The sequence below is a fragment of the Mesorhizobium sp. B4-1-3 genome, from assembly GCF_006439355.1.
Classification (GTDB): domain Bacteria; phylum Pseudomonadota; class Alphaproteobacteria; order Rhizobiales; family Rhizobiaceae; genus Mesorhizobium.
On the sequence record NZ_VFTG01000011.1, the window covers coordinates 1 to 55,224 of the forward strand.

58 protein-coding genes are annotated in these 55,224 nt (G+C 63.4%); 31 read left to right on the forward strand and 27 right to left on the reverse strand.

What is annotated here, in order from left to right; genetic code table 11:
- Window positions 1-98: 98 nt before the first annotated feature.
- Window positions 99-632, reverse strand: a complete 534-nt coding sequence (locus FJW06_RS15810) for a hypothetical protein (RefSeq protein ID WP_140753173.1) — start codon at window positions 630-632, stop codon at window positions 99-101.
- 79 nt (window positions 633-711) lie between these two features.
- Between FJW06_RS15810 and FJW06_RS15815 the strand changes: the two genes are divergently transcribed.
- Complete coding sequence (locus FJW06_RS15815) at window positions 712-1,242, forward strand: cupin (RefSeq protein ID WP_140753174.1); 531 nt, start codon at window positions 712-714, stop codon at window positions 1,240-1,242.
- A 2-nt stretch (window positions 1,243-1,244) separates the two neighbouring features.
- Complete coding sequence (locus FJW06_RS15820) at window positions 1,245-1,856, forward strand: dihydrofolate reductase family protein (RefSeq protein ID WP_140753175.1); 612 nt, start codon at window positions 1,245-1,247, stop codon at window positions 1,854-1,856.
- 21 nt (window positions 1,857-1,877) lie between these two features.
- On the opposite strand, the gene FJW06_RS15825 is transcribed toward FJW06_RS15820, so the two are convergent.
- A complete protein-coding gene (locus FJW06_RS15825; RefSeq protein WP_140753176.1) occupies window positions 1,878-2,237 on the reverse strand; it encodes a hypothetical protein in 360 nt (119 codons plus the stop codon).
- 202 nt (window positions 2,238-2,439) lie between these two features.
- Between FJW06_RS15825 and FJW06_RS15830 the strand changes: the two genes are divergently transcribed.
- Complete coding sequence (locus FJW06_RS15830) at window positions 2,440-2,754, forward strand: EthD family reductase (RefSeq protein ID WP_140753177.1); 315 nt, start codon at window positions 2,440-2,442, stop codon at window positions 2,752-2,754.
- 16 nt (window positions 2,755-2,770) lie between these two features.
- Here the strand turns inward: FJW06_RS15830 and FJW06_RS15835 are convergent, their stop codons facing one another.
- Both FJW06_RS15835 and FJW06_RS15840 read right to left on the reverse strand, forming a co-directional pair.
- Complete coding sequence (locus FJW06_RS15835) at window positions 2,771-3,340, reverse strand: DNA-3-methyladenine glycosylase (protein WP_140753178.1); 570 nt, start codon at window positions 3,338-3,340, stop codon at window positions 2,771-2,773.
- A 45-nt stretch (window positions 3,341-3,385) separates the two neighbouring features.
- The gene (locus FJW06_RS15840) at window positions 3,386-4,534 is read right to left on the reverse strand and encodes an amidohydrolase (protein WP_140753179.1); all 1,149 of its coding nucleotides are present in this window, start codon (window positions 4,532-4,534) and stop codon (window positions 3,386-3,388) included.
- A 355-nt stretch (window positions 4,535-4,889) separates the two neighbouring features.
- On the opposite strand from FJW06_RS15840, the gene FJW06_RS15845 reads away from it, so the two are divergent.
- The 5 genes from FJW06_RS15845 (at window position 4,890) to FJW06_RS15865 (ending at window position 11,800) form a co-directional block, all read left to right on the forward strand.
- Window positions 4,890-6,866, forward strand: coding sequence for a GGDEF domain-containing phosphodiesterase (locus FJW06_RS15845; protein ID WP_140753180.1), 1,977 nt, complete (start codon window positions 4,890-4,892; stop codon window positions 6,864-6,866).
- A 104-nt stretch (window positions 6,867-6,970) separates the two neighbouring features.
- A complete protein-coding gene (locus tag FJW06_RS15850; RefSeq protein WP_140753181.1) occupies window positions 6,971-9,133 on the forward strand; it encodes an ATP-binding cassette domain-containing protein in 2,163 nt (720 codons plus the stop codon).
- A 154-nt stretch (window positions 9,134-9,287) separates the two neighbouring features.
- Window positions 9,288-10,262 carry a nucleoside hydrolase gene (locus FJW06_RS15855; RefSeq protein ID WP_140753182.1) on the forward strand — a complete coding sequence of 325 codons (975 nt, stop codon included), beginning with the start codon at window positions 9,288-9,290 and terminating at the stop codon, window positions 10,260-10,262.
- 282 nt (window positions 10,263-10,544) lie between these two features.
- Entirely contained in the window at window positions 10,545-11,306 is a 762-nt protein-coding gene (locus FJW06_RS15860; RefSeq protein ID WP_140753183.1) for a Stf0 family sulfotransferase, read from the forward strand.
- Between the two features lie 86 nt (window positions 11,307-11,392).
- On the forward strand, window positions 11,393-11,800 hold the full coding sequence (locus tag FJW06_RS15865; RefSeq protein ID WP_140753184.1) for a DOPA 4,5-dioxygenase family protein: 408 nt from the start codon (window positions 11,393-11,395) through the stop codon (window positions 11,798-11,800).
- Window positions 11,801-11,834: 34 nt separating this feature from the next.
- On the opposite strand, the gene FJW06_RS15870 is transcribed toward FJW06_RS15865, so the two are convergent.
- The 4 genes from FJW06_RS15870 to FJW06_RS15895 all read right to left on the reverse strand — a co-directional run bounded on the left by FJW06_RS15870 (window position 11,835) and on the right by FJW06_RS15895 (window position 15,675).
- Window positions 11,835-12,467: a hypothetical protein gene (locus FJW06_RS15870; protein WP_246674636.1), complete on the reverse strand. Its 633-nt coding sequence runs from the start codon at window positions 12,465-12,467 to the stop codon at window positions 11,835-11,837.
- Between the two features lie 109 nt (window positions 12,468-12,576).
- Window positions 12,577-14,214, reverse strand: a complete 1,638-nt coding sequence (locus FJW06_RS15875) for an RNA-directed DNA polymerase (RefSeq protein WP_246674637.1) — start codon at window positions 14,212-14,214, stop codon at window positions 12,577-12,579.
- A gap of 903 nt (window positions 14,215-15,117) precedes the next feature.
- Window positions 15,118-15,468 (reverse strand): hypothetical protein, encoded by a 351-nt coding sequence (locus FJW06_RS15890; RefSeq protein ID WP_140753188.1) that lies wholly within the window; start codon window positions 15,466-15,468, stop codon window positions 15,118-15,120.
- 3 nt (window positions 15,469-15,471) lie between these two features.
- Window positions 15,472-15,675: a hypothetical protein gene (locus FJW06_RS15895; protein ID WP_140753189.1), complete on the reverse strand. Its 204-nt coding sequence runs from the start codon at window positions 15,673-15,675 to the stop codon at window positions 15,472-15,474.
- Window positions 15,676-15,944: 269 nt separating this feature from the next.
- Here FJW06_RS15895 and FJW06_RS30560 point away from each other — a divergent pair, with 269 nt between their 5' ends.
- Both FJW06_RS30560 and FJW06_RS15905 read left to right on the forward strand, forming a co-directional pair.
- The gene (locus FJW06_RS30560; protein WP_246674638.1) at window positions 15,945-16,280 is read left to right on the forward strand and encodes a hypothetical protein; all 336 of its coding nucleotides are present in this window, start codon (window positions 15,945-15,947) and stop codon (window positions 16,278-16,280) included.
- Window positions 16,277-16,501, forward strand: a complete 225-nt coding sequence (locus FJW06_RS15905; protein WP_140753190.1) for a DUF768 domain-containing protein — start codon at window positions 16,277-16,279, stop codon at window positions 16,499-16,501. Before FJW06_RS30560 ends, FJW06_RS15905 begins: the two co-directional genes overlap by 4 nt.
- Before the next feature lie 414 nt (window positions 16,502-16,915).
- On the opposite strand, the gene FJW06_RS15910 is transcribed toward FJW06_RS15905, so the two are convergent.
- From FJW06_RS15910 to FJW06_RS15930, 5 genes are all read right to left on the reverse strand, one after another.
- Complete coding sequence (locus FJW06_RS15910; RefSeq protein ID WP_095768248.1) at window positions 16,916-17,161, reverse strand: MoaD/ThiS family protein; 246 nt, start codon at window positions 17,159-17,161, stop codon at window positions 16,916-16,918.
- A gap of 60 nt (window positions 17,162-17,221) precedes the next feature.
- Window positions 17,222-19,486, reverse strand: coding sequence for a xanthine dehydrogenase family protein molybdopterin-binding subunit (locus tag FJW06_RS15915; protein ID WP_140753191.1), 2,265 nt, complete (start codon window positions 19,484-19,486; stop codon window positions 17,222-17,224).
- A gap of 3 nt (window positions 19,487-19,489) precedes the next feature.
- Window positions 19,490-19,966, reverse strand: coding sequence for a (2Fe-2S)-binding protein (locus FJW06_RS15920; protein ID WP_040980422.1), 477 nt, complete (start codon window positions 19,964-19,966; stop codon window positions 19,490-19,492).
- On the reverse strand, window positions 19,966-20,826 hold the full coding sequence (locus FJW06_RS15925; protein WP_140753192.1) for a xanthine dehydrogenase family protein subunit M: 861 nt from the start codon (window positions 20,824-20,826) through the stop codon (window positions 19,966-19,968). The genes FJW06_RS15920 and FJW06_RS15925 overlap by 1 nt, the downstream gene beginning before the upstream one ends.
- 250 nt (window positions 20,827-21,076) lie before the next feature.
- Window positions 21,077-21,613, reverse strand: coding sequence for a DUF1629 domain-containing protein (locus tag FJW06_RS15930; protein WP_140753193.1), 537 nt, complete (start codon window positions 21,611-21,613; stop codon window positions 21,077-21,079).
- A 205-nt stretch (window positions 21,614-21,818) separates the two neighbouring features.
- Here FJW06_RS15930 and FJW06_RS15935 point away from each other — a divergent pair, with 205 nt between their 5' ends.
- Both FJW06_RS15935 and FJW06_RS15940 read left to right on the forward strand, forming a co-directional pair.
- A complete protein-coding gene (locus FJW06_RS15935; RefSeq protein ID WP_140753194.1) occupies window positions 21,819-22,280 on the forward strand; it encodes a VanZ family protein in 462 nt (153 codons plus the stop codon).
- Window positions 22,281-23,258 carry a GlxA family transcriptional regulator gene (locus FJW06_RS15940; RefSeq protein WP_140753195.1) on the forward strand — a complete coding sequence of 326 codons (978 nt, stop codon included), beginning with the start codon at window positions 22,281-22,283 and terminating at the stop codon, window positions 23,256-23,258.
- A 68-nt stretch (window positions 23,259-23,326) separates the two neighbouring features.
- Here the strand turns inward: FJW06_RS15940 and FJW06_RS15945 are convergent, their stop codons facing one another.
- Together FJW06_RS15945 and FJW06_RS15950 are read right to left on the reverse strand one after the other, a co-directional pair.
- A complete protein-coding gene (locus tag FJW06_RS15945) occupies window positions 23,327-24,082 on the reverse strand; it encodes a hypothetical protein (RefSeq protein ID WP_140753196.1) in 756 nt (251 codons plus the stop codon).
- A gap of 57 nt (window positions 24,083-24,139) precedes the next feature.
- Window positions 24,140-25,135: a hypothetical protein gene (locus tag FJW06_RS15950; RefSeq protein WP_140753197.1), complete on the reverse strand. Its 996-nt coding sequence runs from the start codon at window positions 25,133-25,135 to the stop codon at window positions 24,140-24,142.
- A 655-nt stretch (window positions 25,136-25,790) separates the two neighbouring features.
- Here FJW06_RS15950 and FJW06_RS30825 point away from each other — a divergent pair.
- Genes FJW06_RS30825 through FJW06_RS15960 form a run of 3 tightly spaced genes read left to right on the forward strand, consistent with a single transcriptional unit; the run spans window position 25,791 to window position 28,274 of the window.
- The gene (locus FJW06_RS30825) at window positions 25,791-26,159 is read left to right on the forward strand and encodes an aminotransferase class III-fold pyridoxal phosphate-dependent enzyme (protein WP_281404883.1); all 369 of its coding nucleotides are present in this window, start codon (window positions 25,791-25,793) and stop codon (window positions 26,157-26,159) included.
- Window positions 26,159-27,109, forward strand: a complete 951-nt coding sequence (locus FJW06_RS15955) for an aminotransferase class III-fold pyridoxal phosphate-dependent enzyme (RefSeq protein ID WP_281404884.1) — start codon at window positions 26,159-26,161, stop codon at window positions 27,107-27,109. The genes FJW06_RS30825 and FJW06_RS15955 overlap by 1 nt, the downstream gene beginning before the upstream one ends.
- A 13-nt stretch (window positions 27,110-27,122) precedes the next feature.
- On the forward strand, window positions 27,123-28,274 hold the full coding sequence (locus FJW06_RS15960) for an FAD-binding oxidoreductase (RefSeq protein ID WP_181178347.1): 1,152 nt from the start codon (window positions 27,123-27,125) through the stop codon (window positions 28,272-28,274).
- A gap of 540 nt (window positions 28,275-28,814) precedes the next feature.
- Here FJW06_RS15960 and FJW06_RS15965 read toward each other — a convergent pair.
- Window positions 28,815-29,051, reverse strand: coding sequence for a hypothetical protein (locus tag FJW06_RS15965; RefSeq protein WP_210238963.1), 237 nt, complete (start codon window positions 29,049-29,051; stop codon window positions 28,815-28,817).
- A gap of 254 nt (window positions 29,052-29,305) precedes the next feature.
- On the opposite strand from FJW06_RS15965, the gene FJW06_RS15970 reads away from it, so the two are divergent.
- Window positions 29,306-29,521, forward strand: coding sequence for a hypothetical protein (locus tag FJW06_RS15970; protein ID WP_140753200.1), 216 nt, complete (start codon window positions 29,306-29,308; stop codon window positions 29,519-29,521).
- A 200-nt stretch (window positions 29,522-29,721) separates the two neighbouring features.
- Here the strand turns inward: FJW06_RS15970 and FJW06_RS15975 are convergent, their stop codons facing one another.
- From FJW06_RS15975 to FJW06_RS16005, 7 genes are all read right to left on the reverse strand, one after another.
- Complete coding sequence (locus tag FJW06_RS15975) at window positions 29,722-30,879, reverse strand: ABC transporter ATP-binding protein (RefSeq protein WP_140753201.1); 1,158 nt, start codon at window positions 30,877-30,879, stop codon at window positions 29,722-29,724.
- Window positions 30,872-32,014 carry an ABC transporter substrate-binding protein gene (locus FJW06_RS15980; protein ID WP_140753202.1) on the reverse strand — a complete coding sequence of 381 codons (1,143 nt, stop codon included), beginning with the start codon at window positions 32,012-32,014 and terminating at the stop codon, window positions 30,872-30,874. The genes FJW06_RS15975 and FJW06_RS15980 overlap by 8 nt, the downstream gene beginning before the upstream one ends.
- Window positions 32,011-32,850, reverse strand: coding sequence for an ABC transporter permease (locus tag FJW06_RS15985; protein WP_140753203.1), 840 nt, complete (start codon window positions 32,848-32,850; stop codon window positions 32,011-32,013). The genes FJW06_RS15980 and FJW06_RS15985 overlap by 4 nt, the downstream gene beginning before the upstream one ends.
- Entirely contained in the window at window positions 32,847-33,725 is an 879-nt protein-coding gene (locus tag FJW06_RS15990; RefSeq protein WP_140753204.1) for an ABC transporter permease, read from the reverse strand. Before FJW06_RS15990 ends, FJW06_RS15985 begins: the two co-directional genes overlap by 4 nt.
- Before the next feature lie 349 nt (window positions 33,726-34,074).
- Complete coding sequence (locus FJW06_RS15995) at window positions 34,075-35,394, reverse strand: HlyD family type I secretion periplasmic adaptor subunit (protein ID WP_140753205.1); 1,320 nt, start codon at window positions 35,392-35,394, stop codon at window positions 34,075-34,077.
- Window positions 35,395-35,397: 3 nt separating this feature from the next.
- Complete coding sequence (locus FJW06_RS16000; protein WP_140753206.1) at window positions 35,398-37,119, reverse strand: type I secretion system permease/ATPase; 1,722 nt, start codon at window positions 37,117-37,119, stop codon at window positions 35,398-35,400.
- A gap of 52 nt (window positions 37,120-37,171) precedes the next feature.
- On the reverse strand, window positions 37,172-38,638 hold the full coding sequence (locus FJW06_RS16005) for a family 16 glycosylhydrolase (protein WP_140753207.1): 1,467 nt from the start codon (window positions 38,636-38,638) through the stop codon (window positions 37,172-37,174).
- A 446-nt stretch (window positions 38,639-39,084) separates the two neighbouring features.
- On the opposite strand from FJW06_RS16005, the gene FJW06_RS16010 reads away from it, so the two are divergent.
- Entirely contained in the window at window positions 39,085-39,528 is a 444-nt protein-coding gene (locus tag FJW06_RS16010; RefSeq protein WP_140753208.1) for an SRPBCC family protein, read from the forward strand.
- 139 nt (window positions 39,529-39,667) lie between these two features.
- Complete coding sequence (locus FJW06_RS16015) at window positions 39,668-39,898, forward strand: hypothetical protein (protein ID WP_140753209.1); 231 nt, start codon at window positions 39,668-39,670, stop codon at window positions 39,896-39,898.
- Window positions 39,899-39,935: 37 nt separating this feature from the next.
- Here FJW06_RS16015 and FJW06_RS16020 read toward each other — a convergent pair whose 3' ends face one another.
- Entirely contained in the window at window positions 39,936-40,640 is a 705-nt protein-coding gene (locus tag FJW06_RS16020) for an SDR family oxidoreductase (RefSeq protein WP_140753210.1), read from the reverse strand.
- 168 nt (window positions 40,641-40,808) lie between these two features.
- Window positions 40,809-41,708 carry an SMP-30/gluconolactonase/LRE family protein gene (locus FJW06_RS16025; RefSeq protein ID WP_140753211.1) on the reverse strand — a complete coding sequence of 300 codons (900 nt, stop codon included), beginning with the start codon at window positions 41,706-41,708 and terminating at the stop codon, window positions 40,809-40,811.
- A 109-nt stretch (window positions 41,709-41,817) separates the two neighbouring features.
- Here FJW06_RS16025 and FJW06_RS16030 point away from each other — a divergent pair, with 109 nt between their 5' ends.
- From FJW06_RS16030 to FJW06_RS16060, 7 genes are all read left to right on the forward strand, one after another.
- Window positions 41,818-42,537, forward strand: a complete 720-nt coding sequence (locus FJW06_RS16030; protein WP_140753212.1) for a FadR/GntR family transcriptional regulator — start codon at window positions 41,818-41,820, stop codon at window positions 42,535-42,537.
- Window positions 42,537-43,739, forward strand: a complete 1,203-nt coding sequence (locus tag FJW06_RS16035; RefSeq protein ID WP_140753213.1) for a mandelate racemase/muconate lactonizing enzyme family protein — start codon at window positions 42,537-42,539, stop codon at window positions 43,737-43,739. Before FJW06_RS16030 ends, FJW06_RS16035 begins: the two co-directional genes overlap by 1 nt.
- A 23-nt stretch (window positions 43,740-43,762) precedes the next feature.
- Window positions 43,763-44,740, forward strand: coding sequence for a sugar ABC transporter substrate-binding protein (locus FJW06_RS16040; RefSeq protein WP_140753214.1), 978 nt, complete (start codon window positions 43,763-43,765; stop codon window positions 44,738-44,740).
- 78 nt (window positions 44,741-44,818) lie between these two features.
- The gene (locus FJW06_RS16045) at window positions 44,819-45,796 is read left to right on the forward strand and encodes an ABC transporter permease (protein ID WP_140753215.1); all 978 of its coding nucleotides are present in this window, start codon (window positions 44,819-44,821) and stop codon (window positions 45,794-45,796) included.
- Window positions 45,797-45,800: 4 nt separating this feature from the next.
- Window positions 45,801-46,532 (forward strand): ATP-binding cassette domain-containing protein, encoded by a 732-nt coding sequence (locus FJW06_RS16050; protein ID WP_140753216.1) that lies wholly within the window; start codon window positions 45,801-45,803, stop codon window positions 46,530-46,532.
- Between the two features lie 10 nt (window positions 46,533-46,542).
- The gene (locus tag FJW06_RS16055) at window positions 46,543-47,298 is read left to right on the forward strand and encodes an SDR family oxidoreductase (RefSeq protein ID WP_140753217.1); all 756 of its coding nucleotides are present in this window, start codon (window positions 46,543-46,545) and stop codon (window positions 47,296-47,298) included.
- Complete coding sequence (locus FJW06_RS16060; RefSeq protein ID WP_140753218.1) at window positions 47,298-48,170, forward strand: aldose 1-epimerase; 873 nt, start codon at window positions 47,298-47,300, stop codon at window positions 48,168-48,170. The genes FJW06_RS16055 and FJW06_RS16060 overlap by 1 nt, the downstream gene beginning before the upstream one ends.
- Window positions 48,171-48,182: 12 nt before the next feature.
- Here the strand turns inward: FJW06_RS16060 and dinB are convergent, their stop codons facing one another.
- Window positions 48,183-49,448, reverse strand: coding sequence for a DNA polymerase IV (gene dinB, locus FJW06_RS16065; protein WP_140753219.1), 1,266 nt, complete (start codon window positions 49,446-49,448; stop codon window positions 48,183-48,185).
- 747 nt (window positions 49,449-50,195) lie between these two features.
- Here dinB and FJW06_RS16075 point away from each other — a divergent pair.
- The 3 genes from FJW06_RS16075 to FJW06_RS16085 all read left to right on the forward strand — a co-directional run bounded on the left by FJW06_RS16075 (window position 50,196) and on the right by FJW06_RS16085 (window position 51,292).
- Entirely contained in the window at window positions 50,196-50,387 is a 192-nt protein-coding gene (locus FJW06_RS16075; RefSeq protein WP_140753220.1) for a hypothetical protein, read from the forward strand.
- 348 nt (window positions 50,388-50,735) lie between these two features.
- Entirely contained in the window at window positions 50,736-51,026 is a 291-nt protein-coding gene (locus FJW06_RS16080) for a polymerase (RefSeq protein ID WP_140753221.1), read from the forward strand.
- Window positions 51,027-51,055: 29 nt separating this feature from the next.
- A complete protein-coding gene (locus tag FJW06_RS16085) occupies window positions 51,056-51,292 on the forward strand; it encodes a hypothetical protein (protein WP_140753222.1) in 237 nt (78 codons plus the stop codon).
- A gap of 26 nt (window positions 51,293-51,318) precedes the next feature.
- On the opposite strand, the gene FJW06_RS16090 is transcribed toward FJW06_RS16085, so the two are convergent.
- A complete protein-coding gene (locus FJW06_RS16090; protein ID WP_348644050.1) occupies window positions 51,319-52,536 on the reverse strand; it encodes a pilus assembly protein in 1,218 nt (405 codons plus the stop codon).
- Window positions 52,537-52,816: 280 nt separating this feature from the next.
- On the opposite strand from FJW06_RS16090, the gene FJW06_RS16095 reads away from it, so the two are divergent.
- The 3 genes from FJW06_RS16095 to FJW06_RS16105 are packed head-to-tail and all read left to right on the forward strand — an operon-like array spanning window position 52,817 to window position 54,931.
- Window positions 52,817-54,079: a pilus assembly protein TadG-related protein gene (locus FJW06_RS16095; RefSeq protein ID WP_140753224.1), complete on the forward strand. Its 1,263-nt coding sequence runs from the start codon at window positions 52,817-52,819 to the stop codon at window positions 54,077-54,079.
- A gap of 5 nt (window positions 54,080-54,084) precedes the next feature.
- A complete protein-coding gene (locus FJW06_RS30565) occupies window positions 54,085-54,525 on the forward strand; it encodes a TadE/TadG family type IV pilus assembly protein (protein ID WP_140753225.1) in 441 nt (146 codons plus the stop codon).
- Entirely contained in the window at window positions 54,515-54,931 is a 417-nt protein-coding gene (locus tag FJW06_RS16105; RefSeq protein ID WP_246674639.1) for a TadE/TadG family type IV pilus assembly protein, read from the forward strand. Before FJW06_RS30565 ends, FJW06_RS16105 begins: the two co-directional genes overlap by 11 nt.
- Window positions 54,932-55,224: the final 293 nt, after the last annotated feature.

Consider the following 55,224-nt stretch of genomic DNA (forward strand, 5'->3'; position numbering starts at 1 on the left):
TTTTCCGTCCGGAATTGCGTAAAAACAAAGAGATAGAGCGGTTCGCCGTTTCCGTGAAACGGTGAAACGCTCTAGCGCCGGCCCGGCTCCCAACCGCCTCAGGGCTCGGGAACCACCGCCCATAGCGTCTTCGCAAATCCGCGCTTGTCGAGCTGCCACGACTTGCCGGCAACCGTCGCCTTGCCGCTTTGGCATTTGTAGGAATAGACGGCGTCGTGGCCCGTCGCGAAGGCCGGCACCGCGTCGTCATTGGGGTTGGTCTTGCAGAATTCATCCGCACCCGGATTGGCGCGCGCGGTATTCATTTTGGCGCAGGGCAGGTTGGCACCGACAAAGCAGACCAGCACCTTGCCGTTCATGCAGCGATAGCTGGCCTGGGTCTGCAATTCCGATTCCGCCGGCGTGCCCTTTGCGTCTGGAAACAGCGTCTTGAACGCCTTGACCGTACCGCCGTAAAGCTCGTGCGAATAGGGGCGGACCGTGTCGTCGTTCTTTACCTGGCGGCAGAGCTTGTAGAATTCTTCTCCAGGCGCGGCTTTGGCCGCCTCGGCGCTACCCGTGGCGACGAAGGCAACGGCCGAGAACCACGTGAGCGCAAGCAGGCCGATTGTCGAAAAGCGCAATGCACTCATCGTGATCTCCTTGGACGGACCGGAGCAAAGCGCGCAACAGGCCGTTAGACCAGATGGTAACATTGCAGGAGCGGCAAAGATGGCGCAACCCGTCGACAAACAGGAGCCCCTTACCTTCCGCTTCGCCGATGACGGGCTGGTGCCCAACCATCCGCGCTGGCCGATGCTCGTCTATCCCGGCGCGGTGCCACTGCCGGACGACGTCGATCCGGCTGCCGTCTTCGAGGACATTTTCGGTGCCAATGGCTGGGGCGGCAGCTGGCGCAACGGCATCTATAGCTTCGTCCATTATCACTCGCGCATTCATGAGGTGCTCGGCATCGCGCGCGGCTACGCCGAGGTCCGCTTCGGCGGCGACAAGGGCAGGGTGCTGGAGGTCAAGGCGGGTGACGTGGCGGTGCTGCCGGCAGGCACAGGCCACCAACGCCTGTCCGGCTCGGCTGACCTTCTGGTGGTCGGAGCCTATCCGCCTTTCGGCACATACGATCTGTGCCGCGGTCCAGAGCAGCATGCCGAGGCGCTGCGCGCCATCCCGACGGTCGGCCGGCCCGACAAGGATCCGCTCTATGGCGGCGACGGCCCGCTGCTGAGAGCATGGAGCGAAGGCTGAAATTGGCAAGGATCGTCGCCATCGAGCATCTGACGCTGGACGGTGTCTTCCAGGCGCCGGCGCGCTCCGATGAAGACACGCGCAACGGTTTCGGACATGGCGGCTGGGGGATTCCTGGCAGCGACCCGAAGATGCAGGAGGTCATCGGCCGCGCCATGGCCGGCGGGTGGTCGCTGCTCGCCGGCCGGACGACCTATGAAGACCTATACGAAGCCTGGGCTGTCCGTCAGCCGGCCAGTCCGATGACCGGGGCGCTGACCGGCGCGCAGAAATTCGTCGCCTCACACGACGCCGCGTATCAAGTTCGCTGGGAAAATTCGACGCTGCTCGCCGGCGATGCCGCCGAAGCAGTGTGCAAGCTCAAGCAAGATCACGACAGGACGCTTGTCATGTTCGGCAGCGGCAAGCTGCTGCGCGCGCTGATGCGGCACCGGCTTGTCGATGAGCTGGTGTTGATGGTCCACCCGCTGGTGCTGGGCGCGGGCTCGCGCCTTTTCGAGCCCGGACAGGCGCCCTCGGCGCTGAAACTGTCCAGCCAGATCGCGACCGCGACGGGCGTGGCGATCCTCACTTATGCATTCGACGGCAAGGCCGCGGCGGAGCGACCGGAGTAAGACCAGGCTGCGGCCTGGCGCCTACGGATAATGTGTCTTCTTCGGCGCGTAGGTTGACGGGTCGAAATCCAGTCCCTTCGGCAGCGGCTGGCTCGAGCACTGGAGATGTATCTGGCGGGCGAGCAGCCGCCGTTGCTGCTGCTCGTGCTCCTTGGCGGCTGCGACAAGCCCCATGCTGTAGGGGCCAACCAGCACGCCGAAGCCCCAGCCGGGGTGTTCCTTCTCACGTGCGGCGTAGTCCGAAGCCGCTGTGCGCGCCTGCTGGCATTCCGGCGACGCCCATTTCGGATCCTGCTGCGAAAGCGAGGCGCCATAGTCGACCGGAGAGGACACGCATCCAGCCACTGCCGCGCCCAGCGCGACGATCACAGCAATTCGCATCGTTTGAGTCCACGCTAATTTAGAGCGGAGACTACACGGAACGCGTCTTCGCACAAGCGAGAAGGTCTCGAAAGCGGATGGAAGAACCGATAGCCGCATCGCCGCGCTTCGAGCCGATGTTCCGGATTTTTTTCTGCGCTTCGTTCCGTTTCCACCCGCCAATTCGTCCTTGGTTCGTCCACCACAAAAGGGAGAGCCAGCAATGGCTGGAATGGTCGTTATCTATAAGCAGCCCGCTGACGCGAAGGCGTTCGACAAGCATTATTTCGGAACTCACATACCGCTGGCCAAGAAGATCCCGGGTCTGAGAAAATATGAGGTCAGCCAAGGGCCTGTCACCGTGGTAGCCGGACCATCCGATGTCTACTTGATCGGGGTGCTGCATTTCGACGATCTCGGCGCGATGAAAAAAGGAATGGCGAGTCCGGAGGGAAAAGCGGCCGGCGCTGATCGTCGGCTTTACGCGCTCGATGACTCGGGTGTTCAGATTTTCCTTTTCGACAGCATGGAAGTCTGAGCCCACCCGCCGCAGCTCAAAATTTCCGGCTGAGATAGGCCGATCCGCCGAGACCGAAGCGCCACTCGGCTTCCACGCCTTTGGTGAGACCGATCCGGCGTCCACTGACGATAGCGGCTGGATCGGTCTGCGAGCGCGCGAATTCGAAGGGCGGCGCGGCAAGCGAAAGCCCGTTATGCGAGGCGTCGATACCGAGCGCCTGGCAAAGCTTGCCGGGACCGGAGCAGAGTAGCCGGTCGTTGTCGGTGCCGCGCCGATCGCGCATCTTGCCGATGCCGGATTGCGGCTGGATCGCCCGGATCAGCACCGCGCTGCCCGGCAGGCACACCGCGTTCATGCACCAATGCAGGCCGTAGGAACGGTACACATAAGCCGTGCCGGGCGCGCCATACATCGGCGCGTTGCGCGGCGTGCGGCCGCGAAAGCTGTGCGAGGCGGGGTCGTCGGGCCGGTATGCCTCGGTCTCGACGATGACGCCGCCGACACCCGCGAGTGCAAGCGTCACGCCGATCATCTCGCGCGCGACGAGCGTGGCATCGCGCGCAAAGAAATCGCGCAGCGGACCGGATCCTCCGCTAGGCCGCATGGCGGTGGATACTGATCGGAAGGGGCATCTTCAGCGTGGAATCGTTCACCCCAGCAGATTACGCGCCGTGCGCATGAAGATCCGCGAACCGATCGGGATGAGGTCGTCCGGGAAGTCGTAGTCTGGATTGTGAAGCGACGGATGCCGCTCCCCGGCGCCGAGGAAGAACATCGCCGACTTCGCATTGTGTCCGAAAATGCCGAAATCCTCGGAGGCGCGCATCGGCAGCGTTTCCTCGCTGCGGGCGACGCCTTCCTCATCGAGCGCGCGGTTGAGATGCTCAACCGCATCCGGCGCGTTGACGCTGGCGACGAAGATTTCGTGATAGTCGAAGCGCACCGAGAGACCGTGCTTGGCGGCGATCCTTGCGGCAAGCGCCTCCGCGGCGGCGACCTGTTCGGCCATGCGCTCGTCGCGGCGGGTGCGCAGCGTCGCCCACACTTCCGCATAGCCGGGCGCAATGCCGAACACGGCTTCGCCCATCGCGCAATGGGTAACCGTCACCATGCCGAAATCCTCATCGGTGAAGGTCCCACGCCCGAGCGAAGGCAGCGCCGGCATCAGCTCGCTCACCGCCGACATCGGCGAGACGCCGGTTTCCGGCATCGAGGAATGTGCGGTCTTGCCCTCGAGCAGGATGCGCATGCCGCGCGAGGCGCAGTTGACGGTGCCTGCCTTGAGCCGCACCTCGCCGAACGGCACGCCCGGCAGATTGTGCAGCGAGAAGGCAAAGTCCGGCTGGATCTCGCCAAAGCGCGGGTCGGCGACGACCCCGGCCGCGCCATTGCCGGTTTCCTCCGCCGGCTGGAACATCAAGACGACGCGCCCGCGCGCCGGCCTCTCGCGCCCAAGCTGCCGGCCGAGCGCCGCCAGGATCGCGGTGTGCCCGTCATGGCCGCACATATGCGACTTGCCCGGCACCTCAGAGGCATGCTCGACGCCTGAAAGCTCCTCGATCGGCAGCGCGTCGAGCTCCGAGCGGAACAGCACCGTCGGTCCGGCCTGTCCGCTGTCATAGACCGCCGCCACGCCGTGGCCGCCGAGCCCTGTCAGCACCTTGTCCGGCCCGGTATCGGCGAGGAAATTCACCACCTCTTTCGCCGTCTTTTCCTCCTCATTCGAGATTTCCGGCTGGCGGTGCAGCTTGCGTCGCCATTCGGTGAGTTCGATGAGATCGCGGTTGGTCAGGGTCATGGACTGAGACTCCGGTTTGGGTTTCACGTCACACAAACACGATAGGTTTTTTCTCGCGCCGTGCCATGGCAATCAATTCGGATAGGCCATCGGCCTCCGCAAAATCAATGCCGCTATCTCCCCGCCTTCACCTGCGGTAGGTCGCGGCTGATCGGACGAAGGCCGACGCTCGTCCTGTCCGCCCGTAACGCTCTGCAAATGTCCGGAACCATTGCCCCATGATCCCGTCATGATAGGGAGCCGCTGCCCGGTTTCTCCCAGCTCCCGGCATCGGCCAGACTTAATCGAGAAATGCACCGTAAACCGCTGAAATCCTTAACACGATTTTCATTCCGCTCGCCTACTCATTGGAGACATGAAAAGGCGTGACGAGCGGCTGGTGGCGGGTCCCTCTTCCGAGGGGCGCAGCGGAGCCGTGGACGCTGGCATCCTGCGCGACCAGCTTACGGATCTGAGCAAGGGCGTTTTCATCTCGATGCCCATCGGCACGGTGCTCTCGGCTCTGATCCTGGCGGTGCAGCTCTTATCGGGCGGCAGCCTTGCCGCGGTGCTGTGGTTTATCGCGATCGCCTCGATCAACGGCGCGCGCGTCGTGCTTGCCGTCGCCCAATCAGGCGCGGCCGACGACAGGCCTCAGGCGGTGGGCGCCCGGCTTTCCCTTTATGGCCTGCTGGCGCTGGCTTCGGGCATCGCCTGGTCGCTTCTGGCGCTGCTGAGCGACGGATACACGACCAGCCAGGCGCCGCTCTACCTCATCGTGCTTGCCGGCATTTCGGCCGGCTCGGTCACCTACGGCAGCTCCTACGCGCCGGCTTCGATCAATTTCATCACCCTGCCGCTCCTCACTGCCGCCGGCTGCGTTCTTGCCAAGGGTGGCGTCGAAAATGACGTGCTCGCCTTCACGATCCTGCTTTTCCTCGGCGGCATGATCAGGAGCACGCTGCTCGGACAATCCCGCTTCCGCGAGACGAGCCGCCTCAAATACGAGGCGCGCGAATTCGCCGCCGAGATGGAACGCAACTCCAGGCGCGACCCGCTGACGAACCTGCTCAACCGCTATGGGCTGGAGCAGGCCATCGCCGAACTCGGCCCTTCCGACGGCCCGTTCGTGGCCATGCTGATCGACCTCGACGGCTTCAAATCCGTCAACGACACCTATGGCCACACCATCGGCGACGACCTTCTGGTCAAGGTGGCGCGCCGGATCGAAGACCATGCCCCTCAAGACGCCACGATCGCGCGCATCGGCGGCGACGAGTTCGTTCTGCTTTTCTCCGCCGGCAAATCGCAGCAAGCGGCCGGAGCGCTCGCCTCCGCCGTCATCGCGGCGATCGCCAATCCGGATCCGGAGTTGAATTCGGTGCGCGTCGGCGCCTCGATCGGCATCTACCAATCGGAAAAGCCGCGGTTGACCGAAATGCTGCTCAAGGCGGATTTCGCGCTCTACGCGGCCAAGCGCGGCGGCAGGAACGAATATTGCCTCTTCGAGGCCGGGCTGGACGCCGCGCTGGAACGCAAGAACCGCATCGAGCGCGACCTGCGCCGCGCCATCGAAGCCGGCGCCCTCTGCTCCTGGTTCCAGCCGCTGGTGCGGCTCGACACCAACGCGGTCGTCGGTTTCGAGGCGCTGCTGCGCTGGCATCACGATGTCCATGGCGCCATCTCGCCGCCCGAGATCGTCACCGCCGCGCGCGAAACCGGCCTGCTTTCGCTGTTGACCGAGACGGTGTTCCGCAACTGCTGCGCCATGATCGGCGAGCTCGTGAAGCACGGGCGCCGCGATGTCCGCGTGGCGATGAACCTTTCGCCGCGCGAGCTCGAGGCCGGCAATGTCGACGACATGATCCTGACCGGCCTGAAGACGAGGAATGTGCCCGCCGCCATGCTCGAGATCGAGATCACCGAGGAGGCGCCGGTCGACCGTGACCGGGTCGACGAAAAGGTCGGGCGCCTGGCGGATGCGGGCATATCGATAGTGCTCGACGATTTCGGCACCGGCTTCTCGACCCTGGTGTCGCTCAAGGACAGGCGCATCCGCAAGATCAAGATCGACAAGGATTTCGTGCGCGACCTGGCGAAATCCGTCGAGGACCAGGCCGTGGTCGAGGCGCTGATCGGCCTCGGCCGGACGCTGGGCATCGAGGTGATGGCCGAGGGCGTCGAGACCGACGCCGACCGCATGATCCTGCGCTCGCTGGGCTGCATGATCGGGCAGGGCTATCTTTTCTCGGCGGCGCTTCCGATGCCCGATGCGCTCGCCTTCGATGCGAGTTCCGCCACCGACGCCCTTTTCGAGCCGCGGCGCGCGCCCCAGAGCGGCAACGCCGCCTGATCGACACCGGCAAGGGCGGCAGGCAACCGGCATTGGAAGGACAGGGTAGCCGCGAAGGGCGGCGCCCGCATGAAACTTTTTGATTTTTGGGCCGTTGTGGCGCGATGCCCCCGGCCAAGCGCAAACCGAGACCGGCTGACAGCGCCACGCAGCGCGGCGCAAGCAAGCCGCCTCCGGCGAAGTCGCGCCATGAGAAGGCGCGCCAGCCGAAACCGCGTAGCGCGCCCAAGCAACGCCCGGACAATGCGCTGGAAGACAGGCCGCAAGAAGTCAAGCCGAGAGAAGAAAAGGCGCAACAAGAGAGGGCCCAGCGAGAGAGGGCAGGACCTTCGACCGACAAGAACGCTCCCGAAAAGCAGCCCACCGATGCTGCGCCGGAGGCCATCGGCCATGCCGGGTCGCCGCCGCCGGAGGCGATCGAGCCCGGTCCCGCGCTTTCGCCCGAAGAGGCCGAGCGGGCGCGCAAAAAATATCTGCTGCGGCGCTTCTGGATCAGCGGGCGCGGCTATTGGGGTTTTCATGGCGACAGGCTCGCCTGGCCGCTGACGATCGGGCTGCTCGCGCTGATCTGCGTCAATGTCGGGTTTCAATATGGCATCAACCGCTGGAACCGCGCGATCTTCGATGCGATCGAGCAGCGCGACGCGCATACCGTCTATTGGTTGAGCGCCATTTTCCTGCCGCTGGTCGCCGGCAGCATCAGCCTTGTCGTCGCCCAGGTTTACCTGCGCATGACCATGCAGCGGCGCTGGCGCTCCTGGCTGACCACGGCGGTCATCCAGCGCTGGCTGGCCAGCGGCCGCTACTACCAGCTCAACCTTGTCAAGGGCGACCACGCCAATCCCGAGGCCCGCCTGACCGAGGATCTGCGCATCGCGACGGAATCGCCGGTCGACTTCGTGGCCGGCGTCCTCAACGCCTTCCTGTCGGCCTCGACCTTCATCGTCGTCTTGTGGACCATCGGCGGCGCGCTGAGTTTTACGCTGAGTGGTTCCACAATCACCGTGCCCGGCTTCCTGGTCGTCACCGCGGTCATCTACGCGGCCATCACCTCGACCTCGATGTTCGCCATCGGCCGCCGCTTCGTCCAGCTTTCCGAGGACAAGAACCAGGCCGAGGCCGAGTTCCGCTACGTGCTGACGCGTGTGCGCGAGAACGGCGAGAGCATCGCGCTGCTGGGCGGCGAGGAAGAGGAGAACGCCGGCATCGACCGCACCTTCGCCGGCGTGCTCGGCCGCTGGGCGCGGCTCACGGGCCAGCACATGCGCACCACGCTGGTTTCGCAAGGCTCAAGCCTGTTCGCGCCAGTGGTGCCGGTGCTTCTATGCGCGCCGAAATTCCTCGACGGCTCGATGAGCCTTGGACAGGTCATGCAGGCAGCCTCCGCTTTCGCCCTGGTTCAGGGCGCTTTCGGCTGGCTGGTCGACAATTATCCCCGGCTCGCCGACTGGAACGCCTCTGCCCATCGCATCGCCTCACTGATGATGTCGCTCGACGGGCTGGAGCGCGCCGAGAAGAACGACAGGCTGGGCCGCATCCAGCGCGGCGAGACCAAGGACGGCGCCATGCTCAGCCTCAAAAATCTTTCCGTGACGCTCGACGACGGCACCTCGGTGGTGAAGGAAACCGAGGTCGAGATCGAGCCCGGCGAGCGCGTGCTGGTCTCGGGCGAGTCCGGCACCGGCAAGTCGACGCTGGTGCGCGCCATCGCCGGCCTCTGGCCCTGGGGCAGCGGCAGCGTCGATTTCCACCCGGGCAAGCGCCTCTTCATGCTTCCGCAGCGCCCCTACATCCCGTCCGGCACGCTGCGCCGCGCGACCGCCTATCCGGCCGCCGCCGACAACTGGAAGACGAAAGAGATAGAGGCCGCCCTGGACAAGGTCGGCCTCGGCTATTTGAAGGACCGGCTGGAGGAAGAGGCGCCCTGGGACCAGACGCTGTCGGGCGGCGAGAAGCAGCGCCTCGCTTTCGCCCGCCTTCTGCTGCATGCGCCCGACATCGTCGTGCTCGACGAGGCGACCTCGGCGCTGGACGAGAAGAGCCAGGACAGGATGATGCAGACGGTGGTCCAGGAGCTGCCAAGGGTCACCATCGTCAGTGTCGCCCACCGCGCCGAGCTGGAAGCCTTCCACACGCGAAAGATCACGCTGGAGCGGCGCGAGGGTGGCGCGCGGCTTGTGAGCGATGTCGAGCTGGTTTCGAGGAAGCGGAAGCGCGGGCTGTTCCAGCGCGCGCTGTGGGGGAGTAGCGCGAATGACAAAGGGTAGGGCCATTCTAACGTTGCACGTAATTGCGGATGGCGCCCCCCGGGCAGTGCTGCCATCCGCGATCTGGCACAACCTCCAAGCCGGCCGACAAGCTTGACGCCGCCCGGTACGGCGTCTGTAATCGCGACGAACCCGGCCGGCAGGAGGAACGCCCATGGAAAAGATCATCCTCGATTGCGATCCGGGGCACGACGACGCCATCGCCATCCTGTTGGCGGCCGGCAACCCGAACATCGACCTGCTCGGCATCACGACGGTCTCGGGCAACCACAATGTAGACACCACCACCCGCAATGCGCTCTCCACATGCACCGCCTACGGCATCAAGGTGCCGGTCGCTAAGGGCTCGCCTGGTCCCCTGGTCAGCGACCAGGTGCTGGCCGTCGAAATCCATGGCGAGACCGGGCTCGATGGTCCCGAACTGCCCCCGGCCTCTTTCGAGCTCGACGGCCGGCATGCCGTCGACTTCATCATCGACACCGTCATGACGCATGAGCCGAAAACCGTCACGCTGGTGCCGGTCGGCCCCTACACCAATATTGCGCTCGCCGCCCGCAAGGATCCGCGCATCGTCGGGCGGGTGAAGAAGGTGGTCGCCATGGGCGGCAGCTACACGCGCGGCAACATCACGCCGGCGGCCGAGTTCAACGTCTATGCCGACCCGGAGGCCGCGGACGTAGTGTTCCGCGCCGACTGGGACGTCACCATGGTCGGGCTCGACCTCACGCACCAGGCCTTGGCCACCCCTGGGCTGCAGGACAGGGTGCGCGCCGTCGGCGGCTCGATCAGCAAATTCATCCTCGATATCTGGGAGTTCATCGCGACGACGCATGGCGGCCTCTTGCAGATCGCGTATCCCGCTGTCCATGACGCCTGCTGCGTCGCGGCCATGATCGACCCGAGCGTCTTCACCACCGAGAAGGCCGACATCCGCGTCGAGATCGCCGGACGTTGGACCAAGGGCATGACGGTGTGCAATTTCGAGAAAATGGGCGGCATGCGCCATTTCGGCGGCACGTCGAGCGAGCAGGTGAACTTTCGCCACACCGTGGCAATGAAGCTCGACCACAGAAAATTCTGCGACCTCATCGTCGACGCGGTCGAGCGGCTCACCAGCAGGAAGGCATGAGCCGCCTCGCAATTTCAAAACGGGTATAAGCAGTGAGGCTGGCGCCTAGGCATAGCCTTCCGTCCAGAATTGCGTAAAAGAAATATTTGGGTCCGTCGGTTCGATGAAATGCCGGACCGTTCCGAAGGCTACCGGGAGCGGCAGCCGCAGACGAACATCGAGACGGACGTCGGTCGGGAGCGGCCCATCCGCTCGGGCGAAAATGGAGATCGCGGGAATGGAGCGCCGAGCCCGCGCGTTCCTGCGGCATTACCGGCGGCGGGCAAAGGAGGATAGGACATATTGAAGGGGGTTGCGGTTTTAACCGAGGGAAGAAGCGGTTCGAACTGGCTTGGAAGTCTCACCAATGCGACGGGCGTCATGGGCCGCTCAGGAGAATGGCTGAAGCAGCTCCATCTCGGTCCGGAACCGCGCAGATACGATGTGCTCGAGAAGACGGTGATTCGCGAAGCTTCGACCGCCAACGGCCGCTTCGCCATCAAGGTGTTTCCGCGCCATCTGAGCTGGTCGAAGGGCAAGTGCGGCAAGGACTTCCTGCTGGAAGTTCGAAAGAACAACGATCTGGGCTTCATCCTGCTCGAACGCCGCGATCGGCTCAGGCAGGCTATTTCGTTCTACCGCGCCAGCGTCTCGCTCTTGTGGACAAGCCGCGACAAGGGAGCCGAATCCCCTGTTCCCTACAGCTTCGCCGGCATCAGCCAGGCCTTCTTTCAGATCGAGCAGAGCTACGCGTTCTGGCGGGCCTATGTGGATCTTTCGCAATTGCCTCACCGGCATTTCTTCTACGAGGATCTGTTGCCGGAACCGAGGCCCTATCTCGATGCCGTCGCCGAATTGCTGGATGTTCCGGCGCCGGCAACCGTGCCGGTCTCTCAACTCAGGATCCAGCGCGATGACCTGACCGAGGATTGGGTGGCGCGCTTTCGGCAGGAGGCCGCGATGAAAGGCGCCATCGAGGCGATCGAGGAGGCGCCGGTGCCGCGCACGCTGGAAAATTTCGCCCGCATCGCCCTGAAGCGGCCTTTGAACAGGCGGCGCTTCTGAGCGCCGCCGGAACAGCGCTGGAGACAAGCCAACCATGCTTCGGCTAGACTGAGCCCGATGCGTGATCATCGAAGGGAAGCGTCGAAATGAGCGAAGTCAGGCCGCTTTCGGAGATCGCCAGCTATCACGCCCACATCTATTACGGCGATGCGGCTGAGCGCCGGCAGGCCGAATGGCTGCGCGAGCGCATCGGCGAACGTTTCCGCGTGCGCCTCGGCAACTGGCGCGACGAGCCGGTCGGCCCGCATGCTGAGGCCATGTACCAGGTCTCCTTCGCCACCGAAATCTTCGCCACACTGGTGCCCTGGCTGATGTTGAACCACGGGGGCCTGAGCATCCTCATCCACCCCAACACCACCAACCCCAAGCGCGACCATCTGATCGACCCGATCTGGATCGGGCGCGCGCTGCCGGTGAAGGGCGAGGTGCTGGGGGAGGAGGATGAGGCAGAAGAGGCGCTGGAGGTGAATACGGCGCCGACGCTGGGGGTGTGAGGGGGCGTGACTTCAATGAGGTCACCCGCGTTCCTCATCGTCTGTCAAAATCGCGCCCTGCTATGGACCTTAAAAGCTCATACAGCTCGACGCGGCTTAAGTTTGCAGAAGCCGATTCAGCCAAATAGTCAAAGTTAACGAGCAAAGCACAATTTCGCCGAGGGTTTAGCAGCAAGCAATCAGACCATACGTCATCTCGTTTCTCTATCGTTGATGCGTACTTGAGAAGCCAGTATATAAGCACCTGCCTGAAGTCGCCGGATACAAAATTCCTGTCCGTATGCTTAATTTCAATAAGAATGTTTCCCATCGAGAAGTCGCCGTTCCCTGATGCAATCCATCCGTATCCCGGTATAAAAGGGGATCGCTCCAGAGGGACGTCCAGGTATTGCGCTCTCACACTTGCCAGCATCTCCATTAAGTTGTGCGCAGCTAGCGCAGCGACGTCGATGTCAGACGGTTCGAGTTTGGGGGGTATCCTCGCGTCGTAGTGCTGGCTCTGGCGCCTTGCAGCTAGTTTGAGGCAGTCGTCCCATGTCGCCTGAGCTAGCCCATCAAGCACGAAATCGACGCGAGCCATCGCCACCTCGAACAGCATCGCTTTCTGCAGTCGGCTTTGTTCAATTAGCTCAATCGGGATTGCACCCAACTCGCGAAACGAAAACATTGTCTTATTCAGTGATGCTACTAACCCCCCCGATAATCGAGGGAAAAGGACGTCCAATACCCCGGGAATGTCCCGCGCAACGGTCCGTGGGTCTCTTAGGGGGAGCCTGCTAAGAGCCATTTGTCACCCAGGCTTCATAGCACGAAGCAAAAGTGGGCCCGACGTTCGGCTCAAAACCAAGCCGCCATTCCTGCGTCAACGTTCCCCGCAATTGACTTCTGGCATGTGCTCCATCATCCCCAAAGTTGCCGGCAGCAAGCCAAACCATTCTTTGCTCATCGGGGCCGAGATTTTGCCATTGATTCCTGAGGCGCATAAAGCTGGCGCGGTCACCCCAATGCCGCCAGCAATCGATGCAGGCACGTCTTACCGCCTGCGACGAAGATCCATCGTAAATACGTCGTACAAAACGACCGCGCACATCTGTTCGTCGAAAACGGATAGCTCTCAAATAATGTAGTAGGTTGGCTTCTGGCATAAGTAGATGCGATGCAGCCGCCGGCAATCTATCCAAGAGGCCATCGATCTGATCGAATACGGCGGCGAAATCTTCGTTCGCACGAACGGAATATACGCCGCGTAAAATTTTTGCCCACGATGCCCTAAAAGAATCTAGGTTCGCTACGTCTAATAGCGTTGCACAAAGTTGAGCGGCAACCGTAGGCTCCTGAAATTTTAGAGCTCGTCCTATTTGGGCCAAGACAAAGTTATCGGGCTGCGACTTCTGCTTCTCAATGTCCAAGAGGAATTGAATATCTATGGTTTCAAAAGATTTTTTCAATTCCTCATACTCGCTTCTCGATGCATCTGAGTAAGGGTCAAAGTGTAGATCAAGCTCCCTTAGCGCCGTGCTTGCATCTTCGCCATGACCGATTAGAGCAGAAATATAATCCATATAGTGCTTAGAACTTAAAATTGTTGTCTTAGTTCTATTGAGAGAAAGACCGTAGTCGGCAAGTGAATGGGACAGTGTCGAGAGCGCACGATAAGCGTCCTGTTGTGAGTCGCATATCAGTGTGAAATCGTCTACATAACGATGCCAAACTATACCGGCGTCGGAAAGAGACATGTCTATCGGAGACAGCATGACTTCCGCAAGGATTCGAGCGCATTGTCCTCCCACCGGTAATCCGAAGGATCGACCGGATGAGAGTTTGCTCAAAATCCGGCTGATTTGTACTGCAACTGTGGACCCTTCGGGACTCAGGTCGTTCAGGAGGTTTTCCAATCGGTGGTGGTAGATATGCTCATAGTAGCTAGATATGTCCGTTTGAACGACGACGCTGTCATCATTGTTCAAAGTTTCTTCCCGTAAGGTTGCTTCTTTATAGGTTCTCCACGAGCGGGACCTGTCAAAGAACGAGGGGAAGTCACGCACGTCGCGACAAAGTCGATAGGAATGCGCCCTGCCGCTTCGACTTCCTTCGTTTGCTTCGGCAATGGATAGCCCAAGGCCGTTGAGGTATAGATTCCAAAACGGATGTATTTTAGTGGTAATACGAAAACCGTGTGAACCAGAAGGCGCTAGCAGGCGTTCAGCGCCTACCGTAATCTCGTTCATGAAGGCGGCAGCTTGCTTTATAGGCTTGGAGTCAATAATCTTGAATAGTTCGAAGCAAATTCGCGAAATATCTTGTGCTTTGTCGCGAATAAAGCTGGCGTCTATATCGTAAGGGAGTGTATCGTTTTCGCCGCTTTCCCCGATCTCCAGCGCTGCCGCGAAGAAATTGCTCTCCTTGACGTCCAATATAGTACCCTCCGCGGCAGCCAGTTGAAGACTCTAAGAGCGCCTCACTCTCAACGGAATACGTTGCAATATTCATAGTGAAAGTCTAGTCACCTAGATGTAGCGATATTGCCGTTTTTGATCGCTGGTTTTTTGATCGGGTAGCTCCCAGGGCGGATCACTTTTTCAGGGAAGCGACGTCGCTTATTCGGGCAACTTACAGGCTGGTTGAAGCGCTTGAGTTGTCTTTTTCGCCGTGATGGACCCCGAACGCTATCTGCAAGACCTCATCTGGTATCACGCTCGCGATCTTTCCGGCAGGGCGGCTGAAATATCCCGAAAGAAGAGTGTTCAATCCGTTTGGGGTAGAGATTCTTTTGAAGGGGCTGGTGCGGTGCTACGGAGGTTGGCCAAGAAGGGATCTCTGGCGAAAAGAAAATAAGCAGAATGAAAGAACGAGAAATCCGGTTGAGTTCGACCAAAATTGATTGGGCAAGGCTCGCTACGAGGGAAAATTGATTCAATTAACGCGGGACCGCGCTCGCCGTACTGCTGCTTCGCCACCCCAGCCGCCCGCGGCAGCAGAAAATCTCCGCCCCCGGCGGCAATTCCTTTGCCCACGTATCCCGATAAATCACCTGATTAATTGCTAAGGCAATCCCCCGGTCGATCCATGGCTCGATGCCTGGATACTAATCCGCCAGCTTGCGGAACAGCTCCCTGATGTCCTTGGCCTCGATCTTGTGCCTGGCTTTGCCTCCGGCGACGGCGCTGAGCGAGCCCCAAAGGGTGCCTTCGACCTTGGTCCCGGCTCCCCCTCAATCCTCATCCTCCACCACGAACGACAGCGCGATCAGGTCGTCGACGTCGATGCCGCCATGGCCATTGTCCAGCACGTCCGCGACCTTTTGAAAGGCCAGCATGTCATCCATGCTGAGCTTGGCTTGCCTCAACCTGTCTTGCAAACCCGCCACCCTGGTTTCCAACGTCGTGGTGATCATGCTTGCCTCCGTTGCTGTCCAGGGCAGCGTTCCAGACGCTCAGCATCAGGCAGGTGAACACCACCGGCCCGATGAAAAGGCTGACCGCTATGCCCACGGCCGCCGCAATGCCCATGCGCTCCGCTTTCGCGGCAATCCCTGTAAGTCCGTCATCGGCCGGGATGAGATCGAGGATGGACAGATCGCGGAGCGCGCTGTTGTCGTTCGCGGGCATTTCGAACGGCTGTCGAAAAAGGAGCTGCTGCTCGGAGGGTTCGCGGGTGCTCATCCGCATAGGTCACGTCCCCGAGAACGCCGCCTTGGCGTGGCGTTCGAAGAGCGACAGCTTGGCCGAGTAGCCGAGCCTGAGCGTGGTCTTGCAGGCGTCGCATTGGAAGGTGCTAACCGCCTTGAACCACGAACCATTTCTAATGATCGGCTGGTGGCAACTCGGGCATTCATAGCGAAGACGGGCGTCCCGCAACTCATTGGAAATCGACATTGTTCACCTCTGCCCCGGTTCTTGTTCTTTCATCGGACGCCGGCCACCTGTGGGCAGGTGGCCGGCGATCCAGCCGGCTGACGGTGAAGGGACTGATTGCTCGTCAGCGCAGTCCTAATGAGATCACCGGGCTAATGTTTCACGCGAGGGACCAATGCGCCGGCGAATGGGACCTCAGTCGGATCGAGGGCCGTATCAGCGGAACCTAATGTCCGTCGCGCGCTTATGGCCACATGAGCAGGCGAGGTCTCGACTTTTTCGACAGATGGATGGCGGAGCATCTGCCCAACCTGCTGACGGATGACCCCGTCGCGGTGGCCGATCTCGCCGACGAGATGATGAAGGCGGCCGTGCGCGAAGGCATCGCGGCCAGCGAGATCAACGAGGAAGTCGACAGCGTTTTCGAGGTGATCTTCGAGGCGCTGCAGCATCGCGAAGGCAGTCTGGGGGAGAGCGACCAAGCTGTCTTCGACTTGCTCGCAGGACGCCTGGCAAGGGAAACCGGCATCACCCGGGAGCAAGCCGGCGAGCTGATCGAAACGATCGGAACCGACTGGAACTCGCTCGTTCGCGAAGCTCATTTTCTGAATGAGCAGGGCACATGAGCAAGCGTGGCGCGGCGTTCTTCGGCGGATGGATCACCGATAATGTGATGCGCGGCAATGTGGGCGCGGACATCGTCTCGGTAGCCGAGCTGACGGACAAGCTGTTCGCCGACGCCAGGGCGGCAGGTATCTCGGAGGAGGAGATCGAAGAGGAGATCGGAAGCGCATACGAGGCGATCCTGGCAACGATAGTTGGCTCCGGGCACAGCGGCAAACCGTGACGATCGGATGGCCGTCCATGGGAACATTAGCGCGCCCTAACGGTTCTCTCAGCAAGTGTCGCACACCCAGGTGGAACCATGGCCGAGTTGGCATTTGCTTTCGTGTATTATTCGGGCCTGACCGGGCACGACATGGTCGGCGCGGTCGTCTCTTTGACCGCAGGGCTGCTTCTCTATAACGTTGTGCACGAAGACCGGCCAAACCGATAGCCGCCCCAAATCCATAACCAGCCGATCAGCAAGCGGCCCGGCCCGAAAGCGGGGGGTGCCCACGGGCCGGGCCTGACCGGCGGGGGCACGGACTAGATACAGGGCACCGGCTGATAGTGCTATATCAGTTTTTGCTAAACTATTGCCATCCGAACGCAGGACGCTTTGATCTCCCCAAGGCTCATGGAGGGCCGCGCGTCCCCTTCACCCCCCAGCCAATCGCGGCAGCAGAAAAATCTCCGCCCCCTCGGGCAGCTCCTTGCTCCACGTGTCGCGATAGATCGTCCCGTCGATCGCCACCGCGATGCCGCGATCGATCCAGGGCTCGATGCCGGGATACTGTTCCGCCAGCTTGCGGAACAGCTCCCTGATGTCCTTGGCCTCGATCTCGTGCTTGGCCTTACCTCCGGCGACGGCGCTGAGCGAGCCCCAGAGGGTGACCTCGACCATTAGCCCAGATCCTCATCCGGGGGGGGATGTCAGCTGAAAAACGCTGCGCGCTTTTCAGCATTAGCCTTCCCGTTCCGCGTCCAGCGCCGCCAGGATCCGCGGCGGCGACATCGGAATGTGGGTCATGCGCACGCCCACCGCGTTCGACACCGCGTTGGCGATCGCTGCCAGCGGCGGCACGATCGAGGTTTCGCCCACGCCGCGCACGCCATAGGGGTGGTTGGGGTTGGGGATTTCCAGGATCTGCGTGTCGATCATCGGCAGGTCGGAGCAGACCGGGATGCGGTAGTCGAGGAAGCCCGCATTCTGCAGCCGCCCGTCCTTGCCGTAGATATACTCCTCGTTGAGCGCCCAGCCGATGCCTTGCGCCGCACCCCCCTGGTACTGACCCTCGACATAGGTCGGGTGCACCGCCTTGCCGGCATCCTGCACCACCGTGTAGCGGATCACACGGGTCGAGCCGGTCTCGGGGTCGACCTCGACGTCGCAGATATGGGTGGCGAAGGAAACGCCCGCGCCGTCGGCCACGAGCTCGCTATGGCCGGCGATTGGCCCGCCCGTCTTGCCGGAACTGGCGGCGATCTCCTTCAGCGACAGCGGCGACAGGTTGCCGTATTTCTCGCCCTTGGCGATGGCATGGCCCTTTTCCCAGACCACGTCCTCCACCGGGATGTCCCAGGTCTGCGCCGCGCGCTCGCGCAGGATCTTGATCGCGTTGCGCGCGGCCGAGATCGTCGCCATCGAGGAGGAGAAGGTGCCGCGGCTGCCGTCGGTCATGTCGTTGTAGCCGAGCGAAGAGGTGTCGGCGACGATCGCCTTGACCTGGGAATAGTCGATGCCGAGTTCCTCCGCCGCCACCAGCGACAGCGAGGCGCGGGAGCCGCCCACATCCACCGTGCCCACGGCCAGCGACACCGAGCCGTCCATGCCGATGTTGAGGTCGGTGCAGGTCTGGCCACCGAAATTGAACCAGAAGCCGCAGGCCATGCCGCGCCCCTGATTGGCCTTCAGCGGCGCCTTCATGTGCGGATGGTTCTTCACCGCCTCCAGCGTCGGCCCGATGCCGATCGGCCCGTAGACCGGGCCGTAGGACGAGCGAGTGCCTTCCTGCGCGGCATTCTTGATGCGGAAGTCCACCGCATCCATGCCGAGCTCCTTGGCGAGCTCGTCCACCACGCTTTCCACGGCGAAGGCCGCCATCGGCGCCGAGGGCGCGCGATAGGCCGCGGTCTTCGGCCGGTTCACCAGCACTTCGTAGCCGACGGTCTTGACGTTCTCGAGCTTGTAGCAGGCGAACGCCGTCATCGCGCCGATCTCGGCCCAAGAACCGGCATAGGGGCCGCAGCTGTAGCGCAGCGTCGCTTCCGCGGCGGTGATGGTACCGTCCTTCCTGGCGCCGATCTTCACGTCGATCGAGGTGGCGCTGGTCGGGCCTGAGGCGCGGAACACCTCGTCGCGGGTCATCACCAGCTTCACGGGACGGCCGGCCTTGCGCGACAGCGCCAGCGCCACCGGTTCGGCCCACACATGGGTCTTGCCGCCGAAGCCGCCGCCGATCTCCGACGAGGTGACGCGCAGCTTCGAGGCCTCCAGCCCCAGCAGCTGGGCGCAATGCTGGCGGTAGACGAAATGCCCTTGCGTGCAGACCCAGAGGTCCGCCGTGCCGTCCGCATTGACGCTCGCAACGCAGGCATGCGGCTCGATATAGCCCTGATGCGTCTGCTCGGTCTTGAAAGAGCGCTCGACGACGAAATCGGCCTCGGCGAAACCCTTGTGGACATCGCCATGGCCGAACTGCGTGCGCTTGGTGATGTTGGAGGGTTTTGCCGGCTTTTCCTCGAGGCCCTCGGTATAGACCTGGTCGTTGATCAGCGGCGCGTGGTGGTGCGCGGCCTCGTCGACATCGGTGATATGCGGCAGCACCTCGTAGTCGACCTCGATCAGCTTCAGCGCCTGGCGGGCGGTGCGGGCGTCGATCGCCGCCACCGCGGCCACCGCATGGCCGTCATAGAGCGCTTTCTTGCGCGCCATCGAATTGTCGAGAATGTCGTACATGGCGGCATCGCCGTCGGTGAGGTCCGGCAGGTCCTTCGCCGTGATCACCGCCTTCACGCCGGCGAGCTTTTCCGCCTTGGACGTATCGATGCTCTTGATCACCGCATGCGCATGCGGGCTGCGCAGGATTCGGCCTACCAACTGGCCGGCCATGTTGAAGTCGGCGCCGTAGCGGGCGCGCCCGGTCACCTTGTCGATGCCGTCGGGGCGGATCGGGCGCGTGCCGACGGATGCGAACTTGCGTCCTGAAAAGCGCGGATCGAAATTCATGGATCAGGCTCCCTTCATCACGTTGGCCGCGTCCTGGACGGCGCGCACGATCTTGTCATAGCCGGTGCAGCGGCAGAGATTGCCGGCGAGCCCGAAGCGGATTTCCTCCTCGGTGGGCGAGGGGTTTTTCGCCAGCAGGTCCTTCGCCGCGATCAGGAAACCTGGCGTGCAGATGCCGCATTGCAAGGCCGCGTGCTCAAGGAATTTCTGCTGCAGCGGGTGCAACTGGTCGCCATGCGCCATGCCCTCGATGGTCTCGACCTTGCGGCCCTCGGCTTCGGCGCCCAGCACCAGGCAGGAGCAGACCAGGCGGCCATCGACGATGACGCTGCAGGCGCCGCAGTCGCCGGTGCCGCAGCCTTCCTTGGCGCCGGTCAGGCCCAGGCGGTCGCGCAGCACTTCCAGCAGCGTCTCGTCGGGCTGGCAGAGATATTCGACGGCATCGCCGTTGATCGTGGTTGATACAGCTACACCGGCCATTATTTGCCTCCCACACGCTTGTAGGCGATAGCGGCGGCCCTTTGCGCCAGCACGCCCGCAACTTTCCGTCTGAATTCGATGGTGCCGCGCTTGTCGTCGATCGGCCGGCAGGCGCCGGAACAGATCTTGGCCAGCCGCTCCAATGTTGCTTCGTCGAGCTTGGAGCCGACCAGCACTTGCCCGGCTTCCTCGACCAGAAGCACCGTGGGTGCCGCGGCGCCCAGCGCCACGCGCGCGGTCTTGATCGCGCCGTGATCATCCAGCGTCAGGTTCACGCCGGCGCTCACCACCGCGATGTCCATCTCGGTGCGCGGAATGAAGCGCAGATAGGCGTCGCCGGCATGGTCAGGCCGCTTGTCGAGCAGGATCGCCTCGATGATCTCGCCTTTGGCGAGAGAGGTGCGGCCCGGCCCGGTAGGCACGGTTTCTACCGCAATGGTGCGCTTGCCCGAAGGCCCGGCGATCACCGCCTTGGCCCCCGCGGCCACTAGTGCCGGCACGCTGTCGGCGGCGGGCGAGGCGTTGCAGAGATTGCCGGTGATGGTGCAGCGGCCCTGCACCTGCTTGGAGCCGATCAGGTTTGCCGCCTCCACCACGCCCGGCCATGCCTTGCGGAGCGCCTTGTTCTCGCCCAGCACCGCGCAGGGCACCGCGGCACCGATCCGGAAACCGTCGGCCGTTTCGGTGACGTCGCTCAGGCCGCCTATGCGCTTGATGTCGACGATCAGCTCCGGCTCGATGAAGCCGCCCTTCATCCTCACCAGCAAGTCGCTGCCCCCGGCCAGGATGGCGGCCGGGCCTACCGCCTTGGCGAGCTCGCCAACGGCATCTTCGATTGAAAGCGGACGTATATAACGCATCGTCTCCCCTTGGTGATCGCTTTGTCAGCGACCGTTATAAAGCCTCTGGTTATAATGGCCATCCCGTTCGTGCATGTCGGGGTTGGGCCAGAGCCCTGTTCCAGATGCGCCCAGAGGGCAGGCCAGGGCGTCGTGGCCTCTTCCTTCTCCCCGCCACTATACGGGCAGAAGGTGCCCGAAGGGCGAATGAGGGGCGGCGCCGGCGTTGATCATTGCCCGTCCCCACCGCAAACCGCAAAACTGTTATTCGTCAAGCGATTGCCGTTCCCGATGTCCATACCGGCTCGAACGACACGTTGCGCAACCCGGCCTTGCGCACCCGCTCGACGAACACGTCATTGACGAAGACCGAGGAAGCCTGCATCGGCAGCTTGAACACTTCCGCCGTGCCGATCTTGGCGGCGTCGAAGGCGTATCGCTCGATCGTCAGGATGTCGCCGTCGTCGAACCGCACGATTTGCGAGCGCGCCTCGTCCAGCGCGTCGATCACATTGGTGACATTGAGCAGCCAGACCATCTCGCCGCGCAGCGCCATCAACTCGCCGTAAGGGCGCAACGCATCCGCCAGCGCATCGACGGCCGGCCGGCGCAACAGCGGCGCGTGCTCGCCGAGCCACGGGAAATCGGAATAGAGCCGCTCGCCTTCCTCGACGCGCCGCATCACCGGCGGCTCCCAGCCCTCCAGCGATCGTCCATCGAGGCTGAAGAACGCCTCGTAAGCGTCGTCGTCGACCGGCAGCACCCATTCCTGCCCCTCCGACACGGCGAATTGATGGATGGTCGTCATCGCCCGATGGCTCCGCTGGTTTTGTCCGAGGATCGCGGCTCCAGGCGGTCGCCGAAGCGCGGGCAAGCATGCACCGGCCCCGCGCGCCGTTCAAGGAAGCTCGAGCCTGATTGCGGAGCAGGCCGGCTTCGGGCCTTGTGCGGAACCGATCAACGGCCGACACCGGCAATATTGTTATCACAGCCAGCGGCCTGTAAGAGCGGGCATGACTTCCATTTCCCGTGTCGCCGCGCTCGCCATGCTGGCTCTCATCACCTTTGCAACGCTGTCGCCAATCCAGCTCCGGCCGCATCTGGGCGACGCCAACGTAGAACGCGCTTTGGCTTACATCCTGCTGGGGGTAGCCTTGGCGCTCGGGTTCCCGTCCCGGGTGATGCAGACGGTGCTGTTCGTTTGCGCGGTGGCCGGCGTTCTCGAGTTCCTGCAGCTGTTCGACCCTGGCCGACACGCGCGGGTTGTCGATGCCCTGCTCAAGGCAGCGGCGGGCGTCGCGGGGATTGTCCTGGGACGCTTCGTCAGCACGTTGGCGAGCCGCGCCGCCGAGCGACGCCAGGCTGCCCGCTCGCGGCCGAATGGTGTTGCGACCTCATGCACGTCGTATTCAGAGGGCTCGCCGCAAGGATTTCCGCATAGGCTGCGGTCGAACCATGGACGATCCCTGAAGTAGATGGCCAAGAAGTTCGCATTTTTGCTGGTGCGCGATTTCACACTCTCGCCGCTGTCGCTGTTCATCGACACGCTGCGGCTCGCCGGCGATGAGGGCGACCGCAGCCGCCGGGTCGAGTTCGACTGGGAGATCGTCGGCGAGCGCGGCCTGCCGATCCGCGCAAGCTGCGGCGTCGAATTGCTGCCGACGAAGGCGATCGGCAATCCAGAGGATTTCGACAATGTCGTGGTGGTCGGCGGCCTGCTCGACACCAGCCGCAGGCTGAGTTCGGAAAAGGAGGCGTTCCTGATGCGCGCCGCCGAAAAGGGCGTGCCGCTCACCGCGCTTTGCACCGGCAGCTTCGTTTTGGCGCGCTACGGCCTGCTCGACGGCTACAGCGCCGCCGTCAGCTGGTTCCACATCAAGGATTTTCGCGCCGAGTTCCCCGATGTGAGCGCGCATGCCGACAGCCTCTATTCCGTCGACAGAGGCCGCGCCACCTGCGCCGGCGGCACCGGTGCCGCCGACCTCGCCGGCTATTTCGTCTCGCAATTCATCGGCCAGAAGGCGGCGGAGAAGGCAGCCAAGATCCTCGTTCTCGACCGCATCCGCTCCAGCCGCGACGTGCAGCCGGTCGGCGATCTCTTCCCCGCGGCCGCGAGCCGCGCGGTGAAGCGGGCGCTGCTTTTGATGGAAAGCAATTTGCAGGAGACGCTCTCGGTCGCCGAGATCGCCGCCAGGATGAACTGCTCGCGCCGCCAACTGGAGCGCCTGTTCGGCGCCGAGCTCGGCATCGGCCCGATGGCCGCCTATCTGGCGCTGAGGGTCCATTACGCAAAGTCGCTGCTGGAAGGCAGCGACCTCGCCATCGGCGAGATCGCCTATCGCTGCGGGTTCCCCAATGCCGGCCATTTCAGCCGCGTCTTCCGCCAGCAGACCGGGACCACGCCGACCCATGTGAGGCATCCGAACCGGGCGTTGGCGAACGTCGCCAAATAGCGCTCGCAGTGCGCAATCTCGGCAGGGTGGCATCTCTGCCGATGGCTAGGCCAATGGCGGTTTGGCCACTACGTGACTGCGATGACCTTGCCCGTTGCATTAAGGCGGCACAGGACTTTCGCCTGTCGCACTTGAACGCCACTTCGGAGAGCGTAGCTTATTCGCACTTCGATCGGCGCCGCCAGACCGGCGTTGCGTTTGCGCATCGGGCCGGCGCTGACCGCGGATACGCGCACGGCGCCAAGCGGCGTCGCGGCGGATACGATCGCCGCACGGCACGCGCTCAAGACTTTGGGCGGCGTGCCAGGTTTCGCTTTCTGCGACACCAGGGGCGCGAAGGGATAGCCCGCCGCAAATCGTTCAAACTCGCCGCCACCTGTGCCGGAAGGCTTCAGGACGGATGGGAGGCTGATTGCGGTTGTCGCGCTTTTCGCAGCGAAAACGGTGGTGCTGTCGGGGGTCGTGGTAGCCGTGGTGCCTGACGTTGTTGTGCCGGTATCTGTCGAACCGGCTGCAGCATCACCAACCGAACCCTGTGCGCCGATTGACCCGGTGCCGGTGTTCGCGGACGCGCCGACGCTTGTGCCATTTGCACTTGCCGAGGCGCCAACGCTAACCCCGCCCGCGCCCGCTGATGCCCCCACGTTTACGCCGACCGAGCCGCCGATACTTGCCCCCACACCCGCGGAGATGCCTTTTGATCCTGCGCTCACTCCAGCGGCAACGCCAAGGCCGCCGACTTTGCCGCCACCACCGACATCAAGGGCCGCCGCTGGTCCGGTGGCGGCAGCGATCATCAAGGCGACTGCCATGTATCTGCTCATTTCGGGACCTTTCTGCGGCATGCGTTCGCGCCAACCCAAATGCGCTTCTGGCCGTCGTCATCTAGGCTGGGTCGGGAGCAACTCGTCGGGAAGAGTGATTGTCGTCGCCACCAGAACGCGTTTCGGCGATCTTGCAATCTTCGCTTTGTTCTTGTCCTGCAGACCTGTTTGACGGACGGATTGACCACCCCGGTCGACAGGTGGAACTGCGGTGGAACGCACCCCCGGCCCACGCTCCATCTGCGCTGTGCGGCGCGCGCTTTGCGCCTTGACGAGGTCGATCGCCTTTCGTGCGGCGGTGAGCGCCACGGACATGTCGATCAGCTTTTGACGCTCTTGCTCCAACGCAGCGCTCAAGTCGGCAGATGCCTGCTTCGCAGCGTCTCTTTCCCGACGAGCGCCATCGGCATCGCTTGCGGCTGTAACCGCGCGCGTGTGCTCCAAATCCAATGCCTCATTGGCACGCTTTGCGGCAGCAACCGCCAACTGGAGGTCCTTTAGAGCGGTGGCCCGCTCGGCCGCAGCCAGATCCGCGCGTTTCTCACCGGCCTCGCCGGCTTGGCGGACCATTGCGAGTTCGTGCTCGAATTGTTCGACCTTGTGCCGCTCTTCGGCAAGCAATCGATTTGACTCGGCCAGGGACGCATCCTTGGCGTTACGTGCTTCGTTCGAGGAAATGGCTTCTGCTTTCAAGCCCCTGATGACCCGCTGGGCCGCTTCGAGGTCGAGTTTGAGCGCTTCGTTGCTTTGCGTCGCATCATTCAGGGCTTTTGCCTGCTCCGCGGAGGTGCCGGCCAGCACTTTTACCTGCGCGCTTGCGCTGCGCTCGGCGTGCCGGCTTTGGCCCAGTTGAGCTTTGGCCGAAGCCAACTCACTTTGCGCCGCCATGATCTGTCGCTGCATTTCGGCGTCATTGTCCGCCGGAGATATCAGCGCCAGGAGGAGGATGCATCCAGGGACGGCGCTCCACCTCCAGTGGTGCACGCTGAAGCGAAGCCATGCCGGGCGCGGGTCGTCCTCGAACTCATCGTAGGGGTCATGCATGAATTTCACTGGTCACGGTCCTCTATCTGCTGGGCATTCTTCGCGATGCTCAAGAAACACGTCAAACCGGCTATGCGAGCGCAATTTAGGATTTTCTGTCTTAAAGGTTCGCTCCGTGTTGAAGTCGACCTATAGCCTTGAACAATTCGTATTTTTGCACAGTTGTCGGGATGTCTATACCAGTACGCCTTAGGCGCAGGACGCATCATCCAAATGGACTAAATGTCATGACTGATGATCTCGCCGCAAAATTTCTCGATGGCGGACTGACTAATGTCGGGCGGCGAGATCATGCTTCGCGTTCATTGGCTGACACGGTCTCGCCGTAGAATCGAGGGACATCGACTAGTCAGATCGGTACCTGCGGCCGGCGCGTGCCGCCGTTGCCCGGCAGGTCGACATCGCCGGCTCCTCGTGCAGACCGATGCATGGGTGGCCGGATTTGAGCCATGTCTTCCGCCGGCAGACCGGCATCTCGCCGACCCATCTGAGGCACCCGAGTTGCCCGGTTGCTGCCGGCGCGAAAGGATGGAGGCCGCGATGATCCTGGTCGAGTCGCATGCCCGGCCTGGCCGATTGCGCCGGCGCGAAAACCAACCGTAGCTTTGGTGACCAGCGGCGGTTGCGCCGCTGGTTCACAGTCGAAGTTCGCCCTCGGAGAGCCATGCCGCATTATCCCGACGCCATGCCTGGATCGAAGACCCTGTTCGAGCGCGCCAGGAAGGTGATGCCGGGCGGCAACACGCGCACCACGGTCTTCGTCGATCCGTTCCCGATCTACGCCGCGCGCGGCGAGGGCTGCAGGGTCTGGGATGTCGACGGCAATGCCTATTACGACTGCATCAACAACTTCACCGCGATGATCCACGGCTATGCGCATCCCGATGTCACCGCGGCCGTGGCCGGGCAGCTGCCCTCCGGCACCGCTTTCGGCGCCCCGACGCTGAGCGAGATCGAGCTTGCCGAGTTGCTAGTCGAGCGTCTGCCCTCGGTGACCAGATCCGCTTCACCAACTCCGGTACCGAGGGCGTGATGATGGCGATCAAGGCCGCGCGTGCCTTCACCGGTCGGCCGAAGATCGTCAAGATCGAAGGCGCCTATCACGGCTCCTACGATTTCGCCGAAGTCAGCCTGGATTCATCGCCCGCCAACTGGGGCGATCTGCCGAGGTCCACGCCCTATGCCAGGGGCACGCCGCGCGGCGTGCTGGAGGACGTGATCGCCGTGCCCTTCAACGAGACCGAGGCCTTGCGCGCCGTCTTCGCCGCCGAGGGCGAGACCATCGCGGCCGTGCTGATCGACCCGATGCCCAACCGCGCCGGGCTGATCCCGGCGCGCCGTGACTATCTTCAGACCATGGTTGAGATCGCCCATGCGGCGGGCGCGCTGGTGATCTTCGACGAGGTCATCTCGTTCCGGCTGGGATGGTCCGGCGCGCAAGGCTTGTGGGGCATCGAGCCGGACCTGACGGCGCTCGGCAAGATCATCGGCGGCGGTTTCCCGGTGGGTGCCGTGGGCGGGCGCGCCGCTATCATGGCGGTGTTCGATCCAACCTCCGGCAAGCCCGCGCTTCCGCATGGCGGCACCTTCACCGCCAATCCTGTGACCATGCGCGCCGGCCTTGCCTCGATGCAGGCGCTGACGAAAGAGAGCTTTGCGCATCTCAATCGTCTGGGCGCGCTTCTGCGCGACGGCGTCACGGCCTCATTCGAAAGGCATGGGCTTGCCGGCCAATGCGTCGGCCTCGGCTCGCTGTTCAAGGTTCATTTCACGTCGCACCCGGTCACGGACTACCGGTCCGTCTATCCGGGCCAGGCCGAGCGCGCGAAGTTCGACGCCTTCCACAAGGGTTTGCTCGGCCGTGGCGTACTCTCCGCCAGCTACGGCCTGTTCGCGCTGTCGACGCCGATGACCGAGGCGGATGCCGGCGCCATTCTTCAAGCGATCGACCAGACCCTGGGCGACATCGCCGCGCAGTCCTGAAAGCGGGCCACAGATGACAGCTTCTCCTCATGTCGTGGTGATCGGCGCGGGCACGCTGGGCATGTGCACGGCGCTCAATCTCGTTGAGCAGGGCGCGCGCGTCACGGTGCTGGAAGCGCAGTCGATCGCTTCCGGCTCGAGCGGCCGGTCCGTCGGCGTCGTCGGATCGCAGCTGACCGATCCGTTCGAGATCATGCTGCGTGTTCATTCGCTGCGTCGATTCCGCCAATGGGAAGGCGAGGGGCTTCGCTTCAACCATATCGGCTATCTACGCCTGGCCCGCACGCCCGCGCAGATGGCGCTCTTCGCGAGATCCGTCGAGATCCAGGCCGAGGCTGGGCTGAGGTCGCGCCTGATCCGCGCCGGCGAACTCAGGGATCTGGTGCTGCACATCAATCCCGATGGCCTCGAAGGCGGATTGTTCGGGCCCGACAACGGCTTCCTCGACCCGCACGAGATGTGCAATTTCCTGGCCGATATCGTCCGCGCCAAGGGCGGCGCAATCTGCCAGTACCGCAAGCTGCTCGGCGTAAAGCGGCGGCCGGGCGGCTATACGCTGGAAACCAATGGCGATGCGGTCAATTGCGATGTCGTGGTCAATGCGGGCGGCGCCTGGGCGCCGCAGGTTGCCGCGCTTTTCGGCCAGCGGCTGCACATCTGGCCCGAGCGCCATGAGGCCGTCGTCATCCATCTCGACGAGCCGCTCGGCTACACCATGCCGATGGTCATGGACCTGGTGAACGGCGAGGGCAGCGGCCTTAACTTCCGCCACGAAAAGCCGGGCGAGCTGATCGCCGAGATTCACAAGGTGAAGTCAATCGCGCCCGAGGATCCCGACAATTACAACGACCTGTGCGAGGAGCAGTCGAAGGTCGATCTGGCGGAGCTGCTTCTGGAACGTGTGCCCGACCTGCCGGGCGCGCGTCTCGGCCGCGGTTGGGCCGGACTTTATCCGGTGACGGCCGACCATCGTCCCTTTGTCGGACCGATCAATGCCTCGGAGCCGGCGCTGGTCACCGCCGCCGGTGCCGGCGGCTACGGCATCCAGCTCGCCCCGGTGATCGGCCAGATCGCCGCCGACTGGGTGCTGCATGGCACGCCGGTCTCGGTGCCCGGTTCGCGGAGCTTGGCGCCATCGGCCGAGCGAAACGTTCCCGGTCACTAACCGATGCGTTTTGACGAGGCTGAACGTCTAAGGTGCGACCGTTCGCGTTAACTATCCGGTCGCCTTTAATAGGGTCTGGAGGATACTGATGTTGGCCGCGAGCGATGGTCTCGCGATGCCGCAATTAGAAAAGAAGCGGTGCTATCGTCGCCATCTGCCGGGGAGGCGCCCAGCATCTTTGATGAGGAGCGCCGGCATGAATGTCGAGGAAGCAGTCACTGCGGCGACGGCGGGGTCAGGGGGCGACACGCCGCATTGATCTCCGGCCGGTCCGTTGCGAGCCATATGTGAGACTCCCGATTTGAGGTAGACTGCCCGCCTACGTCTGGGCTGGCGTTCATCGAACGGGGGCATGCGATGCAGGCGAAACCGATAGCGCATCCGGCGGAGCAACCTGCCGCAATACGCCTACCCTGGAAATTGACGTTTGACGTATCGTTTGAACGAAGTGTCTTGACCCGGATGCGCCGGAACGCAAAGCGCCCGGGGCGAGGGGAAGCTCGGGGCCTGTCGACGGCGTGAGACGATCGCCATCGGCGATCAGCGGGCGTTGCGGATGTCCATCCCGTCGGCGCCGGAGGCATGGCGCCTCGAGGTGTAATGATCGATTTCAGAACGGGCGATGTCCAGGTCCTTGAGCAGACAGTCGGGCATGGCCTGCATGGCGGCGCGGTCGCTGCGCATCCTCATTGCACGGTAGAAAAGTCTGAGTGAGCGGCCGGCAAAGCCGGTAAGGCCGAGGCCCGCGCGGCCGGTTTTACAAGCGGTGTGTTCCACGGTCGTTATCGTCGTCTCCATCGTTTTGCGGCGCGATCCCGTCGTCGATGGAGGAGTGTCGTTGACGACCGGGGGAACCAGCGTTGGAGCGGGCGTCGAAATTACCGTGAAATCTGGCAAGTTCTCAGTTTGAAATATCGCCCTTTGCCGATGCGGCACCGAGCGCGTCGTAACGAAGTCCTTCTTCCGATTATATCAGGATTCGCGTATATAAGGCCGCGTTACTATGCTCATTTTCAGAGGGGAATTAAGTCATGCGCAAACAGAAATCACTTGGACTGGCGCTTCTGGCTTCCACATCGCTTTTCCTCGCCGACGCCGCCTTAGCGAAAGATGCCTACAAAACACCATGCAGGGCGGATGCCCAGCGATTGTGCAAGATGGTCGACAATGCAAAGGGATTGAGCTGCCTTAAACAGCATCTCAGTGAGCTCACTCCTGCCTGCAAGGCGTTTCTCTCCAAGAAATGAGCGGTAATAGTCGACAAGGGATTTTACTGATTACATAACGGCCTACGGACCGCCAAGGCGGTTCTCCGTCGGGAATTGCGTCAAAGCAAGGGCATAGACCGGGTCGCTGCTTCGATGAAACGGCGAACCGCTGACGGAAGGCCGCCGCTGTGGTGCATGCGTGGCAACGGCCCATGCCCCCGGGAAGGTGGCCGCGGCCTTCAGGAAATCCGCTGCCCGGCCTCGTCCAGCAGGACACAGTCGCCCGGGTCGAAGCCGAGCTCGATCGCTTCGCCTTCGCGGAGCACGCGGCCGTCGATCGGGACGTTGGCGCGGACGTTCGCCTTGCCGCCTATGTCGACCTCGTAGATGGCGCTTCCGCCGAGATAGGAGGCCGACACGATCCGGCCGGGCAACCTGTTGGCGCTCGCTCCACCGACCGAAAGTTTCTGCGGCCGCACCACGACGGTGACGGCGCTGCCCCGCGCCAGGGGTTTGGACGCCAGCACATTGACCGTCTGGCCGCTGGCTAGCGTGACCGCCGTCGGCCCGTCGGCTTTGCTCACGATACCTGAAAGCATGTTGGCCTTGCCGAGGAAGTCGGCGACGAAGGCGGTGGCCGGCCGCTCATAGACCTCTTCCGGCGTGCCGATCTGCTCGGCCGAGCCGGCATTCATCACCACGATGCGGTCCGACATGGAGAGCGCTTCTTCCTGGTCATGCGTGACGAAGATGGCGGTGATGCCGGTCTCCTTCTGGATCTTCTTGATCTCGACGCGCATCTCCTCGCGCATATTGGCGTCGAGCGCCGAGAGCGGCTCGTCGAGCAGAAGCACCTGCGGCTCGAAGACGATGGCGCGCGCCAGCGCGATGCGCTGCTGCTGGCCTCCCGACAATTGCGACGGCAGCTTCCTCTCGCTGCCCGGCAGCCGCACCATGTCGAGCGCCTGGCCGACCTTGCGTCTGATCTCGGGCTTGGCGACGTTGCGGTATTTCAGCCCGAAGGCGACATTGTCGAACACGCTCTTGTGCGGAAAAAGCGCATAGCTCTGGAACACCAGCCCAATATTGCGCTTGTAGATCGGCACGTCGTCGACGCGCTGCCCGCCGATCATGATCTGGCCGGCCGAAATATCCACCAGGCCGGCGATGGAGCGCAGGATCGTTGTCTTGCCGCAGCCCGAAGGGCCAAGCAGCGTAACGAAGCTGCCTTTGCGGATCGACAAGGAGAAATCGCGCACCGCGACGAACTTGCCATAGGCGATATCGATGTTGCGGAACTCGACCGCCGGGCTGTTGGTCCCGGCGGCCGCGCTCACAACGGCTGCCCCGGCCGATGCCGGCCGGGGGTTGAGTGTCGCGTCCTGGCCGTCAGGCACCTTTCGAGATCCTATTCCACTGCTTGGTCCAGGCGTCCTCGTTGGTCGCCCAGTAGGTTGGATCGGCGAAGGTCAGCGACTTCATGGTGCCGGTCTTATCGAAAGCCGGCAGCTTCTCGATCTTCTCGGTCAGCTTGACCTTGGTCGGGTCGAGCGAGGGCGGGTAGCTCTGGCCTTCGGCCACTGCGATGGCGGTCGCCGGGTCGAGCATGAAGTTGATAAGCTCCTCGCACTCGGCCATCGGCGAGCCTTTCAGGATCAGCATGTCCTCCATCCACGCGTAGGAGCCGGCCGGATCGAGATAGCCGATCGGGTGGCCCTGGTCCTGCAGCGCCGCGACGCGGCCCGACCATGCATCGGTCACCACGATCTCGCCCTTGGACAGCAGGTCCATCAGTTCCGCGCCCGAGCTCCAGAATTTCTTGGCGAGGTCGCGCGTCTCGCGCACCTTGGCCCAGATCGCGTCCATGTCCTTGAGATTGTTGGGGTCCTGTCCGGTGGCCAGGGCCGCGTACCAGACGCGCGTGGTCATGTCGGAATAGCCGCCGACCTTGCCGGCATACTTCTTGTCGAGCAGAAGCTGCGCGCCTTTTTCCTTGGCTTCCTCCGGTGAGATCACCGTGGTGTTGTAGGCGATGCCGGTGGTGCCGTAGTCGTAAGGCACGGCCGAGAGCTTCGGCGTCAGCTTGCGGAACGGCTCGATCATCGGCTGCAATACATTCGCCATGTTGGGAATGTTGGCCTCGTTGATCTCCGAGGTCAGGCCGCCATTGACGTATTTGATGTAGTAGTTGACGCCGGAGGAATGGATGACCTGGTAGTCGCCAGGCTTCGCGGTCTTGATCTTGGTGATGATCTCGTCCTCGTCGCCGAACGTGCCCTGGACCACTTTGATCTTGGTCTTGGCCGTGTAGGGCTGGAAGGCGAATTTGTCGATCGCGTCCTGCACTGTGCCGCCCCAGCCGTCGAAGCGCACCTGCTCGACCGCGGCCAGCGCCCGGCCCATCCATGGCATGGAAAGCCCGGTCGAGGCCGCCGCGGCGGCGGTCAGCGTCAGGAAAGTGCGGCGGCTCACGTCGCCGTTGAGATATCTGTCGTGCAGCCGCTCCAGCCGCTTGGTGGTGGTCAGTTTCATCGTGTTTCCTCCTTGGGTTCGCCGCGTCTTCTCAGTTTTGTCAAGCTTTGCATCAGCAGGCCGCCGAGCAGCGGGATGCCGACGGTCACCACAATCATCACGGTGCCGAGCGCGTTGATCTCCGGGCTGATCGAGATTTTCAGCATCGAAAGGATTTGGGTGGGCATGGTCTCGACACCCGCCGGCCGCCAGAACAGGCTGGCCGAGGTGTTGTCGAACGAGATGGTGAAGGCGAGCAGCGCGCCCGCGACGACGGCCGGGATCAGCAGCGGCAGCGTGATCTCGCGGAAGGAGGCGAAGCGCGAAGCTCCCAGCGAAAGCGCTGCCTCCTCGTAGACGCGCCGGATGCCGACCATGCGCGCCTGCGTGATCAGCACCACATAGGGCACGGCGAGCAGGATATGGCCGAGCACCAGCAAAAGCATGGTCCTGGGCTGGTCGATCGCCTTGATCAGCACCAGCAGACCGACGCCCAGAATGGTTTCCGGCACCAGGGCCGGCAGGATCACCAGCGTGCTGAGCGTCTGTTTGCCGGGGAAATCGAAGCGCACCAGCGCGAAGGCGGTGACGACGCCGATTGCCGTGGTGACGGCGGCCGTGACCAGCGCGATCCACAGCGAGGTGCGGAAGGCGGCCAGCACCGCTTCGTTCCCCATCAGCTTGCCGTACCACTGCAGGGAAAAGCCGGTCATCGGGAAGCCGCCGAACATCGAGGCGTTGAACGACAGGATGACCGTCGCCACGATCGGCGCGAACATGAAGATGTAGACGCAGACCGTGACGAAGCCGGTCAGCCTCCAGGCCCATCGGCCTTCCTCTTTCCGTCGTGCCGTCATCCGCCCAACCCTTTGACGATCTGCGACGTGCCCATGTAGCGCGTATAGATGGCGGCGAAGAAGCCGAGCACGACGAACAGCACGATCGAAAGCGTGGCCCCCATAGGCCAGTTCAGCTCTCCCATGATGGTGTCGTAGATCAAATTACCGAACAGCGCGTCGCGCCCCGAACCGAGAAGCTGCGGCGTCACATAGCTGCCGGCGGCCAGCACGAAGCAGAGCAGCAGGCCAGCCGCCAGGCCGGGCAGCGAAAGCGGCAGCGTCACCTCGCGGAACGCCTGCGCGCTGGTGCAGCCCATCGAGCGGGCCGCCGCAATCAGCGTGCGGTCGATGCTCTCCAGGCTGACATAGACGTTGAGGATCATGTAGGGCAGCAGGAAATGCAGCATGCCCAGGATGACCGCGCCCTCATTGTAGAGCATCTGCAGCGGCTCATGAATGATGCCTAGTTTCAGCAGCGTGACGTTGATTACGCCCTGTTCGCCCAGGATGTTGATCCACGAGAAGGTGCGGATGGTAAAGCTGATCCAGAACGGCACGATGAGCAGAAGCAAGAGCAGCCATTTGTGCTTGAAGGTCGTCGCCCAGATGAAATAGGCGGGAAAATAGCCGAGCACGCCGCACAGCAGTGCCGTCATGGCGCCGACCCTCAGCGTCTTCAAAAGGAAGCTGTGATAGTAGCTGTCGGTGAAGAATTCGTGCCAGTTGGCGGTCGTTAGCGCGCTGGTTTCCACGCCGGCGGTGACGAAGGTGAAGAAGGTGTAAGCCGCCATCACGGCGATCGGCAGCACCAGGAAAAAGATCAGCAGCAAGAGCACCGGCGCCACCAGCACCCAGGCCAGCCGTGGATCATACAATGTCCAGCGATTGTTCATGCGCACCCGAAGGTAGGCGCCTTCTTCGAGGCGCTTATGTTCCCGCAATGAAGATTGTTTCATTGCCGCCGCGATGTCTACAGGCGCTGGCCCAAATTCGATTCAGCCAGGGAAGGGGGCGATGGTCTCATGGGATCGGGGCGGCTTTTTGTCGCCGCTCAATACCCACGCTCGACGAAACCGAAGCCCGCCGTCAGCAGCCCCGCCAGCAGGAAATAGCCAAGCGCCGCGGCACGGCGCGGAGCCGCCGGCGCGCGCCACGGTCGGAGCGAGCTTCGCGTCGCCCGATATCCGTGTCGAAATCCAGCTTACCTGCGGCGGTCCAGACGCGGCTATGAACTGACGGTGCCTACCGTTCCCTGAACGCCCGCGCGAAGGAGTCCATCATCGGGCGCACCAGATACTCGAAGAAAGTCCGGTCGCCGGTGCTGATGAAGGCGTCGACCGGGGTGCCGGGATAAAGCTGCTCGGCCTTCACGCCGGTGGGCAGAGCCTCCGTGATCTTCAGCTTGGCGCGGAAATAGGGTTCGTGCGTGGTTTGGTCGATCAGCCGATCGGCGGAAATCTCGCTCACCGTGGCCGGCACTTCCGGCGTGAGCCGTGTGTTGAGCGCCGACAGGCGGAGCTTTGCCGACTGGCCGACATGCACCTGGTCGATGTCCTTCGGCCTCAGCCGGGCGTCCACCACCAGGCCGGATGACGTGGGCAGGATCTCCATGATCTTTTCGCCGGGTGCGACCACGCTGCCTTGCGAATTGTAGGTCGAGGACACGACGATGCCCGCCGCGGGCGCGGTGATCGTCGTGCGCGCGAGCACCGCTTGCGCGGCGCGTACCCGCTCCTCGATATCGGCGAGGTTGGTGCGCACGTCGTCGAGCTTGGTCAGCGCTTCCTCGACGCGCTGCGTGGTGGCGCGTTCGGTCTGCGCCTCCGCCTCCACGATCTGCGTGTTGGCCGAGGCGAGGTCGGCCTCCAACGCGCCAGCCTGGCCGACCAGGTCGGCCTCCGAGCGCAAGAGCTGAGAATACTCGGTGCGGTTGGTGAGGCCCTTGCCGAGCAGGTCGGTCTTGATGCCGAGCTCCTTCTTCACCACCTCGGCCTGCTGCTCGATGGCTGCCTTCTGCGCGTTCAGCCCTTTGACCGACTCGCGATGCATGGCGACGCGCTGCGCCAGGATCGACTGCTCGGAGCGGAATCGTGCGAGCCTGGCGTCGAACTCCTTCTGCTGTTCGCGGATCAGGTTCTGGAACTCCTGCTGGAACGGCGCGGGCGCTGGCTCGTTGATCGGCGCCAGCGTGGCGAGCCCGTCGCGCTCGGCCTCCAACCGCGCCGCACTGGCCTTGAGCGCGATCCATTGTCTCGTCAGCCGGTTGAGATCGGCCTCCGCGGCGGTCCGGTCAAGCAGGATGAGGCCTTGGCCTTCGCGCACGTGGTCGCCTTCATGCGCCAGCAATTGTTTGATGATGCCGCCCTCGCGATGCTGGATCAGGATATTGCCGCCCGTCGCCGCGATCGTACCTTGCGTGATCACGGCGCCCGCCAGAGGTGCGCTCGCCGCCCAAGTGCCGAAGCCGCCGACCATCAGCGCGATCGCCGCGTAGCCGGCGAAGGCGGTGCGGCGGAAATCCGTGCGCGGGCGGCCGTCGAAGGTGAGGCTCTGGGTGGACATCGTCTACGAACCGTAACGGACAGTCGGCGCGGCGCGGATGGTCGGTGCGAACGATCCGGTCACCACTGTGTTCCGCTGCGCGCCTTTCGCCGGTTGCCGCAAGATCTCCGCGCTCGGCCCGAACGCCTCGATGACACCGCCGCGCAAGACCATCACACGGTCGCAAGCCGCGGCGATCGCGGGGCGATGCGTGATCACGATCGTGGTGACGCTGGCAGTGCGAGCCGCCGCAAGCACCGCTTCCAGCGCCGTCTCCCCGGCGCCGTCGAGATGCGTGCTCGGCTCATCCAGCACCAGGATGCGCGGGTTGCCGTAGAAGGCGCGCGCCAGTCCGATCCGCTGCCGTTCGCCGCCCGACAGCGTGCCGGCGATCGTCGTCTGGTAGCCGTCGCGCAGCGAAAGGATCAGCTCATGCGCCTCGGCGCGCTTTGCCGCTTCGACGATTGCCGCGTCGTTGGCTGTCGGGTCGAAGCGGGCGATGTTGTCGGCGATCGAGCCGGGAAAAAGCTCCACCTCCTGCGACAGATAGCCGATATGCCGGCCGAGCTGGTTTTCATCCCAGGTCCTGAGTTCGGCGCCGTCGATTCGGACCAAGCCGCCGCTCGGCTGCTCGGCGCCGACAAGCAGCCGCGCCAGCGTCGATTTGCCGGCGCCGCTCGGGCCGACGATCGCCACCGCTTCGCCGGCGGCTATCGCGAAGCTCAACCGCTTCAGGATCGGCTCGGCGCCGAACGTGGCATTCGGCGCGATGAAGAAAAGATCCTGCGCAGAAATAGCGCCCGTCGGGTCGGGCAAGATGAACTTGTGTGCTTCTCCCGGTTGCGCCGCAAGTGCGTTTCCCAGCCGCGCCCAGGCGCGCCTCGCCTCACCGAGCTGCCGCCAGGAGCCGATCAACTGGTCGAGCGGCTGCAGCGCGCGCGACGACACCAGCGAGGAGGCGAAGATCATGCCGGCTGTCATCTCGCTCTGGAGCACCAGCCAGGCGCCGGTTCCGAGGATCGCCAGCTGCAGCATCATGCGCAGCGCCCTGGACGCACCGCTGAAGACGGCGTTGGCGCCGGCCGAGCGGTCATGCAGGACAAGCGCCTCGGCCACGTGCCGTCCCCATGCGCGCGCAGCATTTTCCACCATGCCCATGGCGCGCAGCGTGTCGGCGTTGCGGGCGAAGGCCTGCTCGGCCCGGCTGGCCAAGGCCGAGCGCTCCGCCGAGAGCGCATCGTTCCTGCCGATGGCAAGCTGGTTGGCGAAGACCAGCACGACGAGCAGCGCCGCGCCGCCGAGCGTGACCCAGAACAACAGCGGATGGATCAGGTAGAGCAATGCGAGGAAGACCGGCGCGAAGGGCAGGTCGAACAGCACCGAGACGCCGCGCGAGCGGATGAAGGCGCAGACCGAGGCAAGGTCTGCGAGGGGCGACTGCGCATTGCCGGAGCCGAGCGAAGCGCCGAACATTCTGGCGCCCAGCCTGTCGTTGACCGTCGCGGCCACGCGCTGCGCATAGATCGCGCGGATGGCATCGAGGAAGCCGAGGAAACCAAGCGCCGCGACCGCGATGACCGACAGATAGACAAGGGTCTCGGAGCTCGAGGAAGGCAGCACCCGGTCATAGACCTGGAGCAGGTAGAGCGGGATCACCAGCAGCAACAGGTTGATGAGCAGCGAAAACAGGCCGACATCGGCGATGGCTCGACGCAAGACGGGCCGCAGTCCCGATTGTCCGGTCATTCCCGCACTTCCTCTCGAAGCCCGATCACGCGCCGTCGCCTAAACGTCCGGTTCAGACCGAATGCTCACTTGCCGCGTCGAAATGGTGCTGCGTGCTGCTTGTAGTGTGACTGGACAGCGCCAGCGCCTGGCTTGGCAGGTCGTTCAGCGTGTAGGCGTGGATATAGTCGATCTTCATCTGGGCCGGCGTGGCGAGATGGTCGGGCGGCGCGCCGGCCTCTCCGCCGATCGCGAGATCGACCAGCATGTACATCGGCTTGTTCATGTCGGACGGCGTCGCCGCTTCCGCGACCTGAACGCCGTCATAGGTCCACACCAGCTTGTCCGGGGTCCAAAGGAGACCATAGGTATGGAAACCGGCGGTGTCCATGACGTTCACCGTGGATCCCACCGTCGTGTGCTGGCCCGTCTGGTTGGTGTGCGCGGTCACCAGCAGCGAATTCGGGTTCTGGCCGTACATCTCCATCACGTCGAGCTCCGGCGGCCAGGAGCCGTCTTCCGGTAGCAGCCAGAAGGCCGGCCAGGCGCCGGCGTGTTCCGGCAGGTCGGCTTTCATTTCGAAATAGCCATAGGTCTGCGAGAAGGAGTCATGCGTGGTCAGGATGCCGGAGGTGTATTCGTAATTGTTGATCAGCGGCTTGATGTCGGCCGGCGCCTGCGCCGCGGTGATGGTGAGGACCCCGTTCTGCACACTGAACGGATGCATCGAGCTGGTCGGGGCGTAATTGGCGTCGATATACCACTGCAGTTCGCCATTGCGGGTGAGCGTGCTGCCATTCGGCGCTCCCCACCAGAAATTGGTGTCCCAGGTGCCGCCGTGGCTGTTGTGCAGGTTCAGCGTGTTGAACTCGTCGCTGAAGGACAGCGTCATGCCGGACTTGTCGATCGGCAGCTGGAACTGGTTGGGCTGGAATTTGTCGATCGTGGTGTTCTTGAATTCGAGGATTTCGCCCGATCCGAGGTTCAGCACCACATTAGGCCCAGCCTGGATCATGGCGTTGTGGACGGCGGCGAACGAAGTGAATCCGTAGCCATCGAGCCGCACAGCGTCGTTCGAGGCGAAATTGACGATCGAGTCGCTGCCGTTGCCCTTCGCGATGATGAAAACATCCGCGCCGCCGCCGCCATCGATCAGCACGTCGTTGCCCGCCCCGCCGTCGATCGTCTGGCCGCCCGCCGTGGCGGTGATGATGTTGTCCAGCGCATTGCCGAAGGCATAGTTGTGGGCGTTGGTGACGACGAGGTTCTCGACATTGTCCGGCAGCGTGTAGCTCATCCATGTGTTGATCGTGTCGATGCCCTGTCCGGCGTACTCGACCACCTTGTTGCCCGCCGAATAGAGGTAATAGATGTCGTCGCCTTGGCCGCCATACATGGTGACGTTGACGCCGCTGGAGGCCCAGATTGAGTCGTTGCCGCTGCTACCGTTGAATGTCGGTCCGGACGTTGCCGAAAACCAATGGTTGGAAGCGCCGCTATAATAAAGAGGAACGCCTACCGCGTTGACGACGAAACTCATCGGACACTCCTTCCGCGCTGCCCCGCCCGGATGGCTTGTTGCAAGTTCAAGTGCCTGATCCGAACCAACTTGCAGCGCGGGCTATCGTTCCCGAAAACAAGCATTTGGTACAGAGAAAATTGTCGGTATTTTTGTCGATATTTTATGGCGATAGAATAAGTGAGGCCTAATACAATTATGGCGCGAGCCGTTCTCAATTTTACTTAATTTTGCAAGGTTTTCTTCCGCTCAGGCCTCGCCCATCGCCATCGAGTTTCGGGCAGTCAGCCCTTGCGATTGCGCGCCCGGCCAGCCAGCGCCGCCGACCATGTCAGCCTGACCGTAGCGTTATATCCTGCATTGAAAGGCGCACGGTAGCCGCCCGGCAGAAAATTTGACAGCCTCTGTCGGATCGGCCGGGGCCCGCCCGTCCTTGGGGCATCGATCAACAAAGGAAGGATACCGATATGCCGAGCACCATCCAACTGCACCGCGTCCTGGCGACCAAGCCGGAGAAGGTCTACCGCGCGTTCGTCGAGACCGATGCGCTGGCCAAGTGGTTGCCGCCGAACGGCTTCACCTGCACGGTGCACGAGTTCGAGGGCAAGGTCGGGGGCAGCTACAAGATGTCCTTCCGCAATTTCACCACCGGTGACAGCCACACCTTCGGCGGCGAATTCGTCGAGCTCGTTCCCGGCGAGCGCCTGCGCTACACCGATCGCTTCGACGATCCCAACCTGCCGGGCCAGATCGAGGTGACCGTGATGCTGAAGAAGGTGTCGGTCGGCACCGAGATCAACATCACCCAGGCCGGCATCCCGGACGCCATCCCTGCCGAGGCCTGCTATCTCGGCTGGCAGGAATCGCTGCGCAACCTGGCCAAGCTCGTCGAGCCGGAGATCAATCAGTAGGTTCTGAGCAATTCGGTGCCTTCGCCGCACCTTCCCGTCTTCGATGGCGTCAATCCGAGCATGCGCGGCGGCCGGTTTCCCGGCCGCTGCCTTACCCAGGGTAAGCAAAATTTCACCAAGCGCTGATAAAAGCCGCTCCATGGATCGCAACAAGAACAACGATCTGTTCGTCCTGATGGCGGCGCTCGCAGCGCTGGCGATCTATAACATTGCCTGCGGCATCAAGACCGGCGAAGTCCGGGGCAAGTTGCATTGGGTAGCACTGGCTGACGATCCCACACGCTTTTGGAACATCGTGATCGGCAATTCGATTGTCCTGGTGGCTTCGATAGCCTTGTTGTGGGTCCTCAATTCCCGCAGGCCCGGATGATCCGAGCCGGTGTCCTCTTTGACCGCATGCCGCCCTTTCACACCGCCCGCGTGATGCCCCCATCCACTCGAATATTCTGACCAGTGATGTAGGCCGCCCCATTTGAAGCCAGGAACGAGATCGTCGCGGCGATCTCCTCCGACGTGCCGTAGCGCTTCATCGGCACGCTGTCGCGTCGCTCGTTCGTCGCCGGCAGGCTGTCAATCCAGCCGGGCAGCACATTGTTCATGCGGATGTTGTCGGCCGCGTAGGTGTCGGCGAAAATCTTGGTGAAGGCGGCAAGCCCGGCGCGCGCCACGGCCGAGGTCGGGAACATCGCGCTCGGTTCGAACGCCCAGGCGGTGGAGATGTTGATGATGACGCCCGATTTCTGTTTCTGCATCACCGGCGTCACCAGCCGGGTCGGGCGCACGGCGTTGAGGAAATAAGTGTCGATGCCCTTATGCCAGTCCTCGTCGCTGATCTCGATGATCTGCGCGCGGGGTCCGTGGCCGGCGCTGTTGACCAGAACGTCGATGCGGCCCCAGCGCTCCAGCGCGCCGTCGGCAAGGCGCTTCAGGTCTTCGTTCGACTGGTTGGAGCCGGTGACGCCGAAGCCGCCCAGTTCCTTGCCCAGCGCCTCGCCCTTGCCGGAGGAGGAGAGCACGCCGACTTTGAACCCGTCCGCCGCCAGCCGTTTCGCCGCCGCGGCCCCCATGCCGCTGCCGCCCGCCGTCACCAGAGCTACTTTTTCGCCTGCCATGTCCTGATCCATTCGTAGAATTGTTGAAAACGCCTCTATTAGCATGGACCGGACAGGGCATGAACCGGATTGGATTGCGCCAAGGCGTACGCGATTGGCGGTTCGCGCGCTGGCCCCCCAAAGGCGCTCACCGCCATCTTCGACGGCCACGCGCCGGCCGATGGAAGATCATCCGAAACGGTTGGCCGGCACGCCGCGCACGCCGGGCTTGAGCGCGAACAGGCCGCCCTCGGAAGGGTTGGCGGCAAGATGCTCAGCGCTCATGGTGAAGCGCGCGGAGGTCACGAACAATGTGGCGAAGTCCGTGCCGCCGAAGGCGCAACTCGTCGGCCAGCTGCAGGGCAACTCGACGATCCGGTCGAGCCGGCCGTCGGGCGCGATGCGAGTGAGGCAGCTTCCGCCAACCACCCTGCAGTTCCAGACATAGCCCTCGGCGTCCAGGCATGAGCCGTCCGGCAGGCCGCGCTCGAAACCGGTGAAGAAGGTACGCGCTTCGCCGAGCCGTCCAGCCTTGCGGTCCCAATCATAGCTGTAGAGCGCGTTCTTCATCGTGTCGGCGGTGATGAAGCGCCCGTCCGGGAGCCACACCATGGTGTTGGTGATGCCGAACCGGTCCTCGCTGAGGCGCCTCACATCGCCGCTTGAGCCGACCCGGTAGAGCCGGCCTTCATCGCTTGTAATCGCCATCGGCGCGTCGTCCGGCCCGATATTGTTGGCCATCGTGCCGACCCAGAGCGAGCCGTCCGGCCCGACCACGCCTTCGTTGAGCCGCGAGCCCGGCCGGTCGGCCTCGATCGTCGCCAGCGTCCGGAATGGCCCGCCGAAATCCCAAAGCGCGATGTCCTTGCGCAGGCCGACGATCGCGCCGCCATCGGCGCGCAGGCCGACCGAGGTGACGAGGTCGCCCGTCAGCCAGCGCTCATGCGCTCCGCTCGACGGATCGAGCCGATGGATCCGGCGGCCGATGATATCGATCCAGACCAGCCTGCCGACGCGCTCGTCCCACACAAGGCTCTCGCCGACCATGTCGTGTGCGTCGAAGATCAGGTTGGCTTCCGTTTCGTGCATGAGGGCTCCTCCGGGCAGGCTTTCAAAATCGGCTTGACATATATCTTTCGTGTGAAATATGGGCAATTCGACAATAACCTGTCATACAGGCTTTTTTCGAGGGAGCGGAATGCAAGAGCAGACGGACCCACCGGATGAGCCAAGCCCCGGCCTAGTCAGCACGGCGATTCAGGCGATCACCCAGCACATCCGGTCCGAGGGTCTTGCGCCCGGCGATCCGCTGCCCAGCGAGGCTGCCATGACGCGCCAGCTCAACGTCTCCCGCACTGTGGTGCGCGAGGCCTTCCGCTCGCTGTCGGCGATGCGCCTGATAGACATGAGCGCCGGGCGCCGCGCCACCGTCGCCAAGCTCGACACCGGCGCCATGTCGATGGTGATCGAGCACGGCATCACCACCCAGCAGATCAGCGTGCAGCAGGTCTATGACGTCAGGCGTACCATCGAGATGCGCACCGTCGCGCTCGCCGCGCTCCGCCGCACCGACCAGGAGGCGGCGGCCATTGGCCAATCGGCCCGGCTGATGCGCGAGAATTTCAGCAACCCCGAGGCCGTTATGGAGCATGACATCGCCTTCCACGAGGCGATCGCGGCGGCCTCGCACAATCCGGTCTTTTCGCTGATCGTCACCGCCTTCAGCGGCGTCACCCGCCGTACCTGGGTGATCGGCTGGCGCACCCGTTCCTCCGACGAGGCACAGCTCAAGATGATCAAGGGCCATGAGGACATCGCCGACGCGATCCTAAAGGGCGACCCAAGGCTGGCGGCTGAGCACATGGCCGAGCATTTCGACAAGAGCGTCAAGGCGCTCCTCGATGCGGGGATCGCCTGATGAAGATCCGCGCCATAGAGACCATCCGTATCGAGGAGCGACCGAACCTGCTCTGGGTCGAAGTCCATACCGACGAGGGCATCACCGGGCTCGGCGAGACCTTCTTCCTGTCGCGCACCGTCGAGGAATACCTGCACGAATATGTCGCGCCCAGGGTGATCGGCCGCGATCCCCTAGAGATCGACCTGCTCGCCGCCGACCTCGTCGGCTATCTAGGCTTCCGCTCCAGCGGGGCCGAGGTGCGCGGCAACTCGGCCTTCGACATTGCGCTGTGGGATATTTTCGGTAAGGCGACCGGTCAGCCGGTCGCGCAATTGCTGGGCGGCTTCAGCCGCCGCTCCATCCGCACCTACAACACCTGCGCCGGCACCGAATACATCAAGGACGCCAAGGGCCAGACGACGGCCAATTATGGCATTGGCGCCGGCCGGGATTATGACGACCTCAACGGCTTCCTCAACCGCGCCGGCGAATTGGCCGAGGAACTGCTCGAGGACGGCATCACCGCCATGAAGATCTGGCCGTTCGACCACGCGGCCGAAAAGACGCGCGGCAACGACATCTCCGCGGCCGACTTGAAGGCGGCGCTCGAACCGTTTGAGAAGATTCGCAAAGCCGTCGGCGACAAGATGGACATCATGGTCGAGTTTCACTCCATGTGGCAGCTCCTGCCGGCCATGAAGATCGCGCGCGCTCTGCAACCATACGCGACTTACTGGCACGAGGACCCGATCCGCATGGACAGCCTCGGTGACCTGAAGCGTTACGCAGCGGCCAGCCCGGCGCCGATCTCGGCCTCGGAGACGCTCGGCAGCCGCTGGGCTTTTCGCGACCTGTTGGAGACGGGGGCGGCCGGCATCGTCATGCTCGACATCTCCTGGTGCGGCGGCCTGTCGGAAGCGCGCAAGATCGCCTCGATGGCCGAGGCATGGCGGCTGCCGGTGGCGCCGCATGACTGCACCGGTCCGGTCGTGCTCGCCGCCTCGACGCATCTGTCGCTCAACGCACCCAACGCGCTCGTCCAGGAAAGCGTGCGAGCCTTCTATCGTACCTGGTACCGCGACCTGGTGACCGTGCTGCCGGAGGTCAAGGACGGCACGATCACCGTACCGCCCGGCCCGGGGCTCGGGCTGGCGCTCAGCCCGGAACTTGACCGCGCTTACACCGTCCACCGTCGCATCAGCGACGCGACAAGCATCTGAAAAATCCAAAGGGAGGAACAGACATGAAGAAACTCACCGCAATGCTATTGCTCGGCACCGCCCTGATCGGCGGCCAATCCGCGGCCCGCGCCGACGGGCTCAACATCGTCTTCACCCATCATTCGTCGGCCTCGAACACGTTCTGGCAGGCGGTGAAGAAGGGTTTCGACGATGCCTGCGGCAAGGTCGAGGCGACCTGCAACATGGTCTTCACCCAGACCGAGGGCTCGGTCGAGCAGCAGGTCGCCAACATGCGCGCCGCCCTTGCCGCCAAGCCTGACGCGCTCTTGACCTCGATCGTCGACGACCATGCTTTCGACGACGTCATCAAGGAAGCGCGCGACGCCGGCGTCTTGGTGATCGCCGTCAATGTCGACGACACCGAGGGCGCCAAGGGCAATGCGCGGCAGGCCTTTGTCGGTCAGGGCTTCAGGCCGGCCGGCTACTCGCTCGCCAAGGCGATTTCCGAGAGCTTCCCGAAGGACGGCCCGATCAAGGTGCTGGTCGGCATTTCCGCGCCCGGCCAGAACTGGTCCGAAAGCCGCGGCGCCGGCATCATGCAGTTCCTCGAGGAATACAAGGCCGCGCACAAGGACCGCGACGTGTCGTGGGAGCGCATCGACAGCGGCACCGATCTCGCCATCACCTCCGACCGCGTCGGCGCCTATCTCAACGCGCATCCCGACACCACGGCCTATTTCGACACCGGCTTCTGGTGCGCCGGCGTGGCGCGCGTGCTCGCCGATCGCGGCGTGGCGCCGGGCAAGGTGCTGCTTGGCGGCTTCGACCTCGTTCCGGAAGTGCTGCAGCAGATGCAGAAGGGTTATGTCCAGGCGCTGGTCGACCAGCAGCCCTACATGCAGGGCTTCATGCCGGTGATGGAGGCCTATCTGAACAAGAAGATCGGCCTTGCTCCTTCCGACATCGACACCGGCCAAGGCATCGTGCGTCCGAAGGAAGCCGACAGCATCATGGCGCTGTCCGCTCAGGGGCTGAGGTAAGCTCCTCAAATTGCGAGACCTGCATCGGCGGCGCCTGACGTCGCCGGTGCATCCGAATCCCGAACCCCGGAGCCTTCGTTGAAGCGCCTGTTCAAGACCTATCTCGAAAAGCCGGAGCTGGCCGGGCTGATCCTTTTGGTGCTGCTCATCATCCTGTTCCAGGTGCGCTCGCACGGTGTGTTCCTCAACGCCGACAATCTGCGCGGCATCCTCGGCATCCTGCCGGAGGCCGGCCTCGTCGCCATCGGCGTCACCATCCTGATGATCAGCGGCGAGTTCGATCTTTCGGTCGGCTCGGTCTTCGCGCTGATGCCGATGACCATGGCGGTGCTGATGGTGCATGGCGCCCCGTTCCCGCTGGCGTTGCTGGCCGGGCTGCTGGTCTGCGCGGCCATCGGCTTCATCAACGGCTACGTCACCATCCGCTTCGCGATACCCAGCTTCATCACCACGCTCGGCATGCTGTTCATGGCGCGCTCGCTCACGGTCGTGGTCTCGGGCGGCTTTCCGCCGCTACTGCCCATCGATTTGCCCAACTGGCTGTTCACCTCCTTTGTCGGCCCCGGCAACATGTTCCGCATGTCTTTCCTGTGGTTCGCGGCGGTCGCGGTACTGACCTCGCTGATGCTGTCGCGCACCAATTTCGGCAACTGGATCAAAGCCACCGGCGGCTTCCTGCCTGCCGCCGCCTCGATGGGCATCCCAACCGCCAGGGTCAAGATCATCTGCTTCATGCTGTGCTCGGTGCTCTCCGGCTTCGCCGGCATGCTGCAGGTGCTGCGGTTGGGCTCGCCGCTGCCCTCGATCGGCGAGGGGCTGGAATTGCAGGCGGTCGCCGCCGCCGTCATCGGCGGCGCTTCGCTGACCGGCGGCATCGGCACCGTTATGGGCGGCATCATCGGCACGACGCTGATCCGCGTCATCGACAACGGCCTTGTGCTCAGCCATGTCGACGCCAACTGGTTCAAGTTCGCCATCGGCTTCCTCACCATCTTCGCCGTCGTCGCCAATGCCTGGATGCGCAAGCGCGCCAAGGCCATCAAGATGGAGGGCTGAAGCGGTGAGCGACGCGATCATCTCGGTGCGCGACCTGCACAAATGGTATTCCGGCGTGCATGCGCTGAAGGGCGTGACCCTCGATTTCAAGCGAGGCGAGGCGCTTGGCCTGGTCGGTGACAACGGCGCCGGCAAGTCCACGCTGATTAACATCCTGTCGGGCGTCCACCGTGCCGACCAGGGCGAGATCAACGTCGAGGGCAGGGCGGTCAGCATCGCCACGCCGCGCGACGCCATGGATCTCGGCATCGAGACCATCTACCAGTACAACTCCATGGTACCCACCATGTCGATCGCCCGGAACCTGTTCATCGGCCGCGAGCCGACCCGGTTCTCGATCTTCGGCGTCGGCATCCTCGACCAGAAGAAGATGGCTGAGGAGAGCATCCGCGCGATCGCCAGTGTCGACCTGCATCTGCGCTCTCCCGAGGCGCTCGTCGGCGAGCTGTCCGGCGGCCAGCGCCAGGGCGTCGCCATCGCGCGCGCCATGCATTTCAAGTCCAAGGTGATGATCCTCGACGAGCCGACCAACCATCTCTCGGTCAAGGAGACCAATAAGGTGATCGGCTTCGTGCGCGGCTTGAAGGAGCAGGGGGTGACCGGCGTCTTCATCAGCCACAACATGCATCACGTCTTCGACTGCTGCGATCGCGTCGTGGCGATGGCGCGCGGCGAGGTGGTGCTGGACAAGCGCGTCGCGGACACCTCGATCGACGAAGTCCACTCTCTCTTGTGAGGAGAAGCTGATGAAGGCGCTCGCTGGTCGCAAAGTGCTGCTGACGGGTGGCCTGGGCTCGCTCGGCCGGGCCCAGGCTGTGACGCTGGCGCGGGCCGGCGCGCGCGTTGTGGTGCTCGATCGCCCGGATGCCGCGAACGCGGCGGAGATCGTCGCCGGGCTGGCCGGTGAGGCTAACGGCGACATTGCCTTCGTCGGCTGCGATCTCAACCTGCTGGTCGAGGCGCAAGCGACGGTTGCCGCGCTGGCGGCGAAGGAGGGTGGCATCGACATCCTGATCAACAACGCGGCGCTGATCATCAACCGACCGTTCGAGGAATTCTCGCTCGCCGAGTATGAGGACCAGATCCGCGTCAACTCCTCGGCCGCCTTCGCGCTGGCGCGGGCCTGCGCTCCGGGCATGAAGGCCAAGGGTTACGGCAAGATCGTCAACTTCTGCTCGATTACGCTGAACGGCCGCTGGGACGGCTACGTGCCCTATGTCGCGTCGAAGGGGGCGATGCTCGGCCTCACCAAGTCGCTGGCGCGCGAACTCGGGCCACAAGGCATCAGGGTCAACGCCGTGTCGCCGGGCGCAGTGGTCTCGGAGGCGGAAGAGCGCGTCTTTGGCGAGCGGCTGAAGGAGTACAATGACTGGATCCTCGCGAACCAGAGCCTGAAGAAGCGCATCGAGCCGGACAATGTCGCCGATCTCGTGCTGTTCCTCGTCTCGCCTGCCTCCGACATGATCAGCGGTCAGAACATCGCCGTCGACGGCGGCTGGTGATGGCTGGCGCGGTCGAGCTGAACGACGGGCGAGCAAGTCTGGTCCTAGCGCCTGAGAGAGGCGCCGCGATCGCCCGCTACGACGCGCTGGTGATCGGCAGCGCGCCGGTACCGCTGTTGAGGGCAGGGGATGGCACCGGCACGTCCGGCTGCCAGGTCCTGGTGCCGTGGTCGAACCGTATCTCGGGCGGCGGCTTCGAGTTCGAAGGCCGCTTCCACGCCGTCGCGCCGAATGTGCCTGGCGAAGCCTTTCCGATCCATGGGGACGGTTTCCAGAAGCCGTGGCGGCTGGCGCGCCACACCGACACCGCGGCGGAGCTGGTGCTCGACGACGGCGCGATCGGCCCTTACCGCTATGTGGCCTCGGTCGCCTACGCGCTGCAGGACGGCGTGCTGGAGGCGCACCTCACCATCGAGAACCGCGCCGGCATGCGCCTGCCTTACGGCCTCGGTTTCCATCCCTGGTTCCCGCGCGGCGACACGACTCTGCTGGAGGCCAGGGCGAAACGTGTCTGGCTGGAGGACGAGCGCCATCTGCCTGTCGGCGTCGTGCCGGTGAGCGAGCATCCGGCTTGGGATTTCGATCGTCCCATCCCGTTGCCGCTGGACTGGGTGAACAACGCCTTCGACGGCTGGAACCGCCGCGCCTCGATCGTGCAGCTCCAGGATGAGATCAAGGTCACGCTCACCGCCTCGCCGGAGCTTGGCGTCTATATCCTCTATTCGCCGTCGCCCGATGCCGGCTTCTTCTGCTTCGAGCCGGTCTCGCACCCGGTCGACGCGCATCATGGCGAGGGGCTGACGGTGCTCGACGATGGGCAAACGATAAGCGCGACGATGCGGCTGGATTGGGCGGTCGTTGAGACGGATTGAGCACCGCTTCCTCTACAACTCCTTCTCGGCCAGTTCCCTGAACCCGTCCGGCACCGAGCGCGTGCTTTCTAGCGCCACCGTTCCATAGCCCACCGCTTCCTTGCCGAAGCGCTGGCGGATCTTGTCGACGGCGCGGTCGGCGCCGAAGCGGGCGAGGCCCTTGCGGCTGCCGGGCTTCAGCCTCTGGTCTGCCAGGCCGAGCGGCAGTTCGAGCTGCAGCTCGGCTCCTTCCTCCAGATGCGAGACGGAGATCGCCAGCAGCGAGATGTCCCGCTCGCCCGGATGGGCGGCGAGCACACCGCGCACCAACTCCCCGGCGATCTCGGCGAGCATGGTGGTGGCCTGGATCGGCTGCTCCAGCGTGACGGAGCGGGTGACCGCGCGCATGTCGGCGAAGCGCACGCGCACCGTGACCGTGCGCCCGGGCCGGTCCTTGGCGCGCAACCGGCTCGCCACGCGGTCGGCCAGATGGAGCAGCGTCGGCACGAAGACACGCGGCAGCGCGGGCTTGCGGCCCAGCGCCGACTGCGCGCCGGCCGAATGCGCGCGCCGATGCGTATCGAGCTTGCGCGGGTCGCGGTTCCAGGCGAGCGCGGCGAGCTTCCGGCCGGCGGCATGACCGATCAGCCGCTCCAGCGCGCCGCTATGTGTGCGCGCCAACTGCCCGATCGTCTCTACGCCGATTTCGGCGAGCCTGGCCTTGGTCGCTGGGCCGACGCCCCACATCAGCGTGACGGGCAAATCGTGCAGGAAGGAAAGCTCGCTGCCGGGCTCGACCACCACCAGCCCGTCGGGCTTCGCCACCTGCGAGGCGATCTTGGCGAGGTGTTTCGTCCGCGCCACGCCGATCGAGATCGGCAGGCCGAGCTCAGCCTTCACCCGCTCGCGGATTTTTCGCGCGATCTCTTGCGGCGATCCGAACAAATGCGTGCAGCCGGCGACGTCGGCGAAGGCTTCGTCGATCGAGATGCGCTGGACGACCGGCGTGAAATCGTCGAGCACCTTGATCGCTGCGTCGCCGAGCCGCTGGTATTCGCTGAAGCGGCCGCCCACGAAGATGAGCTGCGGGCAGAGCTCGCGCGCCTTGCGGCCGGGCATGCCGCCACGCACGCCGAAGACTTTCGCCTCGTAGGACGCCGCTAGCACCACGCCACCGCCGACGGCGATCGGCTTGCCGCGCAACGATGGATCGAGCAACTGCTCGACCGACGCGTAGAAGGCGTCGAGATCGGCATGCAGGATGGTGGCGGCCGCAGCGGCGGTCGTGGTGGCGGCCATCGAACGCTCCCGTGGCCATTTGTGTGGCGTTGCAGCATTAGCTGCATCTTTTGTAAGGGGAATTATCGGAACATAAAGAGAACAAAAGAAGCTCTATGTCAAGCCACCACGTTTGAACGTGCAAGTTTCCACAACCTGCAGCTACAGCCACAGCTAGAGCGCAGGTTGCGTCCTGGGGAATGTTGCCGCAAGCGAAACAGGGGCGCCTCTGGGCGACCCGCTTTCCGCTTCTGTTCCGTGGTCTATACGCCCTCGCTTCTGCCGTCTCACCTCGAAGGCGATCGCTTGCGCATTCCGACCACTTCCAGCCCGGCTGCATGTTCATCCGCCCGAGCGTATAGCCCGGCAGCCGTACGATCTCGACACGCGTCTTGGCGGGCGCGCGGACCTCGTTGGGATTGTTGTGCGATTTGGATTCGAGCTTTATCACGTTTATTGCGACTTCGGCCATGGCAGTCCTCCCATTTGGCGCTTCTATCGAAAGTTATTGCAGACCTGGTCGCCGGGTGCTTTTCTGTTCTCGCGCTGGCACCGCGGTGGTTGAGGGACCAATCCGTTCTCGCCCGACAGGGAGAATTCGATGCGACCCTCGGCAAGGATCAAGGCAACACCGTCGCGGCTTCTCGCAACCCCCCATCAGCTTGATGCATCTGCTCCAGCGCGGCCGAGCACCGCGCCGGCGGCATATAGCCGGGCGAGGGGACAAACTTTTGGGCGGGACAATAAACAACCACCAGGAGGAAACCGATGCTTGATCAAGTCGTGGAAGGCTATCCGCGCCCGCCGTTCATTGCCGCCCGCCGGGGCCCGCCGGCGCTTCGCCAATGCTGCGACAGCTATGTCTGTCCGGTCTGCGCGCAGGTCGTCGAGCTGACGAATTATCGTCAGGTGCTATGGCACCAGCAGCCCGGTCATCAGCCGATGGACATCGAGGACTGAATATCGGCCGCGCTTCAAGGAATGGCCCGCGGTTCTCGAGAACACGCGGGCCGAGAGTGGAGTAGCGGCAACCAACGCTCTGCCAGCGCCTTCGGTTGCATCCGCCATCGCCAACCATGAAGCCATCGCGTCTTGATCGACGCCGGGTGCATATCGACGGTCTGGGGCCATCTTCAGACTGAAGTCTTACCTGTCGAACGCAGAGGCCCGAGACGTCGATTTGTGAGAAACAAGAGGACATCAATTTCATTGGGTAGCAAGCCGCCGGACATAGTCCCTTCATCGGCGGTTGACCACGGGGTGCCCGCCATTCCTGCGATATGGCGGGCACTCCTTCCCGGACCATTCTTGGAGCTGCTGGCCGTGCAACCTGGCAAGATCATCGCGAACCTGTTTGCCATGCTGCTTTTTGCCGGCCTGGTCGGCGGCGTCTTCCTGCTCTTCGGAAGGCCGCTCTGGCCACAACGCCAGGCCCAGATGGTGATCCTTCTTCCGATCGACACGATCGCGACAGGATCGGTGCGCAGGGCCTGTGTCGAGCCGTGCCTGCCGGCCCGCTTCGATCTCAAGCTCGCGCCTGTCAGGCCGCCCGATGAAGGCAGGCGGGGGAACCAGCCGGCGGCTCATGCCGTTGAATGAGCGAAGGGATGGCGCTGGCGGAGGCCGCCATGGACAATTTCGAACTCATCGATCTTCTGTGCGTCATCGACGCATGTGCGAGCGACCGTTCGGCCGGGCGTGTCGTGCCGATGTCGAAGGCGGTCGAGGAATTGCGCGTGTTGACTGGCGATTTCGTCTCGTCGGATGAGGATGCGACCAACGCCTTGACGCAGGTCGCGCTCGAGCGCGGCTGCGCGGTGCTCTTTGATGAGCAGGCGGGCGCGGATACTATGGACTTGGCGTAATCTCCTCCCAGACGGGAGATTGGTGCTCATTTCGCCAGGGTGATCATCCGGCCCGCATACGCCGCCCGGCTCCCGAGTTCGGCCGTGCAATCCGACTTTACGGCCGAATTCCCTATCATCGCGATAGTGTCGCCGACCAGCCGCAGGCAACTGCCTTGGGCGTTCATGTCCGAATTTCCAGTATAGGTGATGGTAGCGTCGGGGGCGTAGATGAAGCCGCTGACCACCGATCCGGATCCACCGCTGAACAACAGGGGCTGAGTGTTGCCATGCGCCTGGAAGATGGTGATGCCGGCGTAAGGACCGCTCGTCGGCGGCGAGAGGTTCACCTGCTCGTTGGCGTTGATGGTGAACTGCGAATTCTCCATCAGGAAGATCGTCACGCCCTGGCCGCTCAGGCTGCCGTTGCCGCCCGGCTTTATGGTGACGTTGCGCATGATGTAGGTGCCCGGATTGAGGGTGATCTTTCCCGACAAGGTCTTGTCGCAGTAGGTGCCCGGCGAGAGCGTCACCGTCTTGCCATTGGGCACCGGCAGGCAGAGCGTATAGGCAGGCGGAACGACATCGGCCAGCGGATCGAATGAAGCATATTGGTTCTCATGCGGCGCGCCGCAGGAAAGCGTGGCGTTGGGCGGCGTCAGCCCTTGCGTGCGGCCGACCGTCGAGACGCAGCCGGCGCTGACGGTCGCCGAGCCTCCGCGGCTGACGGCGTCGGGCGCATCCGAATTGGCCGCGATCACGCAGCCGTTCATCGCCACGTCGGTCGAGCCCTGCAGGCTGACCGCACTGTCGGCGTGCTGATCGAGCGCGAGCACGCAGGCTTGCGCGCCGGGTTTGAGCTTGACTGCGGCGCTGCGCGTCGCCGGCCAGGCAGGCATGCCGCTGATGAAGGCCGGCCGGCTGATGCTCGACGATAGCGAAATGAAGTAGGCGCCCGGATTGCCGCTTGCGCTGGCCTGGAAGGCGGCGAGGCTGCCCGATAGCTCCTGCGCGTCGGCTGCGCTCATATTGGCCGCAAAGAAGGTCTGGCCGAGTTGCTGCACGTCGCTCGCCGACATGCTTGCCTGGTATTTCGTGCCGATCGCGAGGCCAGCCGCGTCCAGCGAATTCTGCAACTGGGCGGCGTCGTCGCTCGTGCCTATTAGGTCGATGGATGCCGACACGCCGAGCATCAGCGGCAGCATGGCGACCGCGGCCGCGACCGCGAAGTTGCCGTGCCTCGATGCCAAAAATTGTCCCAACATGGAGCCCATCCTCGCTGACATGCAAGATGTGATAGGCGCGCCATCTCAACGAGCGATTTGCAAAAAAGATAAAATGCAGAAAGTGCTAAAACATCATACTTCCCTGGTACTTAGTCCTTAAGTCCGAGGCGTTGTAGGTCTAAAGTCTTAGTTGGCGCGGCGCAAGGTGGGGGCAGTAGCGCGCTGGGGTCCTACCGGCAAAAATCGAGTGGAATAATTAGGTATTCGTTCATATCGAAATGATGACGTGACGGCTGGGATAGCTTGGGCGCGCTCGGCCATGGCCTTTTCGGGTCGTTTTTTCAGACATCTTTTTTCTCGACTTTTTTTTCGACGCCTTTGCGGAAGCAAGGGCGGCAATGTCGCCACCATTTTCGCCCTCACCCTGCCGGTCGTCGTCGGCGGCGCGGGGCTCGGCGTCGAGACCTCCTACTGGTACTATTCGAGCCTGAAGCTGCAGGCGATCGCCGACGCTGCCGCCTATGCCGGCGCGTTGGAGAAGATCGCCGGATCCGACACCGCGGCTATCACAGCCGCGGCCATCTCGTCGGCCACCTCGAACGGGCTGGGCGGAGGCACAATCGTCGTCAATACGCCGCCGACCTCAGGGCCGAACACGGCCAAGAAGGCGGTGGAGGTTATCCTCAGCCAGAACCTCGACCGCATGTTCACCTCCATCTTCACCCAGACAAAGGTGCCGGAACAGGCGAGGGCGGTGGCGCTGATCACCGACGCTTCAAAGGCCTGCGTGCTGGCGCTCAATCCCTCCGCCTCGCAGGCAGCGCTTTTCTCCGGCAGCACCAGTGTCAAGCTCACGGGCTGCTCGGTCATGTCGAATTCACTCGCTTCCGACGCGATCAAGATTCAGGGCTCGGCAGGGGTCCAGACCGATTGTCTGATCACGGTCGGCGGCGTCCTGCTGAACAATCCGCCGACGATGGTCTGCAAGGCCCCGATCACCCACGCGCTGCCCGCCTCCGATCCTTTCGCCAGCCTGCCGGCACCGGGCACCACGCCATGCCGGACCGTCAGCAACGGCAAAACCTCGCAAACACTCCAAGCCGGCACCTACTGCAGCGGCATGGACCTCAACGGCAATGTCGCGCTGTCGACCGGTACTTATGTCGTGCAGGGCAACTTGAAGATCAACGCCGGCGCGGTCGTCACCTGCGCTGCACCCTGCACCAACGGCGTAACCATCTTCATGTCCGGCAGCAACACAGTCAGCATCAACGGCAACGCCACCGTGATACTGAGCGCGCCGACCTCGGGCACCTATTCCGGCGTGCTGTTCTACGGTGACAGGACGGGCAGCAGCGCTGCCAGCACTTTCAACGGGACCGCGACCTCGCTCTTGACCGGCGCCATCTATTTCCCCAGGCAGTTGGTCAGCTATCTCGGCAATTTCTCGGGTAAGAACGGCTGCACCCAGGTGATTGCAGACACCATCCAGTGGTCGGGCAATTCAACCATCAATCAAGACTGCTCGAGCCTTGGGATGAAGGACATTCCGGCGGCACAATCGGTCGCGGTCGTCGAGTGAAGCCTGTGGCCCGCCAACTCTTTTCGGCCGTTCATGACAAATCGGGCATAGCCGCGGTGGAGTTGGCGCTGGTCCTGCCGGTCCTGTGTGCAGCGTTGCTCGGAATCATGGACGGCTGGTCCTATGTCGCCAGTTCGCTATCGATGCGCGCCGGCGTGAAGACCGCGGCGAACTTTGTGATGGCGGGATCCGCCGATGACGGTGCGACACAGACCGTTGCGCTGGCGAGCTGGGAGAACAAGCCTTCCGACGCGCAGGTCACGATCAGTCGCATCTACAAGTGCGGCACCACCGTGGTCGATGCGTCGACCTTATGCAGTGGACCGAAAGCGCCGTCCGTCTACGTGCAGATCCAGGCATCCGGCACCTGGATCCCGCCCTTCACCTTCGGCCCATACCCAGACAACACCGTGCTCGGCCATCTGCAGGTGGTCCGTGTGCGCTGAACGAAGACTCCGGCTTTCGGCATTTGCGGCTGATGAGACGGGCGGCGCCGGTCTCGAATTCGCGCTGGTCGCGCCTTTTCTCATCATGCTGCTGTTCGGCATCTTCGCCTTCGGCTGGTCGATGAACAGCATATCCAGCGTCCGCTATGCGCTCGAAGCCTCCGCGCGTTCGCTGCAGCTCAACAACACGCTGACCCAGGCCGATATCCAGGCGATCGCCACGCAGAAGCTGCAGGCGCTTGGACTGCAGAATGTGCGCGTCACCATCACCACCGACCCGGCGAGCGGCGGCTTCCGCATGGCGCATGTCAATGCCAGCTACGCCTTCGTCATCAGCTTCCCTTACTTCAGCAATTTTCCAATCAGCTACACGACCTCGGTGACCGTGCCGTTGGTCGGCGGTTAGAGGATCGGTCCCCGGACGGGCAGCTGCGCCGAACCGGCTGGATTCCTGCGCGATCGGACATGGCTACTCTCTCGGCTTGTGCGGATGCGGGAGTGTCTCTTGGACCATGGTCTGGCGGGACAAGGGCCCTCATTGTTTCAAACGACCTAAGGGGGTTAGGTCTTTTGAATTTTCGTCTAATTTCAACATGTTAAGGTGATTTTTGGCGAGAGTTTTCGGGCGACTGCTGCCGCCCTCTCATTTCGCGACCGCAATTGCTTAAAGTTTATCCGACGCCATTAGGAAATTCTCAT

Bases quoted from the DNA above. Each gene is read 5' to 3' on its own strand.
- FJW06_RS15810 (WP_140753173.1), bottom strand. From the start codon at position 632: ATGAGTGCATTGCGCTTTTCGACAATCGGCCTGCTTGCGCTCACGTGG.
- FJW06_RS15815 (WP_140753174.1), top strand. From the start codon at position 712: ATGGCGCAACCCGTCGACAAACAGGAGCCCCTTACCTTCCGCTTCGCC.
- FJW06_RS15825 (WP_140753176.1), bottom strand. From the start codon at position 2,237: ATGCGAATTGCTGTGATCGTCGCGCTGGGCGCGGCAGTGGCTGGATGC.
- FJW06_RS15830 (WP_140753177.1), top strand. From the start codon at position 2,440: ATGGCTGGAATGGTCGTTATCTATAAGCAGCCCGCTGACGCGAAGGCG.
- FJW06_RS15835 (WP_140753178.1), bottom strand. From the start codon at position 3,340: ATGCGGCCTAGCGGAGGATCCGGTCCGCTGCGCGATTTCTTTGCGCGC.
- FJW06_RS15840 (WP_140753179.1), bottom strand. From the start codon at position 4,534: ATGACCCTGACCAACCGCGATCTCATCGAACTCACCGAATGGCGACGC.
- FJW06_RS15845 (WP_140753180.1), top strand. From the start codon at position 4,890: ATGAAAAGGCGTGACGAGCGGCTGGTGGCGGGTCCCTCTTCCGAGGGG.
- FJW06_RS15850 (WP_140753181.1), top strand. From the start codon at position 6,971: ATGCCCCCGGCCAAGCGCAAACCGAGACCGGCTGACAGCGCCACGCAG.
- FJW06_RS15855 (WP_140753182.1), top strand. From the start codon at position 9,288: ATGGAAAAGATCATCCTCGATTGCGATCCGGGGCACGACGACGCCATC.
- FJW06_RS15865 (WP_140753184.1), top strand. From the start codon at position 11,393: ATGAGCGAAGTCAGGCCGCTTTCGGAGATCGCCAGCTATCACGCCCAC.
- FJW06_RS15870 (WP_246674636.1), bottom strand. From the start codon at position 12,467: ATGTTTTCGTTTCGCGAGTTGGGTGCAATCCCGATTGAGCTAATTGAA.
- FJW06_RS15890 (WP_140753188.1), bottom strand. From the start codon at position 15,468: ATGCGGATGAGCACCCGCGAACCCTCCGAGCAGCAGCTCCTTTTTCGA.
- FJW06_RS15895 (WP_140753189.1), bottom strand. From the start codon at position 15,675: ATGTCGATTTCCAATGAGTTGCGGGACGCCCGTCTTCGCTATGAATGC.
- FJW06_RS30560 (WP_246674638.1), top strand. From the start codon at position 15,945: ATGGCGGAGCATCTGCCCAACCTGCTGACGGATGACCCCGTCGCGGTG.
- FJW06_RS15905 (WP_140753190.1), top strand. From the start codon at position 16,277: ATGAGCAAGCGTGGCGCGGCGTTCTTCGGCGGATGGATCACCGATAAT.
- FJW06_RS15910 (WP_095768248.1), bottom strand. From the start codon at position 17,161: ATGGTCGAGGTCACCCTCTGGGGCTCGCTCAGCGCCGTCGCCGGAGGT.
- FJW06_RS15915 (WP_140753191.1), bottom strand. From the start codon at position 19,486: ATGAATTTCGATCCGCGCTTTTCAGGACGCAAGTTCGCATCCGTCGGC.
- FJW06_RS15920 (WP_040980422.1), bottom strand. From the start codon at position 19,966: ATGGCCGGTGTAGCTGTATCAACCACGATCAACGGCGATGCCGTCGAA.
- FJW06_RS15925 (WP_140753192.1), bottom strand. From the start codon at position 20,826: ATGCGTTATATACGTCCGCTTTCAATCGAAGATGCCGTTGGCGAGCTC.
- FJW06_RS15930 (WP_140753193.1), bottom strand. From the start codon at position 21,613: ATGACGACCATCCATCAATTCGCCGTGTCGGAGGGGCAGGAATGGGTG.
- FJW06_RS15935 (WP_140753194.1), top strand. From the start codon at position 21,819: ATGACTTCCATTTCCCGTGTCGCCGCGCTCGCCATGCTGGCTCTCATC.
- FJW06_RS15940 (WP_140753195.1), top strand. From the start codon at position 22,281: ATGGCCAAGAAGTTCGCATTTTTGCTGGTGCGCGATTTCACACTCTCG.
- FJW06_RS15945 (WP_140753196.1), bottom strand. From the start codon at position 24,082: ATGAGCAGATACATGGCAGTCGCCTTGATGATCGCTGCCGCCACCGGA.
- FJW06_RS30825 (WP_281404883.1), top strand. From the start codon at position 25,791: ATGCCGCATTATCCCGACGCCATGCCTGGATCGAAGACCCTGTTCGAG.
- FJW06_RS15955 (WP_281404884.1), top strand. From the start codon at position 26,159: ATGATGGCGATCAAGGCCGCGCGTGCCTTCACCGGTCGGCCGAAGATC.
- FJW06_RS15960 (WP_181178347.1), top strand. From the start codon at position 27,123: ATGACAGCTTCTCCTCATGTCGTGGTGATCGGCGCGGGCACGCTGGGC.
- FJW06_RS15970 (WP_140753200.1), top strand. From the start codon at position 29,306: ATGCGCAAACAGAAATCACTTGGACTGGCGCTTCTGGCTTCCACATCG.
- FJW06_RS15980 (WP_140753202.1), bottom strand. From the start codon at position 32,014: ATGAAACTGACCACCACCAAGCGGCTGGAGCGGCTGCACGACAGATAT.
- FJW06_RS15985 (WP_140753203.1), bottom strand. From the start codon at position 32,850: ATGACGGCACGACGGAAAGAGGAAGGCCGATGGGCCTGGAGGCTGACC.
- FJW06_RS15990 (WP_140753204.1), bottom strand. From the start codon at position 33,725: ATGAACAATCGCTGGACATTGTATGATCCACGGCTGGCCTGGGTGCTG.
- FJW06_RS15995 (WP_140753205.1), bottom strand. From the start codon at position 35,394: ATGTCCACCCAGAGCCTCACCTTCGACGGCCGCCCGCGCACGGATTTC.
- FJW06_RS16000 (WP_140753206.1), bottom strand. From the start codon at position 37,119: ATGACCGGACAATCGGGACTGCGGCCCGTCTTGCGTCGAGCCATCGCC.
- FJW06_RS16005 (WP_140753207.1), bottom strand. From the start codon at position 38,638: ATGAGTTTCGTCGTCAACGCGGTAGGCGTTCCTCTTTATTATAGCGGC.
- FJW06_RS16010 (WP_140753208.1), top strand. From the start codon at position 39,085: ATGCCGAGCACCATCCAACTGCACCGCGTCCTGGCGACCAAGCCGGAG.
- FJW06_RS16015 (WP_140753209.1), top strand. From the start codon at position 39,668: ATGGATCGCAACAAGAACAACGATCTGTTCGTCCTGATGGCGGCGCTC.
- FJW06_RS16020 (WP_140753210.1), bottom strand. From the start codon at position 40,640: ATGGCAGGCGAAAAAGTAGCTCTGGTGACGGCGGGCGGCAGCGGCATG.
- FJW06_RS16025 (WP_140753211.1), bottom strand. From the start codon at position 41,708: ATGCACGAAACGGAAGCCAACCTGATCTTCGACGCACACGACATGGTC.
- FJW06_RS16030 (WP_140753212.1), top strand. From the start codon at position 41,818: ATGCAAGAGCAGACGGACCCACCGGATGAGCCAAGCCCCGGCCTAGTC.
- FJW06_RS16035 (WP_140753213.1), top strand. From the start codon at position 42,537: ATGAAGATCCGCGCCATAGAGACCATCCGTATCGAGGAGCGACCGAAC.
- FJW06_RS16040 (WP_140753214.1), top strand. From the start codon at position 43,763: ATGAAGAAACTCACCGCAATGCTATTGCTCGGCACCGCCCTGATCGGC.
- FJW06_RS16055 (WP_140753217.1), top strand. From the start codon at position 46,543: ATGAAGGCGCTCGCTGGTCGCAAAGTGCTGCTGACGGGTGGCCTGGGC.
- FJW06_RS16060 (WP_140753218.1), top strand. From the start codon at position 47,298: ATGGCTGGCGCGGTCGAGCTGAACGACGGGCGAGCAAGTCTGGTCCTA.
- dinB (WP_140753219.1), bottom strand. From the start codon at position 49,448: ATGGCCGCCACCACGACCGCCGCTGCGGCCGCCACCATCCTGCATGCC.
- FJW06_RS16075 (WP_140753220.1), top strand. From the start codon at position 50,196: ATGCTTGATCAAGTCGTGGAAGGCTATCCGCGCCCGCCGTTCATTGCC.
- FJW06_RS16085 (WP_140753222.1), top strand. From the start codon at position 51,056: ATGGACAATTTCGAACTCATCGATCTTCTGTGCGTCATCGACGCATGT.
- FJW06_RS16090 (WP_348644050.1), bottom strand. From the start codon at position 52,536: ATGTTGGGACAATTTTTGGCATCGAGGCACGGCAACTTCGCGGTCGCG.
- FJW06_RS16095 (WP_140753224.1), top strand. From the start codon at position 52,817: ATGGCCTTTTCGGGTCGTTTTTTCAGACATCTTTTTTCTCGACTTTTT.